54 protein-coding genes, 1 tRNA gene and 1 pseudogene (1 of these 56 cut by a window edge) are annotated in these 56050 nt (G+C 66.4%); 17 read left to right on the forward strand and 39 right to left on the reverse strand.

Translation table 11 applies throughout. The annotated features are described in order from the left end of the window. The first annotated feature begins 76 nt into the window (after window positions 1-76). Window positions 77-721, forward strand: a complete 645-nt coding sequence (locus A7X12_RS10065; protein WP_064311581.1) for an SOS response-associated peptidase — start codon at window positions 77-79, stop codon at window positions 719-721. A gap of 310 nt (window positions 722-1031) precedes the next feature. On the opposite strand, the gene A7X12_RS10070 is transcribed toward A7X12_RS10065, so the two are convergent. From A7X12_RS10070 to A7X12_RS10105, 9 genes and pseudogenes are all read right to left on the reverse strand, one after another. Next, complete coding sequence (locus tag A7X12_RS10070) at window positions 1032-1490, reverse strand: hypothetical protein (RefSeq protein ID WP_064311503.1); 459 nt, start codon at window positions 1488-1490, stop codon at window positions 1032-1034. A gap of 10 nt (window positions 1491-1500) precedes the next feature. After that, window positions 1501-1713: a hypothetical protein gene (locus A7X12_RS10075; protein ID WP_064311504.1), complete on the reverse strand. Its 213-nt coding sequence runs from the start codon at window positions 1711-1713 to the stop codon at window positions 1501-1503. Between the two features lie 520 nt (window positions 1714-2233). After that, window positions 2234-3907, reverse strand: coding sequence for a hypothetical protein (locus A7X12_RS10080; protein ID WP_157105558.1), 1674 nt, complete (start codon window positions 3905-3907; stop codon window positions 2234-2236). Between the two features lie 26 nt (window positions 3908-3933). After that, on the reverse strand, window positions 3934-4827 hold the full coding sequence (locus A7X12_RS10085; protein WP_084445302.1) for a S1 family peptidase: 894 nt from the start codon (window positions 4825-4827) through the stop codon (window positions 3934-3936). Next, on the reverse strand, window positions 4817-5134 hold the full coding sequence (locus A7X12_RS25495; RefSeq protein WP_157105559.1) for a CU044_2847 family protein: 318 nt from the start codon (window positions 5132-5134) through the stop codon (window positions 4817-4819). Before A7X12_RS25495 ends, A7X12_RS10085 begins: the two co-directional genes overlap by 11 nt. A gap of 447 nt (window positions 5135-5581) precedes the next feature. Continuing rightward, a complete protein-coding gene (locus tag A7X12_RS10090) occupies window positions 5582-6418 on the reverse strand; it encodes a DNA adenine methylase (RefSeq protein ID WP_064311507.1) in 837 nt (278 codons plus the stop codon). 674 nt (window positions 6419-7092) lie between these two features. Continuing rightward, window positions 7093-7998: a phage portal protein gene (locus tag A7X12_RS10095; protein ID WP_332308536.1), complete on the reverse strand. Its 906-nt coding sequence runs from the start codon at window positions 7996-7998 to the stop codon at window positions 7093-7095. A gap of 220 nt (window positions 7999-8218) precedes the next feature. Continuing rightward, window positions 8219-8935, reverse strand: a pseudogene (locus A7X12_RS10100) (phage terminase large subunit family protein); the annotation flags it as partial. Window positions 8936-9160: 225 nt separating this feature from the next. Beyond that, window positions 9161-9568 carry a helix-turn-helix domain-containing protein gene (locus tag A7X12_RS10105; protein WP_084445304.1) on the reverse strand — a complete coding sequence of 136 codons (408 nt, stop codon included), beginning with the start codon at window positions 9566-9568 and terminating at the stop codon, window positions 9161-9163. Between the two features lie 83 nt (window positions 9569-9651). Between A7X12_RS10105 and A7X12_RS25070 the strand changes: the two genes are divergently transcribed. The 6 genes from A7X12_RS25070 to A7X12_RS10125 all read left to right on the forward strand — a co-directional run bounded on the left by A7X12_RS25070 (window position 9652) and on the right by A7X12_RS10125 (window position 12001). After that, window positions 9652-10032, forward strand: a complete 381-nt coding sequence (locus A7X12_RS25070; RefSeq protein ID WP_084445306.1) for a transcriptional regulator — start codon at window positions 9652-9654, stop codon at window positions 10030-10032. Beyond that, a complete protein-coding gene (locus tag A7X12_RS10110; protein WP_157105560.1) occupies window positions 10029-10520 on the forward strand; it encodes a hypothetical protein in 492 nt (163 codons plus the stop codon). Before A7X12_RS25070 ends, A7X12_RS10110 begins: the two co-directional genes overlap by 4 nt. Continuing rightward, a complete protein-coding gene (locus A7X12_RS10115; RefSeq protein WP_064311511.1) occupies window positions 10517-10822 on the forward strand; it encodes an ogr/Delta-like zinc finger family protein in 306 nt (101 codons plus the stop codon). The genes A7X12_RS10110 and A7X12_RS10115 overlap by 4 nt, the downstream gene beginning before the upstream one ends. 265 nt (window positions 10823-11087) lie before the next feature. Continuing rightward, the gene (locus A7X12_RS10120; RefSeq protein WP_157105561.1) at window positions 11088-11558 is read left to right on the forward strand and encodes a hypothetical protein; all 471 of its coding nucleotides are present in this window, start codon (window positions 11088-11090) and stop codon (window positions 11556-11558) included. Next, window positions 11549-11671, forward strand: coding sequence for a hypothetical protein (locus tag A7X12_RS26585; RefSeq protein ID WP_269747812.1), 123 nt, complete (start codon window positions 11549-11551; stop codon window positions 11669-11671). Before A7X12_RS10120 ends, A7X12_RS26585 begins: the two co-directional genes overlap by 10 nt. Before the next feature lie 90 nt (window positions 11672-11761). After that, window positions 11762-12001 (forward strand): helix-turn-helix transcriptional regulator, encoded by a 240-nt coding sequence (locus A7X12_RS10125; RefSeq protein WP_084445310.1) that lies wholly within the window; start codon window positions 11762-11764, stop codon window positions 11999-12001. Window positions 12002-12204: 203 nt separating this feature from the next. On the opposite strand, the gene A7X12_RS10130 is transcribed toward A7X12_RS10125, so the two are convergent. Both A7X12_RS10130 and A7X12_RS10135 read right to left on the reverse strand, forming a co-directional pair. Further along, window positions 12205-14319: a hypothetical protein gene (locus A7X12_RS10130; protein WP_064311513.1), complete on the reverse strand. Its 2115-nt coding sequence runs from the start codon at window positions 14317-14319 to the stop codon at window positions 12205-12207. Window positions 14320-14453: 134 nt separating this feature from the next. Continuing rightward, complete coding sequence (locus tag A7X12_RS10135) at window positions 14454-14660, reverse strand: KTSC domain-containing protein (RefSeq protein ID WP_064311514.1); 207 nt, start codon at window positions 14658-14660, stop codon at window positions 14454-14456. A gap of 65 nt (window positions 14661-14725) precedes the next feature. On the opposite strand from A7X12_RS10135, the gene A7X12_RS10140 reads away from it, so the two are divergent. From A7X12_RS10140 to A7X12_RS10155, 4 genes are all read left to right on the forward strand, one after another. After that, window positions 14726-15742 carry an adenosine deaminase gene (locus A7X12_RS10140; RefSeq protein WP_064311515.1) on the forward strand — a complete coding sequence of 339 codons (1017 nt, stop codon included), beginning with the start codon at window positions 14726-14728 and terminating at the stop codon, window positions 15740-15742. Continuing rightward, window positions 15742-16257 (forward strand): phosphoribosyltransferase, encoded by a 516-nt coding sequence (locus tag A7X12_RS10145; protein WP_064311516.1) that lies wholly within the window; start codon window positions 15742-15744, stop codon window positions 16255-16257. Before A7X12_RS10140 ends, A7X12_RS10145 begins: the two co-directional genes overlap by 1 nt. A 132-nt stretch (window positions 16258-16389) precedes the next feature. Further along, complete coding sequence (locus A7X12_RS10150) at window positions 16390-16989, forward strand: CC0125/CC1285 family lipoprotein (protein ID WP_064311517.1); 600 nt, start codon at window positions 16390-16392, stop codon at window positions 16987-16989. A 275-nt stretch (window positions 16990-17264) separates the two neighbouring features. Continuing rightward, a complete protein-coding gene (locus A7X12_RS10155) occupies window positions 17265-17588 on the forward strand; it encodes a hypothetical protein (protein ID WP_084445312.1) in 324 nt (107 codons plus the stop codon). A gap of 155 nt (window positions 17589-17743) precedes the next feature. Here the strand turns inward: A7X12_RS10155 and secA are convergent, their stop codons facing one another. The 3 genes from secA to A7X12_RS10170 form a co-directional block, all read right to left on the reverse strand. Continuing rightward, window positions 17744-20488, reverse strand: a complete 2745-nt coding sequence (gene secA, locus A7X12_RS10160; RefSeq protein WP_064311519.1) for a preprotein translocase subunit SecA — start codon at window positions 20486-20488, stop codon at window positions 17744-17746. Window positions 20489-20614: 126 nt separating this feature from the next. After that, a complete protein-coding gene (locus A7X12_RS10165) occupies window positions 20615-20875 on the reverse strand; it encodes a hypothetical protein (RefSeq protein ID WP_064311520.1) in 261 nt (86 codons plus the stop codon). Window positions 20876-20968: 93 nt separating this feature from the next. Continuing rightward, on the reverse strand, window positions 20969-21619 hold the full coding sequence (locus A7X12_RS10170) for an energy transducer TonB (RefSeq protein ID WP_064311521.1): 651 nt from the start codon (window positions 21617-21619) through the stop codon (window positions 20969-20971). A gap of 57 nt (window positions 21620-21676) precedes the next feature. Here A7X12_RS10170 and argJ point away from each other — a divergent pair, with 57 nt between their 5' ends. Both argJ and A7X12_RS10180 read left to right on the forward strand, forming a co-directional pair. Further along, on the forward strand, window positions 21677-22903 hold the full coding sequence (gene argJ / locus A7X12_RS10175) for a bifunctional glutamate N-acetyltransferase/amino-acid acetyltransferase ArgJ (RefSeq protein WP_064311522.1): 1227 nt from the start codon (window positions 21677-21679) through the stop codon (window positions 22901-22903). Window positions 22904-22907: 4 nt separating this feature from the next. Next, complete coding sequence (locus A7X12_RS10180; RefSeq protein WP_232318450.1) at window positions 22908-23702, forward strand: inositol monophosphatase family protein; 795 nt, start codon at window positions 22908-22910, stop codon at window positions 23700-23702. Between the two features lie 47 nt (window positions 23703-23749). Here the strand turns inward: A7X12_RS10180 and trxA are convergent, their stop codons facing one another. The 14 genes from trxA to A7X12_RS10250 form a co-directional block, all read right to left on the reverse strand. After that, entirely contained in the window at window positions 23750-24070 is a 321-nt protein-coding gene (trxA, locus tag A7X12_RS10185) for a thioredoxin (protein WP_019368131.1), read from the reverse strand. 84 nt (window positions 24071-24154) lie between these two features. Continuing rightward, window positions 24155-27556 (reverse strand): double-strand break repair helicase AddA, encoded by a 3402-nt coding sequence (gene addA / locus A7X12_RS10190; RefSeq protein ID WP_064311524.1) that lies wholly within the window; start codon window positions 27554-27556, stop codon window positions 24155-24157. A gap of 33 nt (window positions 27557-27589) precedes the next feature. Continuing rightward, window positions 27590-30529, reverse strand: a complete 2940-nt coding sequence (gene addB, locus A7X12_RS10195) for a double-strand break repair protein AddB (RefSeq protein WP_064311525.1) — start codon at window positions 30527-30529, stop codon at window positions 27590-27592. A 93-nt stretch (window positions 30530-30622) separates the two neighbouring features. Then, complete coding sequence (locus tag A7X12_RS10200) at window positions 30623-32518, reverse strand: XrtA/PEP-CTERM system amidotransferase (protein ID WP_064311526.1); 1896 nt, start codon at window positions 32516-32518, stop codon at window positions 30623-30625. A 115-nt stretch (window positions 32519-32633) separates the two neighbouring features. After that, window positions 32634-33818: a TIGR03087 family PEP-CTERM/XrtA system glycosyltransferase gene (locus tag A7X12_RS10205; RefSeq protein ID WP_064311527.1), complete on the reverse strand. Its 1185-nt coding sequence runs from the start codon at window positions 33816-33818 to the stop codon at window positions 32634-32636. Further along, a complete protein-coding gene (locus A7X12_RS10210) occupies window positions 33818-34870 on the reverse strand; it encodes a FemAB family XrtA/PEP-CTERM system-associated protein (protein WP_064311528.1) in 1053 nt (350 codons plus the stop codon). The genes A7X12_RS10205 and A7X12_RS10210 overlap by 1 nt, the downstream gene beginning before the upstream one ends. Further along, window positions 34867-35712 carry an XrtA system polysaccharide deacetylase gene (locus tag A7X12_RS10215; RefSeq protein ID WP_064311529.1) on the reverse strand — a complete coding sequence of 282 codons (846 nt, stop codon included), beginning with the start codon at window positions 35710-35712 and terminating at the stop codon, window positions 34867-34869. Before A7X12_RS10215 ends, A7X12_RS10210 begins: the two co-directional genes overlap by 4 nt. 3 nt (window positions 35713-35715) lie before the next feature. Next, the gene (locus tag A7X12_RS10220; protein WP_064311530.1) at window positions 35716-36780 is read right to left on the reverse strand and encodes an AAA family ATPase; all 1065 of its coding nucleotides are present in this window, start codon (window positions 36778-36780) and stop codon (window positions 35716-35718) included. Window positions 36781-36816: 36 nt separating this feature from the next. Continuing rightward, a complete protein-coding gene (locus tag A7X12_RS10225) occupies window positions 36817-38403 on the reverse strand; it encodes a hypothetical protein (RefSeq protein ID WP_064311531.1) in 1587 nt (528 codons plus the stop codon). Continuing rightward, window positions 38400-39263, reverse strand: a complete 864-nt coding sequence (locus tag A7X12_RS10230) for an AAA family ATPase (RefSeq protein ID WP_064311532.1) — start codon at window positions 39261-39263, stop codon at window positions 38400-38402. Before A7X12_RS10230 ends, A7X12_RS10225 begins: the two co-directional genes overlap by 4 nt. A gap of 4 nt (window positions 39264-39267) precedes the next feature. Further along, entirely contained in the window at window positions 39268-40791 is a 1524-nt protein-coding gene (locus A7X12_RS10235) for an XrtA system polysaccharide chain length determinant (protein WP_064311533.1), read from the reverse strand. Next, window positions 40791-41381: an XrtA/PEP-CTERM system exopolysaccharide export protein gene (locus A7X12_RS10240; protein WP_232318455.1), complete on the reverse strand. Its 591-nt coding sequence runs from the start codon at window positions 41379-41381 to the stop codon at window positions 40791-40793. Before A7X12_RS10240 ends, A7X12_RS10235 begins: the two co-directional genes overlap by 1 nt. Window positions 41382-41525: 144 nt before the next feature. Next, complete coding sequence (locus A7X12_RS10245; RefSeq protein WP_064311535.1) at window positions 41526-42737, reverse strand: pyridoxal-dependent decarboxylase, exosortase A system-associated; 1212 nt, start codon at window positions 42735-42737, stop codon at window positions 41526-41528. Next, complete coding sequence (locus A7X12_RS10250; RefSeq protein WP_198161988.1) at window positions 42734-44221, reverse strand: acyl-CoA ligase (AMP-forming), exosortase A system-associated; 1488 nt, start codon at window positions 44219-44221, stop codon at window positions 42734-42736. Before A7X12_RS10250 ends, A7X12_RS10245 begins: the two co-directional genes overlap by 4 nt. Window positions 44222-44309: 88 nt before the next feature. Between A7X12_RS10250 and A7X12_RS10255 the strand changes: the two genes are divergently transcribed. The 3 genes from A7X12_RS10255 to A7X12_RS10265 are packed head-to-tail and all read left to right on the forward strand — an operon-like array spanning window position 44310 to window position 45942. Continuing rightward, window positions 44310-44567, forward strand: coding sequence for an acyl carrier protein (locus tag A7X12_RS10255; RefSeq protein WP_064311536.1), 258 nt, complete (start codon window positions 44310-44312; stop codon window positions 44565-44567). Beyond that, window positions 44564-45205, forward strand: a complete 642-nt coding sequence (locus A7X12_RS10260) for a hypothetical protein (protein ID WP_064311537.1) — start codon at window positions 44564-44566, stop codon at window positions 45203-45205. The genes A7X12_RS10255 and A7X12_RS10260 overlap by 4 nt, the downstream gene beginning before the upstream one ends. Then, window positions 45193-45942: an alpha/beta fold hydrolase gene (locus A7X12_RS10265; RefSeq protein WP_064311538.1), complete on the forward strand. Its 750-nt coding sequence runs from the start codon at window positions 45193-45195 to the stop codon at window positions 45940-45942. Before A7X12_RS10260 ends, A7X12_RS10265 begins: the two co-directional genes overlap by 13 nt. A 7-nt stretch (window positions 45943-45949) precedes the next feature. Here A7X12_RS10265 and trxB read toward each other — a convergent pair whose 3' ends face one another. The 7 genes from trxB to A7X12_RS10295 all read right to left on the reverse strand — a co-directional run bounded on the left by trxB (window position 45950) and on the right by A7X12_RS10295 (window position 51905). After that, window positions 45950-46921, reverse strand: coding sequence for a thioredoxin-disulfide reductase (trxB, locus tag A7X12_RS10270; RefSeq protein WP_064311539.1), 972 nt, complete (start codon window positions 46919-46921; stop codon window positions 45950-45952). 139 nt (window positions 46922-47060) lie between these two features. Further along, window positions 47061-47198 (reverse strand): hypothetical protein, encoded by a 138-nt coding sequence (locus tag A7X12_RS25500; protein WP_157105562.1) that lies wholly within the window; start codon window positions 47196-47198, stop codon window positions 47061-47063. Window positions 47199-47279: 81 nt separating this feature from the next. Beyond that, complete coding sequence (locus A7X12_RS10275) at window positions 47280-48521, reverse strand: HD-GYP domain-containing protein (protein ID WP_084445316.1); 1242 nt, start codon at window positions 48519-48521, stop codon at window positions 47280-47282. Between the two features lie 170 nt (window positions 48522-48691). Further along, window positions 48692-48768 (reverse strand) — tRNA-Met (locus A7X12_RS10280). 42 nt (window positions 48769-48810) lie between these two features. Next, window positions 48811-49335: a 2'-5' RNA ligase family protein gene (locus A7X12_RS10285; protein ID WP_064311540.1), complete on the reverse strand. Its 525-nt coding sequence runs from the start codon at window positions 49333-49335 to the stop codon at window positions 48811-48813. Further along, window positions 49332-51266: a potassium transporter Kup gene (locus A7X12_RS10290; protein WP_064311541.1), complete on the reverse strand. Its 1935-nt coding sequence runs from the start codon at window positions 51264-51266 to the stop codon at window positions 49332-49334. Before A7X12_RS10290 ends, A7X12_RS10285 begins: the two co-directional genes overlap by 4 nt. 168 nt (window positions 51267-51434) lie before the next feature. Further along, on the reverse strand, window positions 51435-51905 hold the full coding sequence (locus tag A7X12_RS10295) for an Lrp/AsnC family transcriptional regulator (protein ID WP_064311542.1): 471 nt from the start codon (window positions 51903-51905) through the stop codon (window positions 51435-51437). 134 nt (window positions 51906-52039) lie between these two features. Between A7X12_RS10295 and ald the strand changes: the two genes are divergently transcribed. Beyond that, window positions 52040-53146, forward strand: coding sequence for an alanine dehydrogenase (ald, locus tag A7X12_RS10300; protein ID WP_064311543.1), 1107 nt, complete (start codon window positions 52040-52042; stop codon window positions 53144-53146). 3 nt (window positions 53147-53149) lie between these two features. On the opposite strand, the gene A7X12_RS10305 is transcribed toward ald, so the two are convergent. The 4 genes in view from A7X12_RS10305 to A7X12_RS10320 are tightly spaced (each overlapping or abutting the next) and all read right to left on the reverse strand, a layout consistent with a single transcriptional unit that may run on beyond the window. Further along, window positions 53150-53806 (reverse strand): tetratricopeptide repeat protein, encoded by a 657-nt coding sequence (locus A7X12_RS10305; protein ID WP_232318451.1) that lies wholly within the window; start codon window positions 53804-53806, stop codon window positions 53150-53152. Continuing rightward, complete coding sequence (locus A7X12_RS10310) at window positions 53803-54210, reverse strand: cytochrome c-type biogenesis protein (protein WP_064311545.1); 408 nt, start codon at window positions 54208-54210, stop codon at window positions 53803-53805. The genes A7X12_RS10305 and A7X12_RS10310 overlap by 4 nt, the downstream gene beginning before the upstream one ends. Continuing rightward, on the reverse strand, window positions 54207-54734 hold the full coding sequence (locus A7X12_RS10315) for a redoxin family protein (RefSeq protein ID WP_064311546.1): 528 nt from the start codon (window positions 54732-54734) through the stop codon (window positions 54207-54209). Before A7X12_RS10315 ends, A7X12_RS10310 begins: the two co-directional genes overlap by 4 nt. Continuing rightward, window positions 54731-56050 carry the 3' portion of a heme lyase CcmF/NrfE family subunit gene (locus tag A7X12_RS10320; RefSeq protein ID WP_064311547.1) on the reverse strand. Its footprint extends 609 nt past the window's final position, so only the last 1320 of its 1929 coding nucleotides appear in the window; the start codon falls outside the window, past its right edge; the stop codon is at window positions 54731-54733. The genes A7X12_RS10315 and A7X12_RS10320 overlap by 4 nt, the downstream gene beginning before the upstream one ends.

Raw genomic sequence — 56050 nt, forward strand, 5'->3', positions numbered from 1 at the left:
TAAACAGGCCGGACATCTGATAGCAAGCAATCGGGTCAGAAATCTGCTAGTGTCCTACAAGCGAGGGGCCGTCCACATCTGCAACCTCTACCGCCTGCGCAAATCCGCCGCGGAAGTCGCCGCCCAGTTCGGCGTCCTCACTCCGGCGCAGTCCAATGCCGGCGAGGAAGTGTATCCCGGCTACCCTGGGATGGTCGTGCGCGAGGTAAGCGGTGTCCGGACACTGCAGTCGATGGTCTGGGGCTTTCCGCTGCGACTGAAGTCGATGAGCCCGACGGCGAAACCGAAGCCAGTCAACAACATCGCCGACTTGAACAAGGGCATGTGGGTTGGCTTGGCCCGGAAGCCCAAGTGGCGCTGCCTGATCCCGCTAACTGGCTTCGCGGAAGCCGAAGGGCCTAAGGGATCAAAGACCCGCACCTGGTTCAGTATAAAGGATGAGCCCATCTTCGCCTGGGCAGGCTTGTGGCGGGACAGCGCCGAATGGGGCCCTGTCTATTCCGGCCTCATGACCGACTGCAACGAAGCGATCCGGCCGGTGCACGATCGCATGCCAGTGCTTCTACATCGCGACGAATATGCTCGTTGGCTGCATGGCAGCTTTGACGAGATCGCGCGCTTTCAGGCACGCTGCTTTCCGAACGACCTGATCGTCATGGACCGCACCGGCGAACCTTGGTCCAAACGAAAGGCCGGGGACGGTCAAGCGGCGCTGCTTTAGGCTCGGAAGCGGTTTACCGCTCGGCGCCATTCCACGTCGCTGGGCAACGGCAGGTTGGTTACAGTCGGCGGCTCTCGGGTGAGCTTGATCGATATTCCTCGGTTGTTACAAGCCGAGCAGCGGAGGCGAGCCTCTGCATCGACCAACATGCTCGGCCATTGCTTTCGCTCGAACAGGCGCCACAGCGCAGCCGCGTGGAACACTCCCATATGCCCGCACCGCAAGCACGTTGCTCGCACCGACCGGTGGAAAGCCGCAGCCTCAAACAAGGTGCTCGGCACTTGCCCGCCATCCGCATCATAGCGCGCCATCAGCTCACCAGCCTCAGACGCGGTCCTGCCGCGTCTGCCGCCTTTTGAAGGCCAAGGGTCGGCAGCTGTGCCTGGGGGAGCACTCGTACCAGCGCACCTGGCCAGGCCGGAAACATCGCGCGCGCCTTGGCAGACAGCAGCGTGGCAGGCGGCTCATCGATCAACAGCGTTGCGTCATACCCGCACCACAGTTCCGGCGGGATCCGACCAAGTCGATACTTGCCCGCAAAGACCACAGCAGCCGCTGGATGCAGCTCACGGCGGCTGGCGATGAAGCGCGCCAGGCAGATCGGCCGGTGCGCAGCTTTCCACGCCTCGTACTCGGCGGCAGAGGCCATTTGCACCAACCGGTGCCCCTCCACCCTCCCCACATGGATGAGCCACTCACCATAGGAATAAGCTTCGAGCTCGATCGGCCAGCGGTGCGCCAGCCAGTTCGTTTTCTCTATCGGATCCATTCCGCTCGCCTCAGGCGCACCCCTGCTCCGCGAACAGCGAGGGCTGTACGGTTTTGTCGTTCAGCACACTGCGCGCCTGCTGAGCTGCACCGACCGCTTGGCGATAATGGATCGTCTTAAACCGCTCCGCCTCCTCGAAACCGACCGGTGTCCATTCCTCGCTCGGATAGCACGCATCGTAAATCGCGCGCGCAACTGCACGCAGCCGGAGGTCATGCTCCATGCTCAAGCTCCTGTAGCTGTCGAATCGCCAACTCAGCGGCGTGCCGTCAGTTAGAACAAATAAAGAACGCGAGGCAAGGCGGTATCGTTGGCGCCATGCCTCGCCCCGGTTGTCCCATTTTTTGGTTTTGACCGAGCCTGCGCCGTAGGCGGGGCAGCGTTCGTCCTGGCAGCAAGCGCCTCATTTCAGGGTCGTTCAGTTCGGATAAGCCTCTTGCAAATGCAGCCGATCATCGCAGTCCCGCGGCTAGCAGCTGACGACCAGAGTCCGTAGTTGGCTGGTCAATTTTTGAAGGACAGCTTCCGATACAAGTCGCCATCTTCAGCGAGAAGAGGTCTAGCAGCAAGGCGCCTCAACCTTTGCCATTCAGCGCTAGCATGCCAATCTCAGTCCCCGCGATGGATGCGCGAATCGCTCCGGCATCGAGGGAAGCGGATCGCGCTCGATAGTGAGCTTTGGCCGCACATTCAAAACGCCTGGAGCCGGAGGCAATTCCGATAAACGCCTGCATCCGAGAGCTTCATTGCTGTGAGAGCTTCTCCATTCTCTCGAGTTCGGCGGAGGTCTCATATGTTCTCGCCTTCAGGTTCCTGGAGAGGAACACTATCTTCGCCTGTTCGCCAAGCTTGCGACCCTCAATCACATCTTCCTTGAGGCGCGCCTCAATATCGATTTCTTTATCAGTAGAGGCGTCGCGCTTCTCGACATACATCCACACCGTTTTTTCGGGCTCGGCTCCTCCTGCCGTGATTGTCAGCGGAAAGGCTATCCCAAGCAGGCGACCATTAGCACCTCGGTTGAACCGCGCGCCTGAAGGGTCAATCGAAGCCGAGCCGTTCGCCCATCCCGGCGGCGGGGGCGGGGGTGGCGTGGACCCATCGCCCGAAAGCGCGGCATCAGCGAAGCGGCGCGACAAGTCGTAAACGTCAGCCTTTCGCAGCGCCCACCGCTGGTAGATCGAAGGCGGCGGCTTCTTGCGCGTCTTCGAACAAACAGGTTTGGCGATTTTGCCTTCGGCGTACAGGATCCGATTTACCGCGCTGTTGCGAGCGGGGTAGGCTTTCATCTTACGGTCGTACTCGCCCGGACTCAGCGACGTTCCGATTGGCGAAACGCTGTCCCCCTCCGCCTTCAAACTTATAGTCGCAATCACTGCGAAGGGCACACCCGCTTCGCGGAGCGCCGTCACTGTCCCACCCTCGTGCGCCGCTCCGATGATCATGATTACCGGCGCTGACGCGCTTTTTGCGGCGGTGATGGCGCGTTCTGCCATTAGGTGGGTCGCATCGGCGCGCGACTGTAGAAAGGCACGGTACTGTTCGAGGTATTTTTTCTGCTCATCGACCAACCCCTCCGGCAACTGGTCGGTGAGCGAGGTCAAAGTGCCCACATCGTCGAGTTCGCTCTCGATCTGCGAGAAATCATTCCTGCCTTGCGTCGCCGGGCAGTTGCGGATGAACATTGGACCGAAGCGGCTCGACGGCGGAACGATCTCCGCCAAGATGGCATTTGTCTTGGTCGTTATTACCCTCCCTTTGTTTGCGAATCCCGGGCAGTCAAGTGCTCCCGGCTTGTTCAGGTCGCGCAACAAGGCCGCATTTTCCGTATCCATCGCATCGAGCTTGCTTCGGACATTCTCCTGGTGAGCCTTAATCGCTTTGACCTTCTCTGCATCCTCTTTGGCGTCCAAAAGAGCGTCGAGATACGCGATATCTGCTACGGTGTGGCAGAGCGATCCCTTAGGCGCTTCGACCGCGTACCCCTCTTTGGTTTCACCCGCGGTGAGAGGCACACCAAAACCAGCCGCCAAGAACTCAGCACTGCTAAGGTCACCCTCGGTAAACATCCCGTAGACCGCGTCGACGTCCATCCTTTTCGGCTGTTCTGTGATTTCCGTCGCGCCTTCCAGCACGATGGTCGAAATACCGAGCTTACGCTGTAGTCGTACGAGGATCAGCGCCTGCTCGCGCTGTTGCTGGAGCGAGTCATGGCTTTCGGGAAGAATATAGATCGGAACTCTCCCTTCGGCGGGATAATTCGTGGTGACTACACCCGCGTCCGTTAGAATCGGCGCCACTAGTGCCCCCGCGTTGATATTTCGCGGCTCTAATGTATTGGCACCTCCGTCCGTGTTTTGGCAAGCAGGCAGAAGGCTCAACGCGATTAGCGCTAAAGTCTGAAGAACGTATTTCATATCCGCTCATCCTTCCGCTTTTACGTTCAGCCTGTTCGCCCCAAGATCTCCAACGCTTCCATTGCTCCAAATTGCGCGAAGTCGTGGGTTTCAGTTACCGCCGCACTGTGCAGGATCGCGCCCGCCCTAGACCCGCCCACGTTGCCGAGGGCCTGGTAAATCCAATACCGCGCAACTGGATCATCGCCAGCGTCCCGGAACACGGGCAGCAGTCGGCCGAGGTAGGCCGCAGCCCGAGCCTCGCTTTCTGGCCCGTCGAGCTCGCCTAGCAGCGCCTGAAACTCCACGTGGTCGAATTTGCGTACCAACCGGTCGCTGCTCCCGCCTGACCACCGCTTCAGAAAAGCGCCGATCGGAAGCATGAAGCCGATGCGCGGATCGTGAAGTGGGTCCGCCGCGTTCCCCGTTACGATACCGACGATGCCGCCAGCGAGCCGGTCCCACACGGGCCCACCGCTGAAACCCGCTCGGATCGGAAATCCATCCGCGTCACCGTTCAATTGAATTGCACCGGCGGCATTCACCAGTCCGATTATGCCATGCGCGGCGTTACCTTGCCTCTCCCATCCGACGGGATAGCCAAAGGCATCAAAGCGGTGCCCGCGGTTGATCTCATTGATCAACAACGGAGGTGCAGCATCGACAAGGCTCTCTGCGACTTCAATCAATGCAAAATCCTCCACCGGAGTCTCTGCAGATCCTTGTAGTACTAGCTCGCCAATCACATGTTTATCGGGCGTAGAGGCAAGAGATAGCTTGATCATCCCCCCTTTCGCAGCCTCAGTCCGCGCTTGTTTTCCGTGGACAACATGGACACAACTGAGAATGTGGTACTCATCGAGCACTACGCCTGTTCCGACAATCGCTCCTCGATCCGAGATGATCCGACATGACGCGGCGCGAAGCGCGTCAACCGCCATAGGTCATCTTGATCTGAAGATTACCTTCAGCCGATGCCTTCGCGACAATGATATTGCCGTCGACAGAGAATTTAAGACCAACCGTTATCTCCACGGCGGTCGGATTGCCTGAAGTGGCCCGAAATCTTGTAATCAAAGAATCTAGCATTGTAACGATGGGGTTAAGTGCCTCTCCTAGCGGCATAAGTTTGGCAGCAACTTGTTCGGCAGAACTAGCCTGCGCGTAACCGCCACCAATTAATGCAGGATCGACTTCAACCTTAATCTCGGAACCATCCGAGGCAAGATAGGTCGCAATATGCGGCATGACCGGTACTCCAGTCACAAACTGAAAATTATGATTCTCTGAAATCGTTACCTTCGAATTAATCTATCGGTGCGCGCCGAAAGGCAAGATGTTACAAAAAAAATTTTGCATTTTTAGCTGTCGCACCTCGACAGCTCGCTCACGCGCTGAAGGAATGGCCCCAGCAATCAAAGATATTATGCAAGGGGGCGGTTGCGATAAATTGGCTTCTGACACGAGCTGACGCTCAACCTGCCGCATGTGAACGACGGCTTCGTTCCCAGTTGAAGCCCACCGACCCATGCGGGAAGCAGCAGCTATAAAATGAAGGCGGAAGCAATGCGCACGGCGACGGTCGTGGCGACGTCACCCAGTTGATTCAGTAAAATATGCGCCGGATGCACGGAGCAATGGCCATTCCCGTGCCCAATAACGAAAGGATGGCCATCACTACAAATTCCACCTCGATCAGCGTGGGAAGCCGCGGTCGCATACCGCGTTTTCGCCGCCGACAGCGAAGTTCGCAATCAGCAGTTCACCCGCTTTGGATGGATTCCCCCTGCCCACGGTGTACGTCGTCTCGACGGGCGTCATTGTGAAAGCACTGAAAACCTCGCGGACGCCAGGAGTGTCGTTGAGCGAGAGCAGGAACTTGCCCTTGATGCCAGAGAGCTGCGCGGAGAGCCGCTCGAAGTCCTCGCGGCTAAAGACGTCCTGGCCATAGTCGGTTTCGCAACCCCAATAGGGCGGATCGAGATAGAAGAGCGCACCCGCACGATCATAGCGGTCGATGAACGCGGCATAATTCAGCTGCTCGATGACGACGCCAGCCAAGCGATCATGGATGTCCGCGAGAACCGGCTCGAGCTTGGTGATGTTGAAGCGCGCGCCTTGCGTCACATCGACGCCAAACACGCGCCCCTTCACCTTCCCACCGAAGGCGAGCCGCTGCAGATATAGGAACCGCGCTGCACGCTGCAGGTCGGTGAGGCGCTCGCTGGGCAGCGCACGCAGACGTTCGAACTCGGCCCGGCTCGCCACGCGAAAGCGCAGCATGTCGAGCAGATACGGGTAGTGCTCCTGCAGCACGCGGAAGAAGGTCGCGACGTCACCGCTGACGTCGTTGATCACCTCGGCCTTGGGCCGCTGCCGGCGGCGCAGAAAAACACCGCCCATGCCAACGAAGGGCTCAGCGTAGAGCTGATGGTCGACCTGCTCAATGATGCGGACGATCAGCCCAGCTAGATTACGCTTGCCACCTATATAGCCGGCGGCGGGAGAAACGGGGGTAACGGCATTCAACATCGGGGGCGTTGCCTCTTGTAGAACTACAGACCAGCGGGATCTCGAGGAACGCGGCGGTGACACGGGACCCAAAGTGTAGGAAACCCTCAAAGGCGCAGGCGAAACGATTTATCCTGCGGCCGTTATAGGCGTCCGCGCTCGAGAGCGACTTCAGCTCGCGGCCCACTGTTTCGTCGGCAGCATCGGCGATACTCCGCAGCCCCTGGGAAATTATCCAGATATATTTGGATACGTTATGGCAAAAATTGCAGTCACTTGGGAGAGTAACCTGCATGAACAATAACAGGAGAGAATGATGAAAAAGGGCCCAGCAATATTGTCCATTCTCGCGCTCTGCGCATCATCTACAAGTGCCATTGCCCAACAGTATTCAACGGAGAACGATTGGCTCCCACCCCCACCCGGTTACACGAAATTCTACTGGTCTTTTACGTTCCCGGTATTCCAGAATCCTCCCCCGCCGATCGAATCGGACATTCCAATTGTAGGGCCAGGTGGTGGATTGAAAATGGTTGGTTCCTACGAGACCAAATGTGACGGCGTCACCAAACTCCTAGGTAGGCCTGTCGGCAACATTTCTCAGGTTACAATCCGTCAGGATTCAATCTGCTGATGTTCGCTAAGGGTGAGGAGCCATGCCGATGCTCCTCACCTACACAGATGGACTGCCTTCTTCACGCTTCAGCCATCGGCTTCCGCTCACGGAACCGGATCACCTCGCGCCCAGCCTGCTCATTGAACTGCAGCAGCCGCACCTGCAGCGGCAGGATCTCCAGGTCGAAGAACATGTCGACCGCCTGAAGCGGATTGCCGAACCCGCTGGAGCCCTGCGCCGGCACGATGCCCAGCAGCTGGGGCGGCACGCGGTGCGCGGCAAGCACGTCGTCGCGCGTAGCGTTCTTGATGCCGAGGAACTCGTCCTTCGCGCCAACCTCGGCGATCGGCAGGATCTTGAGGCTTCCCTCCTTCGCATTCGGCGCGTGCACGAACAGGTTGCGGAAGTTGCCGGGCCCGCGCGACGACTTCAGCGCCGCCTTGAGGGCGCTGGTGTCCTTCTCGTCGATGTCCCCCGTCGCGTAGAGGATATACCCGGCATGGCTGCCGTTCAGATAATAGCGGCGGCGGAACAGGGTGGCGGCCTCATTGAGCAGCGCCGACTGCAGCGCGCTTAAATATTCGGGCAGGCCGTAAATCTCCTGGTTCACGTCCGGCTGGCGCACCTGGTGCACGCTGCCGGGGGCGAACTCGGTCTCGTCCCGATCGCCGGGCACATAGAAGAACCGGCCTGGCTCGACGCCGCGCCGTGTATATTTGGCGATGGCATGCTCATAGCGCAGCACGCCGCCCAGCACGTTGCGCCGCTCCTCCAGATAGCCGTTGCCGAAGACGAGGAAGTCCTGCGCCAGCGCTTCGAATGCCGCGGTGCCCAGCAGCGGCGACGGCTCGAAGGACGCGACCAGCAGATTGCGCTTGAGCATGATGGCGCTGCTGTGGTGCGGCGATACGCGGAACGCGCGCGCCAGGCCGTCGAGCGGCACCGGGGGTTCGTACCATCGCCCATTCTGCCAGCACTCGGCCATGTCGAGCAGCTCGCGCCGGTTCAGCACCGGCTCCGGATCGCCGAAGCTGAACGCCAGACCATTCGAGCGGTCCTGATCCGCCACCGGCACCAACGCCCCAGACGAGGCCACTGCTGTTTCCTGCCGAGACATCCTCTGCGCCCGATTCCGCTTCGCCATCGACTATCTCCATACGCGTCTTCGGCCGCGCGCTGCCGTCCAGGGGTTCGTTGATCAGGATGTGCATCACCGCCCAGGCCAGATCGGCGTGGCCGGTGTCTTCGCCGCCACGGCTCGCCTTGAAGGTGATCGCCTTGCCGGAGCCGGTGAGGGTCTTCTTGATCGAAAGGAAGCTCGACTGCAGGTCTATCCAGCCCGCATCGAATTCGATGCGGCCGCGCGCAAAGCTGTGCTGCGCCTTCATCACCATCTGCGTCTTTGACTCCAGCGAATATTCGATCTTGGTGCAGCCGCGCACCTTGTCGTGGAGGAGCTGGTAGACGGCCGAACCGATGCCCGTCGCGTCGATGCCGAGGTACGTGCAGTTGTACCGGGACAGCCGCTGCAAAATGAATTCGGCCTGCGCCTGGTAGTCGATGCCGCGCAGCTGGTGCTTCTCCAACAGGCGGAACTTGCCGCCCGGCCCCTCGGGCGGAAGGGCTATCACCAGCGCAGCATTGTCGCCGTCTTCGCTCTCTTGCGGATCATAGCCCGCCCAGACCGCGCGAGTGCCGGCGGGCTTCGCCGCCAGCGGATGCACGTCGAGCCAATCGACGACGCTGTCGACCGTCGCCCGCTGCAGTTCGTTGAACTTGAAGGCCGAGAGGCTGTCATCGACGAACTGGCACATCAGCAGGTTGGCGAATTCGTCGGGCGCATAGAGCGATTCGGCCTGCAGCACCAGCCGGAGCCGGATCAACTTAGGAACGAACCGCAAAAGCTTCGTAAACATGCACATTTTTGACTTTCCTACACATCTCCGTCGGCGCTAACTGAACATAACAAGAACAACGGGTCTAAGGGTCGAATGTGATGTGCAAGCCGATGTTTCGGCTGACGCCGGGTTGCGAGCGCGGCTGCGAGACGTGCGATGTGAGTTGCGCGGTGTTCGCAGCGCTACGAGACGATCTGTGGCGGGAACTGGAGCAGTTGCACCGGGAACGGGCATTGCGCCCGCACCGGGTTACGGCGCGAGGTCTCGAAGCTGCGAAAGAGCAGCTGGCAAACGCCGAGCGAGAATTTGAGCGCGCTCGTCCTCCGTCGCGTTCTCCGGAAGGATACGCAGCATGGCCCGGAACATGGTGGCCAGCGCTTCCTCACTAGGTAAGGCGACCTGCATCGTTACAAACTGAACCGGCCGCTCTGGCTCAACATACGGCGCATCGGGGGCAGGATCATCCGTTTCCCCCATAAGATACGCAGGCGACGTGCGGAGCGTTCGCGCGATAGAATGAATGTACTTCGTGCCATACGCGCCACCGGTCGCAAGCTTGTTCACGGTAGCTTGCGCGATGCCAATGCGGCGACCCAGCTCAGCCTGACTTATGCCTCTTTCGGCTAAGAGCAATCGGAAGCGTTCTGAGGAAAACATGGGGAGACGCTACACCTTTAGCTGTAGCAGCGTATAACGCTTTAGCGATTGACGGCCTAATGCTATAGCTGTAGGCCAGCAGCATGGATCTCTCACTGACTCCTAGCCAATCACTCGAAAGAGCCGTTGCGATTGCGGGCTCACAATCCGCGCTCGCAAGGGTTTGCGGCATCTCTCAAGCCGCCGTCTGGAAGTGGCTAGCCAACGGGAAGCACCTTCCTGCGGAGCACGTCCTGCGCGTCGAAAAAGCCACTGGCGTGCCGCGCTCTCTCCTTCGTCCCGATATCTACCCCGAGGACCTTCATGTACGCCCCGCATTGAGCAGCGTCGTGTGCGATCCCGGCTCTTTATCGAACGCCTACCACTTCTCCGATACCCCCGCGGGTCGCACTGCGGCGGAGGCTCCGGCGGCTGCGGCCGACCGGAGCCCCATCCCCTTCCCTTGCAAGGAGGTCCAAGGGTGACAAAACTTCGCGTCCCCGGCACCTGGTCCGCCGCCGTTTTGCAGATCGCCGATCATCTGGGCGTGCGCCGCGCGGCCCACGCCGCCGGTGTGGGCGACCGGACGATCTACAAATGGTCTGATCCCGATACGGCGACCACGCCCACCCTGGCACAGGCTGCGGCGCTTGATCGCGCCTATGTCGCTGCCGGGGGCGCTTCGATGCCGTTGCTTGAATGCTATGGCCGCATGGTCGATCCAGCGGCGCTCGAGCTGGCAGCTTGCCCGCAGGCGCTGGTGATCGAGATCGCAGGCGTCGCGAAGGAGGCCGGCGAGGCCGTGTCATCCAGCCTCGTCGCGAGCCAGCCGAACGCCAGCCGCGCTGCCATGCTTCGCGCGCTGCAAGAAACGCACGAGGCGGCGCAGGCCGTCGGCTCCCTGTCGCGCCGCCTCAGTTCGATCTTTCGCCGCGGTGCGACGCCGGGACCAACCACGCGGGGCACCCAATGACGACCAAAAGACGACGGCTGTTCGTATGTCCGGAATGCGGATCGGGCGTTATTTGCCGCACCAGCGAGCAGGTGACGGCCACGATCCGCGAGGCGCGGCTGCTGTGCAACGATGATGAATGCGGCTGCGCCTTCGTTGTCCAGATCGTCGCGGTGCGCCTGGTGGTGCGGGGCATGAAGCCGAACCCCGCCCTGCACCTGCCCATCGGTCGATGGCGAGAGCCGGCGAACGACGATGCGCCGCGCCCGCCGGCCAATGATGACGAAGCGCCACCCGAGGTAGCCGATACCGCCGGCACCTGATCCGGCCGCCGCCCCTTCCCCAGCCTGAATGTCCGCCCCCGGCGCAACCGCGCGCCGGGGCACGACCCCGCTTTGCCTGAAAGGAAGCCATCCCGATGCAAGCCTATGCTCCCCCCTCGCCCCGCCCGCTGCGGATGGGCGCCTGCGCCAGTACAGCGTGTCGGCGCACGCGCTGGATTCTCCGGCCGATCGATCGCGCCTGCCTGTACCTGCTGGCCGGTATCGGCTCCGGATGGGCAGCAATCGCGATTTGGGAAGCGCTGCGATGATCGCCCCGCTGCTCGGCTCCGCACCCGCGCGCCGCCGCATGTCCCGTGCTTTGGTGCTGCAGCCCAGCCTGTGGCCGGATCTGGCGGAGACGCCGCGGATCACCCCCTCGGACTATCTGCGCCTTCGGCGGGTCGCCGCCAGGCTGACGATCGCGGAAGCGGCGGATCGGCTGATCGATAGCCGCGCCGACCATCGCCGCGCGGTGGAGTTCCTTCGCCGCCTGGAAACGCCGGGGCGAACTGCGCTCTATCGCTCGACGATCGCGCATCTGCTGCAGGCATTCCCCTTCGATCCGGACGTCTATTGGCAGCTCGCCGAGGAGCCCCTCCATCGCCACCCGAGGATCTGCCGCGGCTGCGGCTGCTCGGCCCATGATCGCTGCGCCGACGGTGAAGGCGGTGCCTGCCACTGGATCGAGCAGGATCGCTGCTCTGCCTGCAGTCAGGGGGGCCGGACATGCGCCTGATCACCAAAGCCGTCCGCGCCGTATTCGTGACGCTGCTCGTCTGCGCGGCGTTGTGCAGCGTGCCGCTGCAGCTGGTCGTGCTGTTCACCCGCGCCCAAGCGGCACGGCGCTGATCGGCGGCCAGTCCCGGGCCCCCGCGCTCGCCATTTGACGCCCCATCCCCTCGCCGCTCGCGCCGGCCGAACCTCTTTGAAAGCAGATCAATGTCGGAAATGACCTCCTTCGCGGTGAACGACCGCAACTTCGCTCGGCCCAAGGGCCGCTTTCTCCGGATGCGGGATCTCGTTGCAGAGCTGAAGCTCAGCGAATCGACCATCAACCGCCTGCACCGCCGCGGCGAATTTCCCGCGAAGATCCAGCTCAGCCCCAACTGCACTGGCTGGTGGGAGTGCGAAGTGGAGGCCTGGAAGGAAAGCCGCACACGCACCTCCGGTCATCACTGATCAAAGGCACGGGGGCCTCAATGGGGGCCCCGCACCCGTTCCGCATTCAAATACAACATAATTATCAGGGCTTTAAACAGTGCATACAGAATCCTACTCGGGGAGCCATCTGCTCATGTCGGGACCGGTTACGACCGGTCCCCACATCCCCATCCTATAGCGATGCTCCTATCCCCTCCGCCCGGCGCCCCCGTGACGCGGGTTCACCCCAGCTTTGTTCGCACCGACAGACGAATCGTGCGGCCGATCGGATCCAGGCTGGCGGGCAGCAGCGCGAAGGGCGTGGCGCGATCGGGAAAGGTGATGCTCGGGCGTCTGCCCAGCACATTCTCCACCGTCAGATGCAGACGCAGCCGGCCTGCCTCTCCCGGTCCGTTCGCAGCGACGTTGAGATTCGCGTCCACTGATAGCCGAATCGGCTGGTGGTATCGTCCGTTGCTCCCGCTGCCCTGCCCCAGCACCACGGATGGTGCGTTCCAGTCGACGCGCAGCTGCGTGCCGAATCGGGCATTCCCGATGCCGGCTTGCCCGTTTACCGAGTCCCGCGATCCGCCCCCGCCGCCGGCGGCGATTTGCGAGGAAGCGAGATCCAGCACGGGCCCCACCGGCGTTAGCATCAGCGATTCGCGCAGACGACGCGTGTAATTGACGGTCAGCGTCCACCGCGCGCGGGACGCATGCCCTGACGCTTCGCCTTCCCGCGCGTGCCCCAGCGCGCCTGATACGCTGGTCGAGAGGTTCAGGCTTTGCCGGCTCTGGCGAAACGCATTGAGGGGCCTGGCGTCCACGCGGGTGAGCTGCCCGCCGACGCGGGTGAAGCGGTCGGGAAACGCACCCTCGAAAACCAGGCTGGGCGTCGGCGTCAGGATGGGGTTCTCCGTCCGGTCCTCGGAATAATATGCGGAGACGGACATATCGGTGTCCTGCATCCGGCGGCTGAGATTCAGCCGCAGGGAAGAGCGCGATTGGCGGGGTGCCCGCAGGTCAGGGTTGCCGCCCAGGATCTGGACGACCTGCACCGATTGCTGGGTGACCGGATCGAACAGAAGGACGTCCGGCTGCACCGTCAGGGGCGCCCATTGCTGATACGCCCCCAGGCCCTGCCGCGCTCTGGTCCATTCAAGGTTGAGCCCGTTCAGCGGCGACCAACCGATCGCCTGTTCATAGCCCAGCAGCGCCGTGCTGCCGGTATTCCGGTCGAACTGCGCCTGCAGGCGCGTGTACAGGTCGCCGAGCCCCCGTCCCTCCGGCCCTCGGCGGAGGATCGGGACCGTCACGCCGAATTGCGCATTGGCCGATCGCCGGACATTCGCCATCGCTCCGCCGAGGGTCGAGGATTGCGACAGGCTATTGCCCGAAAAGGACGCGCTGACATTATACTGGAGGGAACCGGCGGGGAGGTGGAGCAGCGGTCCAGAGGCGGTTGCGTTGATGCCCGCGCTCGCACTGGTCGAGCGGTTGCTGAGCCGGGCATCGCCGCGCTGCGTCTCGGTGCTCGACTGCGACGCCCTGGCATTCAGCACGAGTGACCAGAAATGGTGGCCGGCGAGACCCGAAAACGTGGCCGCGCCGCCGAGCCCAGCCCCATCGGCACGGAGCGCACCTCCGCCGCCCGTTAATATCCGCTCGCTGCGGCTCCAGTTGCCGTTGGCCGACAGGCTGAGCTGGCTCCGGCCGAGCGGGAGCGCCCGGCCGGCCAGTAGCGCCAGCGCCTTGCTCGACGCGCGGAGACTCGCCTGCGGCTCCGCCGCGCCCCCCTGCTGTCGAAGAAGTTCTGCATCGAAGCGGTCGCTATAGCGCAGCGGCGCCTGTGCGGAGGCGGACAGGGCGCCGTTCGACCGACGCTCGCCACGGATCGCCGTCGCGCCCAGCTCGGCACGCCCATAGCCAGCCCCGCCCTCGCTTGGGAGGTTGGCCTCGCCGGTCGCCTGCAGCGAGCGAAATCGCTTCTTGAGCACGACGTTCACCACCGGTGTTCCGCCACCCAGCCCTTGCCGGACGCCCGCCGAGGGCGGCAGGATCTCCACCCGCTCGATGGCTTCGGGCGGCAGCGCGGAGATGTCGGCGATGTCGCCCAGCCGACGGCCGTTGACGATCACCGGTGCGTCATTGCCCGGCGTTCGCCGCTTCGCCGCCGCGATCACATCGCCCGCGGTTTCCGCCGCGAAGCTGTCGATCTCTTCGCGGGAAATGGTGCTCAGCGGCGCATCCGTGTCGGGTGGGCGCTTGCCCGTAACCAGAATCTCCGGCGCCTGCGGCACGACCTGCGCCTGAGCAACGGCGGCGACTGCCACGGCGAACGACGGCGGGGTCAGCACGCCGGCCTTCGATACGCTGGGAACAAGACATCCATCTGCGCGTCGCTCTTTCGCCAAGGTTCCCACGGCCGCCCCATGGCGCACCGACGCGATCCGTTAAGTGCGTTGCCTAGAACACTGCCGTTAAAGAAATTTTATGCCGCGCGCCCGTCGGAGGGAAACGCGGTGGCGGACGTCCCGCTAGAGTAGCTTCCTTTCGACTCCGCTGCGACAAGGCGGTTCGCGACCGCTTCGGGAACCGCCTGATAGCAATAGCGTCGCCCACTGGCGAAGATAACCTCCAGCTCGAGGCGGAGGACGTCCTGGCGCCAGCTGCGGATCACGCTCGACGGCATGTGCATCGAACGCATCCCGGCTGCCCGGCGTTGCGCTTGCGACTCGCTGGTACCGCTGCGATGGTCGGACGATGGAAAATTTGGACGCATTCATCGCCGGTCTGCCCAAGGCCGAACTCCATCTCCACATCGAAGGCAGCCTCGAGCCCGAGCAGATGTTCGAATTCGCCCGGCGCAACGGCGTGGCGATTCCCTATGACAGCGTCGAGGCGGTGCGCGCCGCCTATCAATTCTCGAATCTGCAGGACTTCCTGGACATCTATTATGCCGGCGCCGACGTGCTGCGCACCGAGGCCGATTTCCGCGACCTCGCACTGGCCTATTTCGAGCGCTCCGCTGCTGACGGCGTCCGTCACGCCGAGATCTTCTTCGATCCGCAGACGCACACCCATCGCGGCATTCCCATGGCCACGGTCGTCGAAGGCTTGCTGGCGGGCATGGCGGAGGCGGAAACCCGCCTCGGCATCACGTCGCAGTTGATCCTCTGCTTCCTGCGCCACCTGGACGAGGAGGACGCCTTCAAGACGCTCGCCCAAGCCGAGCCTTGGCTCGACCGCATCGCCGGCGTAGGCCTCGATTCATCCGAACTCGGCCATCCGCCCTCGAAGTTTGCACGGGTCTTCGCCGCAGCCGCCGAAAAGGGCCTGAAGCGGGTCGCCCACGCGGGTGAGGAAGGCCCTGCGGCATATGTCCGCGAGGCGCTGGATCTGCTCGAGGTCGATCGGCTCGACCATGGCAATCGCAGCCTGGACGACCCGGCACTGGTCGCGCGACTGGCACGCTCGGCGATGACGCTGACCGTCTGCCCGCTGTCCAACGTCAAGCTGTGCAACGTCGAGACGATCGATGCGCATCCGATCGACCGGATGCTGGAGCTGGGCCTGCGCGCGACGATCAACTCGGACGATCCCGCCTATTTCGGTGGCTATGTCGGCGAAAATTACCGCGCCGTCGCTCATGGCCGCGGCCTCAGCAAGCAGCAGCTCGCCACCCTCGCCCGCAACAGCTTCCTGGGCTCCTTCCTGCCCGACGAAGCGGTGGCGACGCACCTCGCGGCTATCGACGCCTGGGTCGCGGAGGCGGCGTGATGGGCGACATCGTCTTCACCCATTTCACCCATGATCAACTGGTCGCCGGCGTCCATGCCATCGCAGCGGCGGTGGCGGACTGGTCCCCCACCCTGCTGGTCGGCGTCGGCCGCGGCGGGCTGACCCCGGCGGTGTACCTTTCGCACCGCATCGGGCTGCCGCTGGTGTCGATCGACTATTCGACCCGCATCGCCCAATTCGCCGAGGAGCTGGTCGCCGTGCTCGCTCGCCGCACGCGGGACGGCGATCGGCTGCTGTTCATCGAAGACATCAACGACAGCGGCAAGACGATCGGCGAACTCCGCGCCGCGCTCGCGGGCGAGGGCGCAGCGACCGAGCAGGTCCGGTTCGCCGTGCTGCTCGACAATATCCGCTCGTCGCAGCGAGTCGAATATGGCGCCGAGACCATCGACCGCGCGGTGCAGAAGGACTGGTTCGTGTTCCCGTGGGAAGCGATGGCGCCGCAGACTAGCCTCGATGCGGATGCGCGCGAGGTACCCGATCGGCTGGCTTGACAGCCACCGTTCAGCAACCGTCAATCGCAGCTGTGCCACGCCTCATCGCGTGAATGCGCGGGAGAGTTTCGCCGGCTCGCGCGTTCGAGGGGCATACGGCGACGTTTACTGGTTACAAGTGTCGGAGGATCAATGCCAATTTCATCACAGAAGGGTCGGCGGCTGGCAGCACTCGGCCTGATGGTCGCGGGCAGCCTCTCGCTCGCATCGTGCATGACCGCCACCCCGTACCAGCCCGCCTCGGCGAGCGGATCGGTGCGCAACGGCTATTCGGACGAGCAGATCGAGGACAATCGGTTCCGGGTGAGCTTTTCTGGCAACAGCCTGACCTCGCGTGAGACGGTGGAGCGCTATCTGCTCTATCGGTCGGCGGAGCTGACGCTGCAGAACGGCTATGATTATTTCGTGCTCGCCAACCGCGATACCGAGAAGAAGACCCAGACCTATGCGACGCCCGGCATCGGTGGTGCCGGCTTCGGCGGCCCATGGGGCTATTGGAGCCCGTACTGGCGCTATTACAGCCCGCGCTGGGGCTGGCGCAGCTGGGATCCGTTCTGGGGCGATCCGTTCTTCGACCGCAATGTCGATATTCGTACCGTCGACCGTTACGAGGCGATGGCCGAGATCGTGATGGGCAAGGGCCCGAAGCCCGCCGACAACATCCGCGCCTTCGATGCGCGCGAGGTGAAGGAACGTCTGGGCCCGAAGATCCAGATGCCGCAGACCCGCTGATCGCGGGCACGCGCGGAAACAGAAAGGGCGGCGCCGGGACTACCGGCGCCGCTTTTTTTCCGCGTCGCTCCAGTCAATGATTGGCCGGCACGTCGACCCCACGCGTTCGGCTTGCCGCTATTGTACGTTTGGTCGTGGAAGCCTGTTCGCCCATAGTGTCAGGAGCGCGAATCCGCGGGGAGAGCATCCGCATTCACAAGTTGCGTTCTTCCCGTTACAATCTTTTCATCGCAACTGTGCAGTGGAGACGATTGTCGATGCTTCGGAATATACTCATGACAGCGACGCTGACGGTCGTAGCGCTCGTGCCTGCGACACACGCGCAGGGGCTGACCGACGCGCATCGAGAAATGATAAAAGCCACAGGCGAAGCGGACGCTATTGCGCTCGTCTGCGGCAAGCTCAGCGAGGCCCAGGTCAAGACGCACAAGGCGGAAGCTCGCCAGCTATACCTGAAGAACGGCATCACCGCAGCTGCGTTCGACGATGTCTACGCCCAGGGATTCGACGCCGTCAAAGCCTTGGCGAAGGCGAAGAACATAAAGCCGGGAAGCGTCGCGTGTCAGCGCGCGCCGGAGGATACGGAAACGGAAGATTAGGCTGAACTAGCGACCGGGTGACAGATGCCCCCCAGGTCTCCGGGGCAGCTTCCATAGCCTTACTCGATTGGCGTCTCGGCCTTGGCCGATAACATCCCGACTACCGGATCGGCCAAGCTGCCCTCCCGAACGCGAGAGGGCAGCTTGGGTAACGCTTACGCCACCTGGCCGTGGCAGTGCTTGTACTTCTGCCCCGAGCCGCACGGGCACGGCGCATTGCGGCTGACCACGCCCTCCCACTGCGACGGATCGGTGCCGTAGTCGTCGCCCGAGGGTTGCGGAATACCGAGCTGCGGCAGGCGGGTCGTTACCAGCCCGGCCGAACCGCCGTCCCAATCCGCGCTGTTGTCCTCGCCGGTCAGCGGGTCGATGTGGGTGGTCAGGAACGCCGGCAGCTCGGGCAGTTCGGGCGGCGGCGCCATGCGGAACTGGGCGAAGGCCATGGTGCGCGTCACGTCCTCGCGGATCGTGTCGAGCATCCGCTGGAACATCGAAAACGCCTCGTGCTTGTACTCGTTGATCGGCGTCTTCTGCGCATAGGCGCGCAGGTGGACGACCTGGCGCAGCGCATCGAGCATCGCGAGATGCTCCTTCCAGTGATGATCGAGGTTCTGGAGCAGGATCGACTTCTCGATCGAGGTCCAGGTCTCCGGCTCCAGGTCTGCCGCCTTCTCCGCGATCGCCGCGTCCGCAGCCGCGCGGATGCGCTCCTCCAGGATTTCCGGATCGATCGCTTCCTCGTCCTTCACCCACTGCTCGACCGGGAGATCGAGATCGAGCGTGTCGGCGAGGCGCTCCTTCAAGCCGGCGATGTTCCACTGTTCCGGATAGCTGTTCGGCGGGCAGGCCTCGCCGACGATCGCGTTGACCGTCTCGTGGCGCATGTCCTCGACGACATGGCCCACCGTATCGGCATCCATGATGTCCGCGCGCTGCTCGTAGATCACCTTGCGCTGATCGTTCATCACGTCGTCATATTCGACGACCTGCTTGCGCACGTCATAGTTGCGTGCCTCGACCTTGCGCTGCGCGGTCTCGATCGCCTTGCTCAGCCAGCGCGACGGCGGCATCGCCTCACCGTCCTCCAGGCTGGAACGCATCATCCGCGAGAACAAGGTGTTCGAGCCGAAGATGCGCAGCAGATCGTCGTCGAGGCTGAGGTAGAAGCGGCTGAGCCCCGGATCGCCCTGGCGGCCCGAACGGCCGCGCAGCTGGTTGTCGATACGGCGGCTTTCATGGCGCTCGGTGCCGAGCACGAACAGGCCGCCCGCAGCCTTCACCTGTTCCTTCTCGGCGGCGACCTCCGCCTTGATCCGCTCGATGGCGGCATCGCGCTCCGGCCCCTCGGGCATGTCGCGCAACTCGTCCGCCACACGAAACTCGACGTTGCCGCCCAGCTGAATGTCGGTGCCGCGGCCCGCCATGTTGGTCGAGACGGTCACAACGCCGAGACGGCCCGCCTGCGCCACGATATGCGCTTCGCTTTCGTGGAAGCGCGCGTTGAGCACCTCGTGCTTCACGCCTTCGCGGTGGAGGAATTCGGAGAGCAGCTCGGACTTCTCGATCGAGACGGTGCCGACCAGCACCGGCTGGCCGCGCTCGGCATGCGCCTTGATCGTCTTGGCGATGCCGGCGAACTTGTCCTCGGTCGACTTGTAGAAGGTGTCTTCCTCGTCGACGCGCTGCACCGGCAGGTTGGTCGGGATGGTGACGACGTTCATCTTGTAGATGTCGTAGAACTCGGCCGCCTCGGTGGAGGCGGTGCCGGTCATGCCGCCGAGCTTCGGGTACATGCGGAAATAGTTCTGGAAGGTGATCGAGGCCAGCGTCTGGTTCTCGGGCTCGATGTTGACGCCTTCCTTGGCCTCCACCGCCTGGTGCAGCCCGTCCGACCAGCGGCGGCCGTCCATCATGCGGCCGGTGAACTCGTCGATGATGACGATCTTGCCGTCCTTGACGATGTAATCGGTGTCGCGCTTGAACATCACGTTCGCACGGAGCGCCTGGTTCAGGTGGTGGACCACCTGGGTGTTCTCGAAATCATAGAGGTTCGCGCCGACCAGCACGCCGGCATCCTCGAGCAGCCGCTCGACCGTCTCGGTGCCTTCTTCGGTCAGCACGATCGTGCGCTGCTTCTCGTCCTTCTCGTAAGTCGAAGCATCGAGCTGCTTCACCACCGCATCGACCTTCAGGTACAGCTCGGAGCGGTCGTCGGTCGGCCCGGAGATGATCAGCGGGGTGCGCGCCTCGTCGATCAGGATCGAGTCGACTTCGTCGACGATGGCATAGGCGAACGGGCGCTGCACCATGCTCGCGCGATCATACTTCATGTTGTCGCGCAGATAGTCGAAGCCGAACTCGTTGTTCGTGCCGTAGGTGATGTCCGAGGCATAGGCATCGCGGCGCTGCTGGTCGGACAGGTTGGGCACGATCACGCCGGTGGTGAGGCCCAGGAAGCCATAGACCTGCGCCATCCATTCGGCGTCGCGGCGGGCGAGATAGTCGTTGACGGTGATGACGTGGACGCCGTCGCCCGGCAGCGCGTTGAGATAGGTGGCGAGCGTCGCCACCAGCGTCTTGCCTTCGCCGGTGCGCATTTCGGCGATTTCACCGCGATGGAGCACGATGCCGCCCACCATCTGCACGTCATAATGGCGCTGGCCGATCACGCGGCGCGCCGCCTCGCGCACCGTGGCGAAGGCTTCCGGCAGCAGATCGTCGAGCTTGGCGCCATTGGCGAGCTGTTCGCGGAACTTGATCGTCTGCGCCGCCAGCGTGTCGTCGTCCATCGCCTGGAGCGTAGGCTCGAAGCTGGCGATCTTCTGGACGATCGGCTTGAGCGACTTGACGTAGCGATCGTTGGACGAACCGAAAAGCGACTTGGCAATACCGCCGAACATGCGAATTCCTGACCTGTTGGATGGGGGTGCGCGACGGCTGCCGGACGCGGCAGGGCCATCACGGGCGTGCCGCGCAGGGTGCGCGGCCACGGGAGGAAGGACGGCCCGGCACGCGGGCCGGAAATTCTATTCGCGCCGCTGCTCGAAGGCGAGGCGAAGCGCGGGCCGCGGCGGGGCGGCCCGGTGGAACACCGGCAGGGCGGCGACGTGCACCGGCGCCGGCAGCGCGGCGGCGGCCGCCAGAATCGCGCGCGACGGCGCGACCGTCGCCTGCGCCGCCTCGGCCACGCGCACCACGGCCACCCCCTGCATCGGGCGCAGCCCACGCTCGCCCGACACGCCGGTCAGGCTCGCGAAAAGCGCAGTGAGGAGTAGCAGCAGTTCCAAGCGAAACCCTGTGACACACGGTGACGATGTCGCAACCGATGGGCCGCAACGCACGACACATAGGGATCGATGCACGCTTCGTCTAATCAAAAGCTAGGGCTTCGCCGGCGTGTCGACGCGGAATGAGACGATGTACGCAGCGGTTTTGGCGGCCGTCGACCCCGCATTTGCGGATGGCGCCGTGGCAAGCGCCCGCAATTGTTCGCAGGCAACACGATCAATCGCAGCGTTTCCGCTCGATTCCAGGATGCGACAATCGACCACGCGTTGATCGGTCCCGAACGATATCGCCGCTTTCGCCGGCTGCCGATAGTCCGATGGCAGCGTCGCCACCGTCAGCTGCAGCGCGCCAGGCGGAACCGGTGCTGCCACGCCCACAGCCCCATCGACACCGTTACGATAGGGCGGCGCGTTGCCAAGGCGCCAAGTGAAGTTGCCTGTAACGTGCGATTCGACGGCGCGCCCATTCTCCAGCGCCGGGTTAAAACGCGCTCGGCGCATCATCAGGAAGCAGGTTTGTTTATCGAGGCCGACAAAGCCGCTGGTTGCGGTCACATCGCATCCCACCGCATGGCCAGAGGCATCCACAAGCAGCGCGAATGCAACGACACCCTCATGGCGCGCACGCGCCTCTTCCATGGGATAATCGTCATTGGTTATCCACGGCGCATCGCCTCGAGGAGTCGGCTTCGTCGAGGCTCCCGTTGTCACTTGCGCCGCCAGCAGCGCCATCACCAAAAGCATTGATCTTTCCCCCCCCATGCACGAAGCACGCGCCGCATTCTAACCCGAGGCATCCCCATGTCCACCAGCACCTCCCCGCTCGCGCTCCCCTTCCCCGCCCTGCCCGCGATCTCCGGCGTTACACCGCGCATCGCCCGGGCGCGCTACAAGAACTGGGATCGCTGCGACTTGACCTTCGTCACGCTCGACGAAGGCACCAGCGTCGCGGGCGTGCTGACCACCAGCAAATGCCCCTCGCCCGAGGTGGAGTGGTGCCGCAAGGCGCTGGTGCTCGGCAAGGCGCGCGCGCTGGTGGTGAATGCGGGCAATTCCAATGCCTTCACCGGCAATCGGGGCCGCGCTGCGGTGGAGGCGATCGCTGCCCGCACCGCGCAGCATCTCGGCTGCGACCCCTCGGACGTGTTCGTCTCTTCCACCGGGGTGATCGGCGTGCCGCTGCCGATCGACAAGGCCGAGGCCGGGCTCGACGCCGCCTATGCGGCCGAACCCTGCAGCTGGGAACAGGCCGCCGCGACGATCATGACCACCGACACCTTCGCCAAGGGCGCGGTGACCACCGCGGTGGTCGACGGCCGCACGGTGACGCTGGCCGGCATCATCAAGGGCTCGGGCATGATCGCGCCGGACATGGCGACGATGCTCGGCTATGTCTTCACCGATGCCGCGGTGGACCCGGTGTTCCTCCAGCGCGCGCTGAACGATGCGAACGGCGCCAGCTTCTCGTGCATCACCGTCGACGGCGACACGTCGACCAGCGACACGGTGCTCGCCTTCGCCACCGGCAAGGCCGGCAACACGCCGCTCGCCAGCGACGACGATGCCGGCGCCGACGCCTTCCGCGCCGCGCTCGCCGATCTCTGCCGCCAGCTGGCACTTCTCGTCGTCCGCGACGGCGAAGGCGCGCAGAAACTGATCGAAATCACCGTCGAGGGTGCCGAAAGCGACCGCAGCGCGCATCGTATCGCCATGTCCATCGCCAATTCGCCGCTGGTGAAGACCGCGATCGCGGGCGAGGACGCCAATTGGGGTCGCGTGGTGATGGCCGTCGGCAAGGCGGGCGAACCGGCGGAGCGCGACAGGCTCGCCATCCGGTTCGGCACCACGCAGGTGGCGCGGGATGGTCTCGCAGTGGAGGGCTATGACGAGGCGCCGGTGGCGGCGCATCTCAAGGGGCAGCAAGTCGAGATCGGCGTCGATCTCGGGCTGGGCGAAGGCCGCGCGACGGTTTGGACCTGCGACCTCACCCATGGCTATATCTCGATCAACGCCGATTACCGGAGCTGATCGGGTGCATCGCCATCACGCGGCCGTCTCGGCACTCATCCGGCGCGTAGCGGACGAAGTGGTGCTTCCCCGCTTCCGCAATCTCGCGGCACACGAGGTACTGGAGAAGACGCCGGGCGAACTGGTGACGATTGCCGACCGCGAGGCGGAGGCGCGGCTGACGGAGGGGCTCGTCGCGATCGACGGCGATGCGGTGATCGTCGGCGAGGAAGCGTGCGCAGCCGATCCGGCGCTGGTCGACCAGGCAACAGCCGCGCGTGCCTGGATCATCGATCCAATCGACGGCACCGCCAATTTCGCTGCCGGACAGTCGCCATTCGGCATCATGATCGCACTGGTAGAAAATGGCGAAACCCAAGCGGGCTGGCTCTACGATCCGGTGACGGCGCGGATGTGCCATGCGGCCATCGGTGCCGGCGCGTTCATCGGCGATGCGCGCGTCCAGGCACGCCCCAGCGGCGCGGCACGCCCGCTTGCCGCCGTGTCCAAGGTTGGGCAATCCGAGGAAGAACATGCGGCTCGGGCCGGGCGGTTCGCGGCGTCCTGCACGCTCGTGCCGCTGCCCCGTTGCGCAGCCGAAAATTACCCCCGGCTGGTGCTGGGGGAGAATGACATCGCCGTGTTCCGGCGAACACTGGTATGGGATCACGCGCCGGGCGTGCTGTTTCTCACCGAAGCCGGCGGCTATGTCGGCCGCTGGGACGGAAGCCCCTATCGCATCGGCGACGAAGGCGTGGGGATCGTCGCTGCATCCTCGCCAGACCTCGGCAAGCGCGCGACCGACCTGCTGTTCGGTTGACCCCTCGCCCCCTCCCGCATGCGGGAGGGGGAAGGAAGATCAAGCGATCAGATCTCGCGTTCGATCCACTGCTTGATCGCGCTCTTGGGCAGCGCGCCGACCTGGGTGGCGGCCTGCTGGCCGTTCTTGAACAGGATCATCGTCGGAATGCCGCGCACCCCGTATTTGGTGGGCGCATCGGGATTCTCGTCGATGTCGATCTTGACGATCTGCACCTTGTCCGCGAGCTCCTCGGCGAGCTCTTCGAGCGCCGGGGCGATCATGCGGCAGGGGCCGCACCATTCAGCCCAGAAATCGACGAGAACAGGCTTGTCCGCCTGCAGAACGTCGGTTTCGAACTTGGCGTCGGTGGTCGCCAGGGTAGCCATTTTCTAATCTCCTGAACTTCGTGTCGGTCGGCTATCTATGGATGCAGGTGCCGCCACTCAAGCGCCGGCCCCAAAGCTTTGCTCCTACACCACGTAGCCCGGCTTGTGCGCCGCCAGAAGGTCTTCCGGCAATGCGTAGAGGACCGGACCGGCAGAATACAGCAACGCGGCCTCCACCGACCGCTCCGGGAAGATCACCCGCAACGCCGCCACATAGGCGGACATCTGCCGCAGATGGTAGGGCGGGACATCCCCAAGCGACGCGGGCGCGCGCCGGCCTGTCTTGAAATCGACCACACGTACTCGCTCCGGCAGCACGACCAGCCGATCGACCGTACCGGACACCACCACCCCGTCCGCAACCACCGCCGCGATCGGCGCCTCGCTCAGCGCGTCGGGCCCGAACAGCTCGGCAAAGCGCGGATCTTCGGTGACCCCCATGGCCGCGTCGATCAGATCGGCGCGCTCGCGTGCGTCCGCAAGACCGCCCGCACCTTCGAGCCAGCGGTCCGCGGCGGCCCTACGTTGGGCGGGGACCACGCCCGGCAGACGTTCGAACAGCGCGTGGAGCAGGCGTCCGCGCTCCGCCGCCGCCCTGAGCGCCGGTCCGGGCGGCGGATCCGCCACGCGGTCGTCACCGAGCGACGAAGGCGCGAGCGGGCGCGGCGGCCGGGCTTCCTCGGGGGCGCGGGCATGCAGCCATCCCGGCATTTCCTGGACGAGCGGCATTTGCACCGGGGCCGGGGCGGTTACCGGGCGCACGGGTGCTTGCGGCACCACGCCGTGAAAGTCGCGCACCCCCGCCTCATCGGCCGGCACGCCCAGCGCGCCCAATGCAGCAGCGCTGGCGGCGTACCAGCTTGCCTTGGGCGGCTCGCCTTTCGCCTGGGGGCCCAGCGCGCCCGCGATCACCAGCCGCTCCTCGGCGCGGGTGGCGGCGACGTAGAAGAGCCGCCAATGTTCCTGCAACTCGCGTGCGTCCGCTTCCGCCAACGCGTCCGCCAACGCACCGTCCCGCTCGGCGCTGCGCGGGCGAAAGATCGGAAATTTCTCCTGATCCTCGGGTGCCCATTTGAGGAAGCTGCGCGGGCTTCGCGTCGGGTCTACCGTGGCGTCGGCCAGAATCACCAGCGGCGCCTGCAGGCCCTTCGAGCCGTGCGCCGTCATCACGCGCACCGCCGGCTGCGGCTGGGCGGCATCGCGTACGATCTCGACGTCGCCACGGTCGAACCAGTCGAGGAAGCGCTGGAGCGACGGCGTCGCCCGCGTCTCGAACGTGAGCGCTGCGTTGAGCAGTTCCTCGATCGGATCGCGCGCTTCCTCGCCCAGCCGCAGCAGCAGCTTGCGCCGGCCCTGCATCGGGCCGCACAGGATCTCCTCGAGAAAGCGATAGGGCGTGGCCAGGTCGGCGCGGCGCAGCAGATCGTAGAGCGGTGCCAGCGTCTCCGCCGGCTGCGTCTCGCGCAGGTGCCGCCACAGCCCGCCACGCTCGCGCACGGCAGCCGCCATCAGCGCATCCTGGCTCCAGCCGATCAGCGGCGAGACGAGCAGCGCGGCAAGCGAAAGATCATCTTCCGGCTGAAGCGCGAAGCGGATCGCCGCGAGCAGATCCTGCACCGCCAGAGGCGCGTTGAGTCGCAAGCGGTCCACCCCGGCCACCGGCACGCCCTCGGCATAGAGCCGCGCGACGATCAGCGACGCGAGCTCGCCGCGCCGCTTGACCAGCACCATCACGTCGCCGGGAGCGAGCATCCGTCCCTTGCTCGCGAGCGGCAGCGTACCCACCCAGTTCTTGATCTGCCTGGCGATGCGGGCGGCCAGCGCGCGGGTGGCGTCGCCGATCCATTCCTCCTCGTCGGCGTCGCTGCCGCCTTCGATCACCGGCGGCCAGAGCGTCACCGTGCCGGGACCCGGCACTTCGCTGGCGTGCGGCTCGCTGTCGCTCATCGGCCCCATGCCGGGCTCGGGCAGCAGCCCCAGCGCCGTGTCGACGAATTCGAGCACCGGGCGCGTCGATCGGAAACTATGGGTCAGCGACAGCGATTCCAACTCGCGGACTTCTTCCTCATAGTCGCTGCGGATGTTCGCCAGCCGCTTGAACCGCTCGAACGCTGCCTGGAAGAAGATCGGATCGGTGCCCTGAAAGCCGAAGATCGCCTGCTTGTAGTCCCCCACCGTGAACAGCGTGCGCAGCCGGTCGCCCCGCGCCCCCTCGCCCGCAAAAAACTCGTCCGCCATGGCCGAGACGATCGCCCATTGCCGAGGGTTGGTATCCTGCGCTTCGTCGATCAGCACATGCTCGGTCACCTGATCGAGCTTGTAGCGCACCCATTCCCCCATGCCCGGCTGGCCGAGCAGCGCGATGGTGCGGCCGATCAGGTCGTCGAAGTCCACCGCGCCGAGACGGCGTTTCGCTGCAGCATAGGCGCGGGCATAGTCGCGCCCGGCCCCCAGCCCCCGCGCGAGCAGGTCGACATAGGCAGCCCGAACGCGCATGGCGAGCAGTTCGCCGCAACGGCCGTGCAGGCGCATCGCCCCCTCGGCATAGTCGGGATCCTGCGGCGCCTGCCCCTTGGCGAAGCTGCGCGGCTCTCCCTTAGCGGTGGCCCAGACGAGGTGGAGCTGGTCCAGCGTCTCGGCCCGGGCTTCCGCCGAACATCCCAGCCACGCCGCGATGACGTCGGCACGTTCCAGCCCCCGGGCGGTGGCCCAGCCAGCATTTGCAGCTGCGATATTGCGTAGCGTTTGCAAATCGAACATGTCGTCGGAGCAGCTTGTTGCAAGTGCTTCGCGAATGTCGCCCATTGGCAGATCGAAGGCACGTCGCAGCCAGGGCTGGATGCCGGTCGGCAGTGCCTCCAGTGCCTCACCCGCGCGTGCGCACTCCTTGAGAAAGCCTTCGGCCCCGCCCTCCCCGAGCCGCAGGCTGAGCGCGCCGATCGCCTCGATCACGCCCTCCCGTCCTTCGCGCCGGGCATCGACCAGCATTTCTGCGAGCGTTTCGCGGGCGAGCACCGCCTCTTCGCGGGCTTCCAGCGGGCGGAAACCCGGCACCAGTCCCGCTTCGATCGGGAAGGCGGACAGCAGCGACTGGCAGAAACTGTGAATGGTCTGGATGCGGATGCCGCCACCCGGCGCATCCAGCACCTTGGCGAACAGCGTGCGCGCGGCAGCCCGGCTTTCCGGTCCGATGCTTTCGCCAAGCGCCTGGAGGTCGGCGACCAGTTCCTCGTCCTTCGCCCGCACCCAATGCGCGAGACGACCGGTGATCCGCTCGGACATCTCGGCCGCACCGGCTTTCGTAAAGGTAAGGCAGAGGATGGCCGACGGATCCGTGCCGGCGAGCAACAGCCGCCACACCCGCGCAGCGAGCACCTGCGTCTTGCCGGTGCCCGCAGACGCCGACAGCCAGATGTGCCGCGTGGGATCGCTGGCGCGCTTCTGATTGCCCCTCAGCGGGTGGAGCTTGGCAGCGCCCCGGCTCATGGCCGTGCCCCCGCCGTCACGAAAGCAAGAAGGTTACTCACGCCCATACCACTCATCCCGGCGCATCAGTTGATCATACTCCGCATAGGGTGCGTATTCGGGCACCAGCTTGGCGGTGAAAGGGCGATCCCCGGTCAGCCAGTCCTTGGCCGCATCCGCGAATTCGCGCGCGGCGATGCGCACGAAATCGTCGACCGGGATTGGATCCCGCTTCTTCGGATCGACAGGCGAGTCGATGAAGCCGAAACCGCCGCTCTTCGGGTTTCGCGCCAGCGACCAATATTCGAACGCGCGTGCAGCGCCCTCGATGCCCTTGAACCCGCCCCGCTCCGCCATCAGGCCCAGCAGCCCCAGCTGCAGGCTGAATCCTGCCTTCACCGCGCGAGTGCTGGGCGGCTGGCCGGTCTTGTAGTCGACGATCGCGAGTGCACCGCCTTCCAAGCGATCGACCCGATCGAACTTGCCCCGCAGCGTGACCCCGGCGAAGTCGATCGCGCCGTCCTGCTCCACCGCCAGCACCGTGCGCCCCTTCGTGCCCTGCTCGGCCAGTTCGCCCGCGATCCAGTCGATGGCCTCGATCAGCCGCGGCTGCCACAGTGCCCGGATCAGCGGGTGGGTACGCGTGTCGGCCAGCATCGCTTCGGCGCGGGCGCGCAGCAGGTCCGGGCGACAGTCATCTTCCTCGAACCAGCGTTGCAGCACCTCGTGCACCGCCGTGCCGCGCCAGGCTGCACTGGGATCGGCGTCGACGGGATCGAGCGGCATCAGCCGCAGCATCCGCCGGGCATAAAAGGCATAGGGATCGGCCTTCAGGCGATCGACCTCGGTCACCGAGATGACCTTCGGGCGATCCCTTGCGGGCGGCGCCGGCTCCGGGCGCGCGACCGGGTCGAAAGCGCCCGGCGCATCCACCGCCGCCATCCAGCTGGCGAGATCTCGGGCCCGCTCCAGCCCGCCCGACAGCGCCTCCAGCCGCAGCCAGAAGCGCGAGGCGATCGTCGGCGCGCTGGCATCACGCCGGGCACGGGTGAGCAGCACGTCCTTCGCACCCAGGCCGATGGCGAGATCGTGCGCGGAAATACCGATCCGTCGTTCCAGCCCCGGCAGCCCCAGCTCGGCACGGATGCGCGGCGCGAGCCAAGGGTCGGGCGCGGGCAGGCCGGGCCAGATGCCTTCGTTCAGCCCGCCCAGGATCATCAGGTCCGCACTGTGCAGCCGCGCCTCGATCAGACCGAGAATGGCCAGCCGCGGATGGCCCCCCTGCTGGGGCCGCACCGCCACCTCGTCCATCAAGCTACGCAGCAATGCTGCCAGGCTTCCGGGATCGGCAAGCGCCGGCCCATGCGCCGCTTCGCGCTCCAGATCGTCGAGCAGCAATGCGGCGGCGCGCCCATCCTCGCGACTCCATAGCATGTCACCGCCCAGCGCCTGCGACGTTTCCCGTAGAACGGCGATCAGGGCGGCCAGCGGTTGCGCACCATGCGAGAAAACGGCCTCCAGCTGCGCGAGCAGCGGCCGGGCGATTTCCCACCATCGCGCGGCGGCGCGACGGAGCGGCCCTTCGCGGCCGGTCTGCTCCGCCAGATGCGCGTCGATCCCCGCAAGCCCAGGGGCCGGGCGCGGCCCCCGCAGCGCCAGATCGAGCGATCGCGCACCCTCCAGCCACGCGGCGCGATCGTTCGGCTGCACCAGCGGATGCTTGAGCAGGGTCAGCAACGGCATCGGCGCGAAAGCCTGCGCGGCCGCATCGGCCACCGCCAGCAGCAACGTGCCGGGCGGCGTCAGCGACAGGGGCTGACCCGCGGAATCGTCGATCGCAATGCCCCAGCGCGCGCAATGCGCCGCCACCCGCCGCGCCAGCGCCCGATCGGGCGTGACCAGCGCGGCTGTCCGCGCCGGCGTTTCCAGCGCCTCGCGCAGCGCCAGCGCGATCGCCTGCGCTTCCTCGGCCGGCGTTGCCAGCTCCAGCGCCCGAACGCCGTCCAGGCGCCGCTCACCGGCGGGAAGGTCCGTCCAGCCATGAGTAAGCTCGGGCGGCTGCATCGCAGAGGCGATCGCCTTGCTGCGGGCGGGCGGGGCATCCAGCTCGCTGGCGACGCGCCATTGCTGGAACTCGCCCCGGCGGACGCCCATCCGGTCGAGCAGCAGCTTGAGGTGGAATTGCGGGTGCGTCTCCAGATTCCGTCGACGTCGACCGCTATTCGGATCCGGCGCATGCGGGCCGAGCAGTGCCCATTCCTCGTCGCCCATGCCGGTGGCGAGGCCGGGCAGCACGACCATGCCTTCAGGAAGCCCGGCCACCACCCGCAAGAGCCGCGCGATCGCAGGCGCAGCCGTGGTGATGCCGGCCGCGCAGACGAAGCCCGTGGGCGGTGCCGCTTTCCACCGATCGGTGACTCGCCCCAACAACTGTCGCCGCCGTTCGGGCAGGTCCACCCGCCCCTGCGCCGCCAGTTCCGCAGGCCAACGGGTCAGCACGATCTCGAACAGCGCAAGCGAGCGCTCCCAATGGGCCGAAAGCTCCGGCCCCAGTTCCAGCTCGCGCAGCCGGCGCGGCGGGACTTCCTCGACCAGCAGCTGGTCCAGCGTCGCTCCGAGCTCGCCCGCCAACCGCACCGCCTCCGCGGTGTCGAGACGCGCATCCTGCCCTTGAAGGAGCCGTGCCAGGATCATCCGCCGCTGCAAGGGGTCGACCGCCGGCGGCACCGGCGCGGCATCGTCCACCGCCTCGAACACCGCTTCGTCGAGCTCCGGATCGCCGATTGCGACCAGCCGAGGCAGCAACAGGCCGCCACCGCTCTCGCGAACGAACGCATCCTGCATCGCCCGCTTCGCACGGTTGTTGGGCAGCAGCACCACGCCGCGTGCCAGCCGCAGCGGGTCTGCGCCGAAGCGGCGGATCAGTCCGATCGCGAGCGCATCGGCAAAGGCGCGATGCGGCGGGATGGTGTACAGGTGAAGGGCGTTCGACATCCGGCTCGGAGAAATAGGAACGGAGCGCGAACTTTAGCGCCCTGGCCTATAAGCGCAACCGAACAAACGGGGGGATGCCCGGCGGGTCTCTGCCTAGGCGCCGAAGAGGTGGGCCAGGCTCCGCTCCAGCATTACCAGCTGCCACAGCGTCCGACCATGTTCGGCGCGACCCGCACGATGGTCCTCAGCCAGCCGCGCGATCGTCGCCGGCTCGAACCATCCGGTCTGCAACAGCAGCGGGGATCGAGGAAGCGCGGCGGCTTGCTCGGCCAGGGCATGGCGGAACCAGCCGCTGATCGGCGTCACGAAACCCATCTTCGGGCGATAGAGAATGTCGCGCGGCAGCCACGGCTCCAGCGCCTTCTTCATCAGCCACTTGCCCTGACTACCCCGAATACGCAGCGATGGCGGCAGGGTCGCGGCGAATTCCACCAGCCGGTGATCGAGCAGCGGCTCCCGCGCTTCGAGGCTCACCGCCATGCTGGTGCGATCGACCTTGGTGAGGATGTCCCCCGGCAGCCAGTGCCGGATGTCGGCATATTGTGCGCGGTCCAGAGCATCCCGTGCGGGCGCCGCGCGCATCGTCTCGACGTAGCGGGCCTCCGCGCGGTGCCCTTCCAGCGCCCGCCGCGCCGCCGGCGTGTAGAGCGCGTCGCGCAGAGCAGGCGTCGTGACCCCGACGGCCCGCGCATAGGCATGTGCCCCGTCCTCGGCCAGTGCGAGCAGCGTCGTCTTGGCGCGGAACGGACGCGGTGCCCAATCCGCCTTGGGATAGAGCGCACCGAGCCTGCCGAAGAGGCTGCGCCGGAGTTCCGGTGGCAGCAGGCCCCGCACCCGCTCCTCGGCCGCGAAAAAGCGGTGGCGACGATAGCCTGCCAGCGCTTCATCGGCACCGTCGCCGGAGAGCGCCACCGTCACGCTCTCGCGGGCGAGCTGGCAGACGCGATATGTCGGCAGTGCCGAGGCATCGGCGAAAGGCTCGTCAAAGGCGGTGACCAGCGTGTCGATCAGGCTGTAGTCTTCCGCGCCGACCGTGCGCGCACGGTGGCTCGTGGCAAAGCGTTCGGCGACCGTGGCGGCATAGCCGGTCTCGTCGAGCGCCGCCTCGTCGAAGCCGATCGTGCAGGTCTTCACCGCCGCCTTGCTGCGCTCCGCCATCAGCGCGACGACCGCGGAGCTGTCGACGCCGCCGGAGAGAAACGCGCCCAGCGGTACGTCTGCGACCATGCGCGAACGCACCGCCGTCCGCATCCGGTCGATCAGCTCGGCCTTCAGGTCGCGGCTGCTCCCGGTCGCACGGCGCGTGAAGTCGATGTCCCACCAGCGCACCGGCTGCGGGACCGGCCTGCCTCGCTGGAGCAGCAGGAAATGCCCGGCAGGCAGCTTCTGCACGCCTGCCACGATGCTCGCGTCGTCGGGGACATAGCCGAGCCCCAGATAATCCTCCACCGCGCGGAAATCGGCGGCGCGACGGAGCAGCGGGTGGGCGAGCAGGCCCTTCAGCTCGGACGCGAAGGCAACTGCGCCGTCCGCCAATTCGGCATAATGGAGCGGCTTCACACCGAAGCGGTCGCGGGCAAGGAACAGGCTCTGGTCTGCCGCGTCGTAGAGCGCGAAGGCGAACATGCCGTTCAGCCGGGCGAGCAGGTCCGGGCCCCAGGCGCGCCAGCCGTGCAGCAGCACCTCGGTATCGCTGTCGGTGAGGAACCGCGCGCCCAGCCTCTCGAGTTCCGCCCGGACTTCCCGGAAATTGTAGATTTCGCCGTTGAAGGTCACGGCCAGCGATCGATCCGGCATCGCCATGGGCTGGACGCCGCCCTCAAGGTCAATGATGGCGAGGCGGCGATGGCCGAGGCCCACCCCGGCGACGCACCAGACCCCCGAACCGTCGGGTCCACGATGTGCCTGGGCATCGCTCATCGCGACGATGCGGGCGGGATCGATCGGTTTGGCGAGGGCGGGATAAAACAGGCCGGCGATGCCACACATCAGCGTCGGTCTCCGCGTCCGCCCATTTCCACCCCATGCTCGTTATTCGTCGTCCGCATCCTGGTGGCTCGGTACCAAGCCGTCCGCATGCGCGCCACCCCGGCGATGCTTCCGTTCATGCCGATGCGGCGAGCAGCGCGTCGAGCGGCGCGAGCCGCGCGTCCCAGCTATAGCGGGCGATCACCCGCGCCCGCGCGGCGGCGCCCAGCGCGGCGGCGATTTCCGGCTCGGCGAGCAAGCTCAGCACCGCATCGCCAAACGCCGCCGATCCATCCGCGACACGAAGCGTGCCGGCATGGTCGATTCCCTCTGCCGCCGCCGGCGAAGCCACGACGGCGCGCGCCATCGCCATGCCCTCCAGGACCTTGTTCTGGATACCCCGCGCAAGCCGGAGCGGCGCCACGACCAGCGCGGCGGCGGCGAGCCACGCCCGCACATCCGGCACTGCGCCGGTGACGAGAACGCCTTCCGCGCGGGTGAGCGCGTGCACCGCCAGGGTCGGCGCACGCCCGACGATCGCAAAGCGTGCGCCCGGGTGCGATTGCCGTATGCGAGGAAACACGGTTTCGGCGAACCAGGTCACGGCCTCGATATTGGGGCGATAGTCCATCTGGCCGGTGAAGACGAGCAGCGGCCCCTCGCCCCCCACCGGCTCGAACCGGAGCCCGGGATCGTAGAATGCGGTGTCGATGCCGTTCTCGATCGCGTGCACGCGCGGGGCGTGGGTCTGCTCGCAGAACAAGGCCGCTTCCACCGCGCTGACGAACAGGCTCGCATCCGCCCCGCAGGCGACGCGCTGTTCGTGGCGGAGGAGCAGCGCCGCCTCGCGACGGTGCACCCACCCCATCGGCCCCGCCGCACCCTCGGCATAGGCGGCGAACTTGGCCGAATCCATGTCGACGAAATCCATGATCACCCGCTGTTTCGGGCGCGGCGGCAGATATTGGGCCATCTGGCTGGAATAGAGGAAGATCGTGTCGATCGGATGCTCCGCCAGCAGCCGGTCTACCGCATGCCGCACCTTGGCATCGGCAAAGGCGACCAGCGATACCGGCCGACGCTGCAACACCGCGCGCAGCCCCGTCCAGGCAGTCGGCGGCGTGCGCCAGGCGATCTCGCGCGAAACGGTATAGGGCGCGAGGCCGCCCTTGCGCTGCAGATCCTCCGCATCGTCGGCAAAGGCGACGAGATGGACGCGGTGGTTGCGGGCAAGATGGCGCAGCAGGTGATAGGCGCGGATCTTGTCGCCGCGATCCGGCGGATAGGGAATGCGGTGGGCAAGGAACAGGATCTCGCCCATCAGCCCAGCCCGCGCGCAATCATCGGCCCGATGCGGTTCGCAGCCCAAAGCGGCAGACGCTTCCACGCAGCGATCTTCCGCTGATATTTCGGGTCGAGCGGATTGATGCTGCGCGGGGCCGCCCCCTCGGCGTGGCGCGAATAATAGACCAGCGGCTCGGGCGTGAACCCCCAGTTTTTCTTGAACGCCGCCGCGCCGGTCCCAAGCTTCGACCGACCGAAATCGAACCGCGAGCAGCCGCGCTCGCGGGCGTGCGCCATCAGCGCAAAGTACATGCGATCGTTGGCCCGAAGCGCCCGGGCAGCCGCGGTCCCGCCGCCCCAATAGGGGTAGACCGTGCCGCGCCAGTACAGGCTGAGCACGCTGGCGACGGGATCGCCCTGGTGGCGCACCGTGAGGATGTTCGCCTCGGCGCCGAAGGTCTCGAGCACGGCGGAGAACAACATCGACGGGAAGACGGGCGTGCCGAGATTGCGGACGCTCTCCGAATAGACCGCATAATGGGCACGCCGCGCACGCCGATCCACGCCCGTTTCCACCGTCAGATCGGCAGCCAATGCCTTGCGCAGCTCCGCGCGCTGCTTGCGGGGCACGACGAGCAGTTCCGCCTCGTCGTCCGCCGCCAGCCGCCGGACAAAGCCGACATAGGTGCCGTCGTCGCGGTGCCAGTCCTCACCGGGGCAAGGCCCGCCGCGCAGGTCCAGGCTGGGGCAACGCAGGCGCAGGGCGAGGTCCCAGCCCGCCTCTGCGAGCGGGGCGACGACATCGGGCCGTAGAGCGAGAATGCCGCCAGCCACGCCGAAGCCCGCCGAGACCAGGGCCCGGCCGAACAGGGGCGAAGCGATCGCGGTGAGCGGCAGTACACCCACAACGCTGCCATCCGCAGCTTCCGCCACCAGATAGTGACTTCGCTGGCGGCACCCTTTCGCCACCGCCATGCTCCACTCGGGCAGGTGGAACGGGGTCGCGCCCGGGTGCGCATCGACCCAGCCCGCGAGACGGCGGCGTTCGGCCGGATCGCGCAGATCGGCGCTGCGGATCTCGAGCGTCACGCCAGCCGCTCCGCCGCACGCGCCGCGACCGCGTCCATGCGGTCCCAATCATGGGCGGCGAGCAGGGTGCGCAGCTTCCCCGCCATCGCGCCGAGCCGCGCATAATGACGCAGGCGCGACCTGAGCGGCGCGGCGCGTACGCGCGGCTGGCCGGGGTCGATCTCCCAGGGATGGAAATAGAACATCGCCGCGTCTCCGCCGGCATTGGCGGCACGGATCGCCCGATCCGTCACCCCTTGCGGCAACAGGCGGAAGAAGCCGCCGCCGGCCGTCACCTCCCGCCCCAGCACGCGCGCGATGGTGATCGGCAGTTCGATCAGCCGCGCGTCGGCAAGCGGATGGAACGGTGCGCGCGGCGCGTCGGGCCAGCCGTAATGATCATGGGCGATCGGGGCGATGCTGGACGAATAGGTATAGCCGGCCTCCGCCAGCACCGCATGGGCCCAGGGCGTACGCCGGTCGATCGAGAAGCTCGGCGCACGATACCCCTTCACCGCGGCGCCCGCGGCGTCCTCCAGCGCGGCGCGCGCCCGGGCGAGGTCGGCCCGGAACTGGTCCGGCGTAAGGGTGAAGACACGGGCATGGTCCCAGCCATGGCTGGCGACTTCGTGCCCCGCCTCGGCGATGCGACGGACCAGCTTCGGATGCCGCTCCGCTACCCAGCCGAGCGTGAAGAAGGTGCCTTTCGCCCCCGCTTCGGCGAACAGCGCCAGCACGCGATCGGTATTCGCCTCCACCCGGCGCTCAAGGCCGTCCCAGTCGTCCCGCGCGATCGTGGTTTCGAACGCGCCGACCTGGAACCAGTCCTCCACATCCACCGACAGGCCGTTCTGCACCCGCATCGCTCAGGCCACGTTGCCGCGCAGGGCATCCAGATCGATGCCGCTACGGCCGTCGTCCTTCTCGACCCATTCGACCAGCAGCGAGAGTACACGGCGCAGCGCGTCCGATTGCGAGGTGACCTGCGCTTCCAGCTCCGCCACGCGGCGCTCCAGCGCCCGGGTTTCGGGAGAGCCGGCGGGTACCGTCCGCAGTTCCGCCACTCTGCTCGGACGGATCGGCACGGGGGCGACTGCAGGCTCCGGCGTTTCCTCGATCACGCTTTCCTGCTCGATGTCATCGATGACGGCGGCGATATCCGGCGCGCCGAAATTCTCGATCTGCTCGACCGCCCCATACAGGAGCACCCGGCTGGCAAGCTGGTTGAGCCGACGCGGAATACCGCCAGACCATCGGTGCATCGCCATCAGCGCGTCCGGCGTGAAGCGCGGCCGCCCCTGCCAGCCGACCAGGGTGAGCCGATGCATTAGATAGGATTCCACCTCCTCCACCTCCATCGGCGCCAGATGATGCATGGCGATCACCCGCTGGCGGAGTTGCTCGAAGGCGGGCTGCTGCAGTACGAGGCGGAATTCCGGCTGGCCGAGCAGGAAGATCTGCAGCAACGGATAGCCGCCGGCCTGGAAGTTGGAGAGCATGCGGAGCTCGTCCAGGCTTTCGCCCGGCAGCGCCTGGGCTTCGTCGACCACCAGCAGCGTGCGGCGTCCCGCTCGGGCGATATCGTGCAGCCCGCGTTCGATGGCGGAGAGCAGCGATGCCTTGGAGAGGTCGTCGCCCGGCAGCCCCAGCCCCTGCGCGACCAGCCGCAGGAGATCGTCCGCGCGCAGGTGGGTGGAGACGATCTTGATGACGTTCAGCCGCTCGCCGTCGAGCTCGCCGAGCAAATGGCCCATCAGCGTGGTCTTGCCCGCGCCTGGATCGCCGGTGATGACGACAAAGCCCTCACCCTGGCTCAGGCCATAGCCCAGATAGGCCATCGCCTTGCCGTGCGTGGCGGTATCGAACCAGAAGCGGGGATCGGGGGTCAGCTGGAAAGGCCGGCCGCGCAGTCCGTAATGATCGTCCATCATGATCGCAGTCTCCGGAGCGGCCCCGCTCCCTCCCTTCTAGAATCCATAGCGTGCGCCGATCAGCGCCTGTGCCGATGCCTGGTCCGGTCCGTCGCGCAGCGAGCCGTAGACTCCGGCCGTGGCGGTGAGGCTCAGCTGGCCGAGGCGGCGGGTATAGGCGGTGTTCGCTCCCCAGCCGAGCACCGCGATGCTGCCGGGGATATCGCCGTCATAATAGCTGGCGAGCAGGTCGACGCCGATCGTGCCGTCCCGCCCGGCCGCGAGTGCCGCGAAGGCTTGGGCGTAGAAACTTTCGTCCCAGCTACCGCCGCCGACATTGGCGGCCACGGGCGTCAGGAAGTCGCGCCGCGCGAAGCCGCCGCCCAGGCCGAAGCGGGTCGTGCCCCGGCTCCATACCGTATTGGCCGTCACGCCGCGACCGCGATACGCCGCCGTCGCCGCGGATGAGAAGGCGCCCGCGATGCATCCGCCCGCCGCCGCGCCGCTGGTGCCGTAGATGCAGGCACCTGCCTGGGCACCAAAGGGATCGCCGGTCGTGACGAAGCCCACCGGCAGCGCGGCGAGGCTGCCGCCCACCTGCTGGCCATAGGTCTCTACCGTGTCGTACACCGCCACCTGGATGCCGCTGCCGCTGTTGCGCTGATAGGTGAAACTGCCGGTGTAGCGCATCGCGCCGTACCGTCGCCCGATCCGGACCTCCAGCGCCGTGCGGCGGCTCGGCCGCCACGATACGCCGCCGTCCCAGAACAGCCCGCCGAAATCATAGGCCAGCCGGAGCGGCGATGCGGCGTCGGTGGCGAAACGTCCCGCCCCGTCCACCACCGGCCGGCCGCTGGCATCGAGCAGCGGATCGCGCTGCCGAACCGAGATTGTCTCATAACCGACGCCGCCGACCAGGGCGATGGTGCGGGTGACCGGCGCGATCGCGTCGCCCCGGCCCGAGCTGCTGGCGAACCGCTGGTCGAGCTGGCTCGCCCGTTCGCGCACCAGACCGCCGGACAGGCTGAGCCCGATCGGCAGCACGGCCCCCGGCTTGGTGCCGATGCTGGCGTTGACCGCGTGCGAGGTCGAATGGTCGAACCGGTCCACCCGCGGCAGCGCGGCAGGCACGCCGGATGCAGCGCCGTCATCCACCTTGGTAAAGCCGAAGCGATAGGCCCCCTGCACGAACAGCGGCCCCATGCCGGTGTCGAGCTTCGGCCCTGCATAGCCCGAATAAAGCTGGCTGAGGTTACGGGCAGTGGCGACGTTGCCGGTCAGTGCGTCGCCGCGCGCATCGGTGCGCGTGCGGGTCGCCACGGCGCCGGCCTCCAGCGTCAGACCCCGCGCCGCCGCGATCCGTGCCTGCGCCAGTCCGTTGTGGCTGTCACCCGATTGCAGGCTGCCCTTTTCGGTGACGCGATGCTGATACTGGTAGCTTAGCTGCACCTGCATGCGGCGGGTGCGGATGCTGCCGTCCACCCCGGCGCCCAGCTGGGAATAGGTCAGCGTCTCGCCGCCGTTCAGCTCGGCCGTCGCAACCTGGCTGACCTCCAGATAGGGGGTGATGCTGGCGCGACGCTGGGCCGCTGCGGGCACGATCGCAGCGGCGCACACGGCCAGCACGATCGCGCGACGAATCACCGACCGCCCTGCGCGTAATAGCTGCCGAAACGGCGGCCGGAGGGCTGGAACGACACCGCGTTGAGGACGAGCTGGATATGCTCGCAGCCATCTAGTGCCGCGACGGCGGCGCGCAGATCCACCTCGCTGGTCCGATCGGCGCGGACCACCATCATCGTCTGGCCGACATGGAGCGCCAGCACCGATGCGGGCGACGCGGCCAGCGCGGGGGGCGAATCAAAGATCACGATGCGACGCGGATTGGCCGCCGCCAGCCGATCCAGCATCGCCCGGGCGCCGTCGCTCGCCAGCAGCTCGGTATCGCTGACGCTGCGGGTACCGGCGGGCAGGATCGCGAGCTGCGGCACGTCGGTATCGACGATGCACGCCTCCACATCGACCAGTCCGGCCAGCGCGTCGAGCAGCCCCGGCCCCTCGGACATGCCGAGCCGCTTGGACACGTCCGGCTTGGCGAAATCGGCATCGACCAGCAGGATCTCGACGTCCTTCTCCGCCGACATCGAAAGGGCGAGATTGATCGCGCAGAAGGTCTTGCCCTCGTCCGGCTGTGCCGAGCAGACCAGGATCATCCGCGCGCGATCGGCATCGACCCCGGCGACGCCGCGGGCGGTGAGCAACAGCTGTCGCTTCACCATGCGGAACTCTTCGGCAAGCGGCGTGATCGGGCCGCCGGGAACCAGCATGCCGCCGGCTGCGAGGCGATGGCGGTCAATCGCCACCAGTTGCCGAGACGGGCTCTGGAGGTCCGGCAGCACGCGGTGGACCGGCGCTGCGGGTTCATCCGGCGCAAGGCCCGGCATCATCGCGACGGCGCGCTGGATCAACGAGCCATAGGCGCTGCGAGGGCTGTGTTCGTTCATCGTTTCAGGCCCCCATGCCGTGATGGAGCATGCCGACGAGCAGGACCGCCGCATAGGCAGCGCCGAGACCTGCCACGCCCCCGAGGAAGCGCTGCAACTGCCGGCGACGCCTCGCCATCTGCGCCTGCGTCACCACATCGCCGATCGAGCCGATCACCGGCATGCCGCTGGCCTTTTCGAGACGCGCCGCAGTGTCGAAGGTGGTGCGCAGCTTGGACAGCAGGAACGCCACCGCCACGCCTGCCCCCAGCCCCGCAACCAGCACCGCGCTCAGCAGCATCGGCCGGTTCGGCGTGCTGGGCGCCCGCGGCTGTGTCGGCGGATCGATGACGCTGAACTTCACCGCATCGGTCTGGCTTTCCGCCTGACTGCTGATGCGCAGCTGCTCCCGATCGGCGAGCAGCTTGGCATATTGATCCTTGAGCACTTGATAGTCCCGGTCGATCTGCCCCTGTTCGGACGCCGCCTGCGGGGACTGGGTCAGCTTTGCGCTCAGCGCGGCGAGATCGCCCTGGATCTGCGCGCGACGCTGGTTCAGCGCCGCGACCTGCGCGGCCTTGTCGGCCTGCATCGAGCGCAGGCTGAGATAGAGCGGATTGGCGAAGCTGCCGCCGCCGCCGCCACCCGTTGGCTCGCGCGCGGCAGCGGCCTGCGCGCCGGCGATCTGCCGCTTGAGCGCGACCACATCGGGATGCGCCTCGGTGAAGCCGCGCGCACGTGCATCGGCAAGCTGCGCCTGCAGGTCGGCCAGCCGGGCGCGCGCCGGCCCGGCACCGACGACGACGCCGCCGCCCTGCCCAGCCACGCTGGCGGGCGTCCCCGCCATCTGCGCGTTGACGGCGCTCAGGCCGCTCTGCGCCGCAGCGAGATCGCTTTCGATCTGCTGCAGCTGCTGTTGCGCCGCGCCGATCCGGTCATCCAGCGAACCCGTGCCGGGTAATGCGCCGAGGAAGCGGGACTGGAAATCGGCGCGCTTGGCTTCGGCGGCCTGGAGCGCCTGCTGCCGTTCGGCGAGCTGCTGGTCGAGGAATGCGAGCGACTGGCTGCTCTCGTCGCGGCTGTCGGCGAGCTTGTTGTCGCGGAACAGGGCGATCAGCTTCTCCACAACCTGCCGGCAGATTACCGGATCGGCGCCGGTCACCGCGATCTCGAACAGATTGTCCTGCTGGGCAGTGAACTTGATCGCTTTCTGCAGCCCGGCGATGCGGGCGCCGAGATCGGCCGGCTTGGTGATCGTCTTGGCGAGATCGGTGCCGCGCACCACCTTTTCCAGGTTCACCGCGCTGGTCAGCGTCTGTCGGATGCGGTCGATATCCTGCTGCTGACCGGCCGCTCCGGCGCCGCCGTCGCTCGGCAGCACCTGGCGCAGTTCCACCAGCACCCGCGCCTTGGACTCATAGGCATCGGGAATACGCGCGACGGCGATCCAGCCGACCACGCAGATCGCCCAAGCCACCGCCAGCGCCACCGTGCGGCGCATCCACACCGCATGCAGCGCGCTGCGAACCTCGTCGAACAGCCCTCCCATCAGAACATGCTCTGCGGGATGATGATGACATCACCCGGCTCCAGCCGGACATTGGCCGAGGTATCGCCGTTCTTCAGCAGATCGGACAGGCGCAGCTTGTATTCGCGCTGCTTGCCGGTCTGCGGATCGTAGCGCACCAGCCGCGCGCGATTGCCGGCGGCGAACTCGGAAAGCCCGCCCACGCCGATCATCGCGTCGAGGATCGACATGTTGGCACGATAGGGCAGCGAAGCCGGCTTCTCGGTGGCGCCGACCACCCGCACCTGCTGGCTGAACGTGCCCGAGAAATTCTCCACGATCACCGAGACGATCGGGTCCTTGATATATTCGCTGAGGGCGAGCTTGAGGTCGTCGGCCAGCATGGCGGGCGTCTTGCCCACCGCCGGCATGTCGTTGATCAGCGGCGTGGTGATGCGACCGTCGGGGCGCACCTGCACCTTGGAAGAGATCTCCGGGTTGCGCCACACGAAGATGCTGAGCTGGTCCAGGGGGCCGATGACATATTCGTCGCTGGGCGCCTCCTTGGTGCCGACGAAACCGGCGGCGGGGAGTTGCGGCCGCGCGCTCTGGCCGCCGCATGCTGCCAGCATGCCTGCCAGCGCCAGCGCTGCCGCCGCCTTGTACCCGAACGAAACCGCCATTGCCTTGCCTCCCAGCGGCAGCAAAGCGGCTGGTCGCGCGCTTCTGCCGGAGCGGCTGCTATGGCGCAGGACGCGTAAATTTAGCGTTAGGCGTCAGGCGCCTGCCAAAAGCTCCTGGACCGGCGGGTGGCCAAGGAACGCCTGCGGGCTGGCGCTGGCGCCGTATGCGCCGGATGCGAAGATGGCGATCAGGTCGCCCACCGCCGCCCGCGGGAGCGCAACGCGGTCCGCCAACCGATCGAGCGGGGTGCAGAGCGGACCGACGATATTGACCACCTCCTCCGCCGCATCGTGCATCCGGTGCGCCACCGCGATGGGATAGTTGCGGCGGACCACGGTGCCGAAATTGCCGGTCGCGGCGAGATGATGGTGCAGCCCGCCGTCGACGATCAGGAAGGTCTCGCCCTGGCTTTCCTTCCGGTCGACGATACGCGCCAGATAGATTCCCGCCTCGCCCACCAGCCAGCGGCCGAGTTCGATGGCGTAGTGGGTGTCCAGCCGGTCGAGCTCGCCCGCCAGCGCGGCGCCCACCTGCTCGACATCGAGCGGCACGTCACCGGGGAAATAGGGGATGCCGAAACCACCGCCCAGATTGACCAGCGGCGGCAACGCGCCGGCCTCCTCCGCCAGCCGCGCGGCGAGCCCGATGGTCGCAGCCTGGGTTTCGATCACGGCCTCTGCCGACAGCGCCTGCGATCCGGCATAGATGTGAAAGCCGCGCCAGTCCGCGCCTGCGGCGATCAGCCGCCGAACCAGCGCCGGCGCGCGTGCCGCGTCGACACCGAACGGCGAGGCGCGCCCGCCCATCTTCATGCCCGATCCGCGCAGCTCGAAATCGGGGTTCACCCGCACCGCGAGACGTGGCGTGGCGCCCAGCCGCGCGCCGATCGCCAGCGCGCGTTCCGCTTCCCCTTCCGACTCCAGGTTCAGCGTCACCCCGGCCTGGATCGCCGCCGTCAGCTCCGCGTCGCCCTTGCCCGGCCCGGCGAAGCTGATAGCGTCGGCCGGCATTGCCGCCAGCGCCTTGTCCATCTCCCCGGCGGAGGCGACATCGATGCCGTCCACCTGCGGCGCGATCGCGGCGATCAGCGGCGGGAAGGGATTGGCCTTGATGGCATAATGCAGCGCGACGCGCGCCGGCATCGCGGCGCGGAAACGGCCGATCCGCGCCTGCACCGCCGCGGCATCGTAGAGGTAAAGCGGCGTTCCCGCCTGTGCCCATTCGCCCGCGCTCCGGCCCGCGATGTGCAGCACCGGCGCTTCGGCATAGTCGGGAGGGACCGGACCGGTCGGCTTGGCGTTCATAGGATCTCCGTCTTCAGCCCGGATCGATCGAGCTTGCCATTGGCGTTGCGCGGCAGGCGCTCGCGCCAGACATAGCGGGCCGGCTGCTGGAAGCTCGGCAGCTCGCGCCGCAGCCGCGCACGCAGTTCTTCTTCGCGGCTACCGTCGCCGCGCGCCACGACCACGATCGCCTGGCCGAGCCGCGGATCGGGAATACCGAACGCGACGGCCTCGCCGGTCTCGCCCCCCGCCACCACCGCTTCCTCGATCTCGGTCGGGCTGATGCGGTTGCCGGATGATTTGATCATCTCGTCGTCGCGGCCGACGAAGCGCAACAGCCCCTCGGCATCCTCCGCCACGGTGTCGCCGGACCACACCGCCATGCCCTGATGGTCGGCGAAGCCGGGCGCCGGACGAAACCGCAACGCCGTGCGCTCCGGATCGCGCCAATAGCCCTTGGCGACCAGCGGGCCGGCATGGACGAGCTCGCCCTGCCGGGCGCGCTTGCCCTCGGCGTCGACGATCAGCACTTCGGCAAACGGAATTGCCCGTCCGATCGAATCCGGGTGCGCGTCGACCAGCGCCGGATCGAGATAGGTGGAGCGAAAGGCCTCGGTAAGGCCGTACATCGGGTAGAGCGCCGCTTGGGGAAAACGGCTGCGCAGGCCCTGCACCAGCGGCCGGGTGAGCGCGCCGCCCGAATTGGTGAGGCGCCTGAGCATCGTCGCGGTATCGGCAGGCCATGTCGCTTCGAGCAGTTGCACCCACAGCGGCGGGACGCCCGCCAGCGTCGTGATGCCGAACCGATCCACCGCCTTCACGACATCGCGCGCGGTGAGATAGTCCAGCGGTACCACGCGCGCGCCTGCCGCCCAGCTGGAGAAGAGCTGGTTCTGGCCATAGTCGAAGCTCAGCGGCAGCACGCCGAGCACCCGGTCCGTCGACGTGAGCCGCAGATAATGGGCAACGCTGATCGCCCCCAGCCAGAGATTGGCGTGGCTGAGCATCACCCCCTTGGGACGGCCCGTGGAGCCGGAGGTGTAGAGAATGGCGGCCAGCGCCTCAGGGTCGCCGCTCGCCGGCGGGAGCGCATCGGCGCCGGTCAGCGCTTCCTCCGTGAGCACCCGACAGTCGGCGGGCACGTCACCCGGTTCAAGCGCCGCCAGCCGCGCCTCCTGCGTTACCAACAGCCGCGCGCCGCTGTCCGCGAGGATATGCGCCACCTGGGCGCGCTTGAGCGCTGGGTTGATCGGCACATGCACCAGCCCCGCGCGCGGACCGGCAAGCGGCATCAGACATGCCGCGCGGGTCTTGGGCAGCCAGCTCGCCACCCGTTCGCCGGCGGCAAGTCCCTGCGCAGCCAGTGCGTGCGCCATGCGACCTACCGTCGCTTCCAGCTCGGCATAGGTGAGCGTGCCGCCCTTGTCTTCCAAAGCAACGGCGTTCGTCGCGCCACGCAGCGGCAGCGCGTCTATAAGATGCGGGGCAGGATCCAGCGCGATCATGCCTCCACCCATAGTCTTGGCAGCGCCGCCGCCAAGCCTTACGGAAGCGCAAATTTCTTGCAGGGGACCCTCATTGCGGCCTGAAGCCATGATCGACATCGAAACCACCGTGCGCGGCGTGTTGCGCGACGTGCTGGGACTGGGCGATGATCGCGTCGCCGCGTTCGATGAGAACACCCCGCTGTTCGGCGCGCTGCCCGAACTCGATTCGCTGGCGGTCGCCGGCGTGCTGACGGAAATCGAGGATCGGCTGGGCATCCTGATCGAGGATGACGAGGTGGACGGCGAGATGCTGGAAAGCTTCGGCGCGCTCACGCGATTCGCCGCGCAGAAGGTATTGGGGTGATCGAACCCTATGACTGGGCGGGTGGCCGGGAAGCGATGTTGCGCTTCGGCCCCGGCAGCGGCCCGGTCGTCATTGCAGCGCTTCCCCTGTTCGAGGAGGCGAACCGCATGCGCGCGTTCGCCGTCTCCATCCTCCGCACCCTGGCGGACCGGCACGGCATCGCCGGGGTGCTGCCCGAACTCCCCGGCACGGGCGAGAGCCTGATCCCCAGCGAGCGTATCGCCATCTCCGATCTTCGCGCCGGCTTCGCGGCAGCGGCCCGCACCGCCGGCGGTCGTGCCTATTCGATGAGCATGCGGAGCGGCGCCCTGCTCGACGGCAGCGTCGCGATCCGCAAGCGCTGGCACTTCACCCCCCAGCCGGGGGACGCCCTTCTCCGCGCGCTGCGGCGAATCCATCGCAGCGGCGACGCGCCCGGCTATGACGGCCATCGCCTGCCCGACACCTTTCTCGAAGAACTGCCGGAATGCCATGTCGAGCCGGCCCGCACGATCCGTCTGGAGGGCGACTCCCGTCCCGCCGATCGGCTCGTGCCCGGCCGCGCCTTGTGGCGTGCACCGGCGGCGGAAAGCGATGACACGCTCGTCGCGCTCCTCGCCGACGATCTCGCCGCCTGGGTGCACGCGTGCGAAACCTGATCGGCTTCCCGTGCCTGGGAGACATGCTGATCGGCACGCTGGACAGCGCGTCGGGCAGCACGGGGCTGCTTATCGTCTCGAACGGCAACGAGGTTCGCAGCGGCCCGCATCGCAGCATGTCGCAGCTGGCGCATCGCATTGCGGCGGCGGGCTACCCGGTGTTCCGCTTCGACCGCCGCGGGGTGGGCGACTCGGCCGGCGCCAATCAGGGCTTTCTGGAAAGCGCACCGGACATCGCTGCCGCCACGAGCAGTTTCCGGCGCGAGGCGCAGCTGCGCCGTGTGGTCGCGTTCGGCAATGGCGACGGTGCCGCCGCGCTCGCCCTGTTCCACGGCCAGGCGCGAATCGACGCGCTGCTGCTCGCCAATCCCGTGACCCTCGGGCCCCCGCCCCCGCCGGGACAGGACCAGGAAGCGGGGGATGCAGCGCCGCGCGGCTGGATGCGGCAGATGATCCGGCGATCCGGCCGCAAGCAGGACGCACCCGCCAGCATCACGGCCGAACTCACCGCAGCGTTTCTGGGCGCTGAAGTGCCGATTACCGTGCTGCTCGCAACGCGCGACAGGATCGCCGCCGATTTCGCCGAATTCCTGCACAAGCCGGCCTTCGCCGCCGCCGCCACCCGGATTCGCCGCAAGCAGTTCGACACCGCCAGCCATGTCTTCGCCGGCACGGCCGACAAGGCATGGCTCTACGAGCGCGTGATCGAGGCGCTCGCCGAGCAGCGAACGCCCTGATCCTTCCTTACTCGGCCGCCTGCGCCACCGTCTCGAAATCGGCCGCCGCGAGGAAGCGCTCGGCGTCGAGCGCAGCCATGCAGCCGGTACCGGCGGCCGTGATCGCCTGGCGGTAATGCTTGTCCATCACGTCGCCGCAGGCGAACACGCCGGGCACGCTGGTGTTGGTCGTGCCCTTCTCGACCTGGATATAGCCGTCGTCGTCGAGCGCGATATGGCCGCGGAACAGCTCGGTCGCCGGGTGGTGACCGATCGCGACGAAGCCGCCATCGACCTCCAGCGTCGAAAGTTCGCCGGTCACCGTGTCCTTCAACTCGATGCCGACCAGACCCTCGGGCTGGCCACCGCCGACGAAGCGGGCGACTTCCTTGTTCCACAGCACGTTGATCCGCTCGTTGGCGAACAGGCGCTGCTGGAGGATCTTCTCGGCGCGCAGCGAATCGCGGCGATGGATCAGCGTCACGTCATGGCTGTGGTTGGTGAGGTACAGCGCTTCCTCGACCGCGGTGTTGCCGCCGCCGATCACCGCAACCTTCTTGCCGCGGAAGAAGAATCCGTCACAGGTCGCGCAGGCGCTGACGCCCTTGCCCTTGAGCAGCTCTTCCGAATCGAGGCCGAGCCAGCGGGCCTGGGCGCCGGTAGCGATCACCAGCGTATCGCCGGTGTAAACCGTGCCGCCATCGCCCACCATGCGGAAGGGCCGCTGGGTCACATCGACCTCGACGATCGTGTCCCACATCATCTGCGCGCCGACATGCTTGGCCTGGGCCTGCATTTCCTGCATCAGCCAGGGGCCCTGGATCACCTCGCGGAAGCCGGGATAATTCTCGACATCGGTGGTGGTCATCAGCTGACCACCGGGCTGGATGCCCTGGACGACGATGGGGGCAAGCCCCGCACGCGCGCCATAGATGGCGGCCGAGAGGCCTGCGGGGCCCGAGCCCAGGATCAACATGCGGGTAGAATGGGTGGCGGTCATGCTCTGCTTTCCGACGAATCTTCGATGCCGCTTCTAGAGACAGGGCATCGTCGGAAGCAACATGGCGTCGCGGGCGATATCTGCAACGCCGTGCCGGAACGGAAAAGCTGTTACGACACCAAGGCGAAATTGTCGGCGATCATCGAAGCACCCAGACGGCGACGCTCGCCCAGAACAGCACGCTGCCCATCGTCATGATCAACAGGCTACGCGAGGCGGCGGGATCGACCCCTTGGCCCTCAACCTGCTCCGGCGGCAATTCATGCAATGCACGCATGTTGCGTGTCTCCTTTCAGCATCCCTCTTCCTGCTGTCGCTTATAGACGATCCGGAAATCCGTACCGTTCCGGTATTATGCCTAAGCGAGAGCCGTCATCGGAGGATAGAGGTCGATGTTGGGAATGGGCACGGCCACGTCCTGCTCCCGGACGAAGCCCGTTACCGAATCGCTGCCTGCTTCCCCGCTCAGCACCACCGTGGTGGGTGCGATCGCGCGCCCCTCGACGAGCGAATAGAAGAGGAGCAGTCGCGTACGCGTCGCCCGCCCGCCATTGTCGAGTATGAGCGCCAGACGGCCGGACGCGAGCCGCACCACCAGGCCCGGCGGATACAGGCTGATGCTGCGCATGAACTGGAAGAGCAGCTCACGATCGAAATGACCGTCCCAGCTCCACATGGCGCCAAGCGCCCGCGCGGGCCGCCAGGCCTCCTTGTAGGAGCGATTGGACGTCAGCGCATCGTAGACGTCGCAGATTGCCCCCATGCGGGCCGGAAGGCTGATGGCGTCCCCCTCCAGTCCGTGCGGGTAGCCGGTTCCGTCCCATCGCTCATGATGGTGCAGACAGACTTCCATCGCCAGGTTGGGCAGGCTCGCATCCGCCCGCAGCAATGCCACGCCCGCTTCCGGATGGGTGCGCACCAGTTCCAGCTCTTCGGCGGAAAGGCGCCCGGGCTTGTCCAGCACGACATGCGGAATCGCCATCTTGCCGACATCGTGCAGCAAGCCGGCAAGACCGAGCGTACGAACGGCCTCGTCGTCCATCTTGAGGTGCCGTGCCAGGTTCACCATCAGCGTACAGACGGCGACGGAGTGCAGATAGGTATATTGATGCTTGCTCTTCAGTTGGAGCACGCGAAGCAGGGCCGAGGCATTGCGGTCGAGCTGCCCGGAAATATCGTCGACCAGCGCCGCGACCTTTTCATGCGCCACGGCACGTCCCAGCCGGACATCGTCGAACGTGTCCCGAACCGTGTCGAGTGCGCCCGCGACCAGGGCCGCGGCCCTTGCCTGTTCGGCGGGAAAGCTGGCAGCGGCCTGCTTCGCCTCCCGGTTCGCCGTATGCGCAAGCATAGTCTCGTCTTGCGCGGCCGCACCGGCGCCCGACTCTTCGCTGGCCGTCGCCTCGCATATGAGTTCCTGCGACCTTCCAAGGTCGACAATCACGCCGCCGCGAAATGCCCGCAGCTTCTGCAGATCGTCTGGATCGGTGAGAAGGAAGCGGGTTCGCCAGAAAGGATGCTCCCACCAGGAGCCCTCGAAACCGTGGATGAACATCCCGAGCCGGACATCGGCCGCGACCAGCGTCTTCAGCGTCGCCATGACGTCGTGCCCCGACCTTCCGATCCAGATGCTCGAAAGAAGTGCCCCGCACGTGACACGTCGTCGAATCTCCTCCCAACTTGCTTCACCGAGGCTATGACCGCGGGGCTAATCGAGAATGTCCGAATATCGTTAGTGGGGTACTAACGGGCCGCTTCAGCGCTTGGGGATGGTAGCGGAGGAGGGACTTGAACCCCCGACACGCGGATTATGATTCCGCTGCTCTAACCAACTGAGCTACTCCGCCCCGAAGCGAGAGCGGGCCATCTATGTCGGTGCGGGCCATCCGTCAAGCGAACATGTGACGAGAATGCATTTCCCATGGACCGCCGCGATACCACCAGCTCGCAAGCCCCGATATTTCAACGGTTTTAGGGGTAAAATCCGCCTCCAGCGCACGTAGCAGCGCCTTGGCTAGGACCGGCCGGACCTTGTTCTGCACCGTCACGTGCGGGCGCCAGCGCCCCGCATCCTGCGGCGTAAGCAGTCCGGCGAACGCTTCCAGCAGGCCGGCGCGAATCGCCGTAAGCTCGGGCGCCTCGATACGATACGCAACGCCCTGCCCCAACGACATCAGCCCGCTTACGCGCGCTCGCGGCGCACGCACGCCGCGCGTCTCCTGCGACAGCCGGTGCTTCAATTCCTCCGCGACCGATGGCGGCAGATGGTGGAACAGCGTCAGATGCGCATCGAGCTGGTTGCGCTCGGGCGGGAAATGCGCGCGGCGCAGCGAATCGAACCACGCCTGATCCGCCTTCCCGAACAGCGCCGTCACGATCAACGGGGCAGGCAGCGGGGCCGTCGCCCCGCTCAAATCTCCACCTGGCTGCCCAGTTCGACGACGCGGTTGGTCGGAAGACGGAAGAACTCCATCGCGCTTTCGGCGTTGCGCAGCATCCAGGCGAACAGCTTCTCGCGCCAGATCATCATCCCCGGCCGCGACGAGGGCAGCAATGTCTGACGGGCCAGGAAGAAGCTCGTCTCCATCATCTTGAACTCGGCGCCGCAGGCATCGACCGACTTCAGCGCCGCCGGCACGTCCGCCTCCTGCATGAAGCCGTAATAGAGGATCATGCGGTGGAAGCCCTTGCCGAGATCCTCCACCACCATGCGCTTTTCCTCGGGCACATAGGGCACGTCGCTGATCTTCACGGTCAGCAGGATCACCCGGTCGTGCAGCACCTTGTTGTGCTTGAGGTTGTGGAGCAGCGCGTGCGGAACACCGTCGGGCGTCGAGGTCATGAACACTGCGGTGCCGCGGACGCGCGTTGCCGCGTTGGCCGCCGACTCGATGAAGATCTGGATCGGCATCGCGCTCTCGCGCAGCCGCGCGATCATCAGCTTGCGGCCCTTGGCCCAGGTGGTGAGCAGCGTGAAGATGACGAAGCCCGCCATCAGTGGGAACCACCCGCCATCGGGCACCTTGGTGAGGTTGGCCGCGAAATACGCGAAGTCGACCGCGAAGAAGAGTGCCAGCAGCGGAATCGCGTAGCGCTTCTTCCAGTGCCACAGGTTGAACAGCACCACGGCGAGCAGACAATTGTCGATCAGCATCGCGCCGGTGACGGCGATACCATAGGCTGCGGTCAGGTTCGACGAGGTCTGGAAGCTGAGCACCAGCAGGATCACCATGATCATCAGCGCCCAGTTGATGATCGGGATGTAGATCTGCCCGGCGGTCGCCGCGCTGGTATGGTCGATGCGCAGGCGCGGCACGAAGCCCAGCTGAATCGCCTGCTGGGTGACCGAGAAGGCGCCGGAGATCACCGCCTGCGATGCGATGATGGCCGCGGCGGTGGCGACGAAGACCAGCGGCAGGCGCAACGCCTCGGGCGCCAGCAGGTAGAAGGGGCTGCGCAGCGCCTCCGCGTCGCGGATCAGCAGCGCGCCCTGCCCCATATAATTCATCATCAGCGCCGGCAGCACGAACCACAGCCAGGAAATGCGGATCGGATTGCGCCCGAAATGCCCCATATCGGCGTAGAGCGCTTCGGCGCCCGTCACTGCGAGCACCACCGAACCGAGCGCGAGGAAGGCCCGCAGCGGATCCAGCATGAAGAAATGGACGGCGTGATGGGGCGAGAACGCCTGCAGCACGGAGGGCGTCTGCACCATGCTGATCACGCCCAGCGTCGCGATGACGAGGAAATAGAAGATCATCACCGGGCCGAAGAACGCGCCGACGCGCGCGGTCCCGGTCCGCTGGATCGAGAACAGCATCACCAGGATGACGACCGCGATCGGCACCACCAGCCGGTGGAATCCGGGCGCGGCAACCGCAAGCCCCTCCACCGCCGACAGCACCGACACCGCCGGGGTGATCATCGAATCGCCATAGAAGAGCGCGGTGGCGAATACGCCGAGCAGCACGATCCCCTGGGTCCAGCGGCGCTGGCCGCCCCGGCCGGAGATGAGCGCGAGCAGCGCCAGGCTGCCGCCCTCGCCCTTGTTGTCCGCGCGCATGATGATCGTGACGTATTTGAGCGTCACCACCACCATCATCGACCAGAACATCAGGCTGATCGCACCCAGCACATGCGGGGTATCGAGCGGCAGTTCGTGATGCTCGTTCGCGAAGGTCTCGCGGAAGGCGTATAGCGGGCTGGTACCGATGTCGCCGAACACGATGCCGATGGCACCGAGGGCGAGTTTCCACGTCGGGTCCTGGCCGTGGTGGCCATGCCCGCCATGCGGTTCCGAATCGGGGAGGAGCGCGGCAGCGTCTCCGGTCGCTTCGGCGGTCACCGGTGCGACAGACGCTGAGAGTAGCGAACCGACCTGGCCATAGAGACCTGTGTTCTCATCATCATCAGGATGCGGGCCGTTAGCATGTGCAACATGCCCTATCAACAAGCGTGTCCAGGGCGGCTAGACGCGCCAGCGCCTCGCCCGTTCCAATTGCGGTGAAGATAGTCATCGCGCGTTGCCGAACAAGGCGTCGCCTTCGCCCCGCGTCGGCACCTCGCGCAGCACGAAACTGCTGTTGATCGTCACCACCCCCGGCAGGCGCCCGAGATGTTCGCGGTGGATTCGCTCGTAATCGTCGAGGTCGCGGCACAGGATCTTGAGCCGATAGTCCTGGCCGCCGGAAACCAGCGCGCACTCCACCACGCCGTCGATGCGGCCGACAGCGGCCTCGAAATGCGCCAGGTCCTCTTCCACCTGCGTGCCGAGCGTGATGTCGACCAGCGCGGTGACCCGGAAGCCCAGCGTGCGATGGCCCAGCCGCGCGCCATAGCCCCGGATCAGGCCGTTCGCCTCCAGTCCCTGGATGCGCCGCGTACAGGCCGATTGCGACAGGCCCACCACCGCGGCGATCTGGCTCACCGGCGCGCGCGCGTCGACGGCAAGCAGCTTGAGAATTGCTGTGTCGATTCGATCCATGCCGCATGAAATGCGCGTGCTTGCGCGAAGTTCGCAAGATGCATGCAAGGACATAGCCGAGCAGCATTGCGCTTTGCAGGGATTTGCGCAGGGCACCTACGATAAGGTGCCGCGTTCGAACTAGGAGAGTTCCCATGCGCATCGGCGTTCCCAAGGAAATCAAGAATCACGAATATCGCGTCGGCCTCACCCCCGCCTCGGTGGCGGAGCTGGTGCATGCCGGCCATCAGGTGCTGGTCGAGACCAAGGCCGGCATGGGCATCGATTTCGACGATGCCGCCTATACCGCCGTCGGCGCCGAGATCGCGCCCGATGCGAAGACCGTGTTCGCCCAGTCGGACATGATCGTGAAGGTGAAGGAACCGCAGGCGCAGGAAATCGCGCTGCTGGAGCCGCGCCACCTGCTGTTCACCTATCTCCACCTCGCCGCCGACAAGCCGCAGGCGGAGGGCCTGATGCAGTCGGGCGCGACCTGCATCGCCTATGAAACGGTGACGTCGAACTCGGGCGCCCTCCCCCTGCTCAAGCCGATGAGCGAAGTCGCCGGCCGCATGTCGGTCCAGGTCGCCTCGCACTATCTCGAGAAGGAACAGGGCGGCCGCGGCGAACTGCTCGGCGGCGTGCCCGGCGTGGCGCCGTGCAAGGTGGCGATCCTCGGCGGCGGCGTCTCGGGCATCAACGCCGCGCAGATGGCGACGGGCCAGCGCGCCGACGTGACGATCTACGACATCAACAACGAGCGCCTCGCCGAACTCGACATGCATTTCGGCAGCCAGATCAAGACCGCCTATGCCAGCAAGGCCGCGATCGCCGAGGCGGTGCGCACCTCGCAGGTGGTGATCGGCGCGGTGCTGGTGCCGGGCGCGGCGGCGCCGAAGCTCGTCACCCGCGACATGCTGAAGACGATGATGCGCGGCTCGGTGCTGGTCGACATCGCGATCGACCAGGGCGGTTGCTTCGAGACCAGCCGTGCGACCACGCATGACGATCCGGTGTTCGAGATCGACGGCGTGATCCACTATTGCGTTGCCAACATGCCCGGCGCGGTCGCCCGCACCTCGGCCTTCGCGCTCAACAACGCGACCTTGCCCTTCGTGCTCAAGCTGGCCAACCAGGGTGCGGAAGCCGCGATGAAGGCCGACCGCCATCTCGCCAACGGCCTCAACGTCTCGGCCGGCAAGATCCGTCACCAGGCGGTGGCCGAGGCGCTCGACCTGCCCTTCGAAGCCTGGGCAGGCTGATCCTTACCGGGCCGGAGCGGCGGCCGGCGCCTGCCGCGCCGCTTCGGCCAGACCGGGATCGAGCTTGAGCATCACCGCAACCATGTCGTTGCGATAGCTCGCATCCTTCGGCGTCAGCTGCAGCGCCTTGCCCCATTCGCGGCGCGCGCCCTCCAGATCGCCGGACCGTGCCAGCGCGATCCCATGATAGAAGGGCGGCCCCGGATGGCTCGGGTTCAGCTCCACCGCCTTGTCGAACGCATAGCGCGCGGCAGGCGAAAGCTGGTCGCCGTCATGCTCGGCCATCGCGAGACCCAGCCCCGCCCATAGCCCCGGATCGCCGGGCGCCTTGCGCACCGCGCCCAGCATCACCGTCGCGGCAAGCTGCGGGGCGCCTGCCCGCGTCATCGCGTCGGCCGCCATGAAATAGCTATAGTCGAAGTTGAACCGGCCGAAGAGCCCCTCGCGCACCGCGATCAGATCCGGATCGAGCGGCCGCACGCTGGCGACGCCTTCCACCGGATGGTCCGGCAGGCCCGGCTGCCCCTGCCAGGCATAGCCCGCGCCCGCGAGCATGATCGCCATCGCGGGCAGCGTCCAGAGCCGCCTGGGGAAGCGAATGAGTAGCAATAGCGCAATTACCAGCAGCGCAAAGGCGCCAAAGACCACCCACCCCATCATGCGGCCTTCCTCCTGAACAGCCGTCGCGCGATCAGCAGGCCGAGGCCGAGCAGCACCAGCGGCGCGATCCACAAGGGCGCGGTCACCCAGCTGAGCGGCGGGTCATAGGTGACATAGTCGCCATAGCGCTCCATCAGCCACTTGCGGACCTGCGCCGGCTGCTCGCCCGCCGCGATCCGCTGACGCACCAGCGCGCGCATCTCGCCCGCCATGTCGGCATCGCTGTCGGCGATGCTCTGTCCCTGGCAGACGAGACAGCGCAGCGTTTCCATCAGTGCCTTGGCCTGCGCCTCCTGCTCGGCATCGGCGAGCTGCGTATAGGCGAGCGGCGATGCCGGCAGGTTCGAATCCGCCTGCGCAGCACCGGCCAGCAGCAATGCGGCCACCAGAAGGACGCGCCTCACTGGGCCTCCTCCAGCGCGAGCAGCAGCTTGGGCACATCCTCGGGGCGAATGTCGCCGATATGCTGGTCGACAATCACCCCGCGCGAATCGATCACGAAGGTCTCCGGCACGCCCGAGGAGCCGAGCGCGAGCTGGGCGCGCATCGCATGGTCGTCGCCGATGCGGCTATACGGGTCGCCGTTGCGGGCGAGGAAGGCCTGCACGTCGGGCGTGGCGTCGCGTACGGCGATCGCGTCGATCTCGGCCCCCGCCTGGCGGAGCTTCAGCAATTGGGGCGCTTCGGCCACGCACGGGATGCACCAGCTGGCGAACACGTTGAGCAGCCGGGGTTTGCCCTTGGGCCATTCCTTGGTGTCGATGCCGGGCTTGTCCGCCAGCATCGGCGGCAGGTGCAGCGCGGGCAGCGGTTTCCCCACCATTGCCGAGCGGACGATGCGATCGCTCGGCTGGATCAGGCCGTTCACCACCAGCGCGAAGACGAGCAGGAACAGCGCGAGCGGCAGCCAGATCAGCAGCTTCTTCATGCCCATTCCTCCTGCGCCCGCGCGTCGCGGCGGGCACGCAACACCCGGCCCAGCAGGGACAGGATGCCGCCCAGCGCGATCAGCCCCCCGCCGGCCCAGATCAGCGTGACGAACGGCTTCCACCACAGGCGAAGCTGCCAGCGCCCAGCCCCGTCCGCGGCGCCGAGCACGGTGTAGACCTGGCCGTCCCAAAGCGTCGCGATCGCGGCTTCGCTGGTGTTGGTCGGCGGGTTGGCGAAGAAGCGCTGCTGGGGCAGCAGTTCGAACGGCGCGCCGGTCCCGCGCTGCACCTGCAACCGCGCCTCCATCGCCGACCAGTTGGGGCCGACGGTGGGCCGCACCTCGGTCAGGGTCACCTTGAAGGGACCAACGGCAAGATTGTCGCCGATGGCAACGGCCGCCAGCCGCTCCTGCTTGAACAGCGTGTCCGCCGCCATGCCCGCCAGGCTCACCGCCATGCCGAGATGCGCGACGACCATGCCGTAGATCGGCAGTGGCGTGCGGCGCAGATTGCGCTTCCACAGCGGCGCGACACTCGCGGCCGCCAGCCCGAAGGCCAGCGCCAGCACCAGCACCGCGATCGGCGAGGCGAAGCCCGACAGCGCGAAGAATAGCGCGAACGCCACGCCGCTGATCGCCACCGGGATCGTAAGGCGCGCGAGCAGCGCCTGCGCCGAATCCTTCCGCCAGCGCAGCAGCGGTCCGGCCGCCGTGCCGGCGATCAGGAACAGCGCGATCGGCACCGCGGTCTTCTCGAAGAAGGGCGCGCCGATCGAGAGCTGCACGCCCATCGCCTGCGCGACCAGCGGATAGAGCGTGCCGATCAGCACGATCCCCAGGATGACGCTGAGCAGCAGATTGTTGAGCACCAGTGCCGCCTCGCGGCTGACCAGCTGGAAGGTAGCCCCCTGTGTCACCGTCCCGACCCGCGCCCCGAACAGCGCCAGTGCGCCGCCGATATAGATGCCGAGCAGCGCGAGCAGGAAGCTGCCGCGCGTCGGGTCCACCGCAAAGGCATGGACGCTGACGAGAATGCCCGAGCGGACGAGAAAGGTGCCGACCATCGACATGGAGAAGGCGACCACCGCCAGCATCAGCGTCCAGGCGCGCAGCCCGTCGCGCGTCGCCAGCACGTTGACCGAGTGGAGCAGCGCCGTCGCCGCCAGCCACGGCATCAGCGAGGCATTCTCCACCGGATCCCAGAACCACCAGCCGCCCCAGCCAAGCTCGTAATAGGCCCAGTAGCTGCCCGCGGTGATGCCGATGGTGAGGAAAATCCAGGCGGCGAGCACCCAGGGGCGCATCGCCTTGGCGAA

This window comes from Sphingomonas sp. TDK1 (assembly GCF_001650735.1).
In the GTDB taxonomy this organism is placed as follows: Bacteria; Pseudomonadota; Alphaproteobacteria; order Sphingomonadales; family Sphingomonadaceae; genus Sphingomonas.

Excerpts from the sequence above, each read along its gene's own strand:
- trxA (WP_019368131.1), bottom strand. The coding sequence starts at position 24,070 with ATGGCTACCCTGGCGACCACCGACGCCAAGTTCGAAACCGACGTTCTG.
- A7X12_RS10255 (WP_064311536.1), top strand. The coding sequence starts at position 44,310 with ATGATCGACATCGAAACCACCGTGCGCGGCGTGTTGCGCGACGTGCTG.
- A7X12_RS25070 (WP_084445306.1), top strand. The coding sequence starts at position 9,652 with ATGGATCTCTCACTGACTCCTAGCCAATCACTCGAAAGAGCCGTTGCG.
- A7X12_RS10235 (WP_064311533.1), bottom strand. The coding sequence starts at position 40,791 with ATGGGAGGGCTGTTCGACGAGGTTCGCAGCGCGCTGCATGCGGTGTGG.
- A7X12_RS10155 (WP_084445312.1), top strand. The coding sequence starts at position 17,265 with ATGACAGCGACGCTGACGGTCGTAGCGCTCGTGCCTGCGACACACGCG.
- A7X12_RS10240 (WP_232318455.1), bottom strand. The coding sequence starts at position 41,381 with ATGCTGGCAGCATGCGGCGGCCAGAGCGCGCGGCCGCAACTCCCCGCC.
- A7X12_RS10250 (WP_198161988.1), bottom strand. The coding sequence starts at position 44,221 with ATGATCGCGCTGGATCCTGCCCCGCATCTTATAGACGCGCTGCCGCTG.
- ald (WP_064311543.1), top strand. The coding sequence starts at position 52,040 with ATGCGCATCGGCGTTCCCAAGGAAATCAAGAATCACGAATATCGCGTC.
- A7X12_RS10115 (WP_064311511.1), top strand. The coding sequence starts at position 10,517 with ATGACGACCAAAAGACGACGGCTGTTCGTATGTCCGGAATGCGGATCG.
- A7X12_RS10085 (WP_084445302.1), bottom strand. The coding sequence starts at position 4,827 with ATGGCGGTTGACGCGCTTCGCGCCGCGTCATGTCGGATCATCTCGGAT.
- secA (WP_064311519.1), bottom strand. The coding sequence starts at position 20,488 with ATGTTCGGCGGTATTGCCAAGTCGCTTTTCGGTTCGTCCAACGATCGC.
- A7X12_RS10125 (WP_084445310.1), top strand. The coding sequence starts at position 11,762 with ATGTCGGAAATGACCTCCTTCGCGGTGAACGACCGCAACTTCGCTCGG.
- A7X12_RS10145 (WP_064311516.1), top strand. The coding sequence starts at position 15,742 with ATGGGCGACATCGTCTTCACCCATTTCACCCATGATCAACTGGTCGCC.
- addB (WP_064311525.1), bottom strand. The coding sequence starts at position 30,529 with ATGTCGAACGCCCTTCACCTGTACACCATCCCGCCGCATCGCGCCTTT.
- A7X12_RS10305 (WP_232318451.1), bottom strand. The coding sequence starts at position 53,806 with ATGATGGGGTGGGTGGTCTTTGGCGCCTTTGCGCTGCTGGTAATTGCG.
- A7X12_RS10295 (WP_064311542.1), bottom strand. The coding sequence starts at position 51,905 with ATGGATCGAATCGACACAGCAATTCTCAAGCTGCTTGCCGTCGACGCG.
- A7X12_RS26585 (WP_269747812.1), top strand. The coding sequence starts at position 11,549 with ATGCGCCTGATCACCAAAGCCGTCCGCGCCGTATTCGTGACGCTGCTC.
- argJ (WP_064311522.1), top strand. The coding sequence starts at position 21,677 with ATGTCCACCAGCACCTCCCCGCTCGCGCTCCCCTTCCCCGCCCTGCCC.
- A7X12_RS10150 (WP_064311517.1), top strand. The coding sequence starts at position 16,390 with ATGCCAATTTCATCACAGAAGGGTCGGCGGCTGGCAGCACTCGGCCTG.
- A7X12_RS10245 (WP_064311535.1), bottom strand. The coding sequence starts at position 42,737 with ATGAACGCCAAGCCGACCGGTCCGGTCCCTCCCGACTATGCCGAAGCG.
- trxB (WP_064311539.1), bottom strand. The coding sequence starts at position 46,921 with ATGACCGCCACCCATTCTACCCGCATGTTGATCCTGGGCTCGGGCCCC.
- A7X12_RS10105 (WP_084445304.1), bottom strand. The coding sequence starts at position 9,568 with ATGTTTTCCTCAGAACGCTTCCGATTGCTCTTAGCCGAAAGAGGCATA.
- A7X12_RS10095 (WP_332308536.1), bottom strand. The coding sequence starts at position 7,998 with ATGGCCGAGTGCTGGCAGAATGGGCGATGGTACGAACCCCCGGTGCCG.
- A7X12_RS10230 (WP_064311532.1), bottom strand. The coding sequence starts at position 39,263 with ATGAACGAACACAGCCCTCGCAGCGCCTATGGCTCGTTGATCCAGCGC.
- A7X12_RS10090 (WP_064311507.1), bottom strand. The coding sequence starts at position 6,418 with ATGTTGAATGCCGTTACCCCCGTTTCTCCCGCCGCCGGCTATATAGGT.
- A7X12_RS10200 (WP_064311526.1), bottom strand. The coding sequence starts at position 32,518 with ATGTGTGGCATCGCCGGCCTGTTTTATCCCGCCCTCGCCAAACCGATC.
- A7X12_RS10215 (WP_064311529.1), bottom strand. The coding sequence starts at position 35,712 with ATGCGGGTGCAGAACGGCCTGTCGGTGGATGTGGAGGACTGGTTCCAG.
- A7X12_RS10170 (WP_064311521.1), bottom strand. The coding sequence starts at position 21,619 with ATGCTTTTGGTGATGGCGCTGCTGGCGGCGCAAGTGACAACGGGAGCC.
- A7X12_RS10205 (WP_064311527.1), bottom strand. The coding sequence starts at position 33,818 with ATGGGCGAGATCCTGTTCCTTGCCCACCGCATTCCCTATCCGCCGGAT.
- A7X12_RS25500 (WP_157105562.1), bottom strand. The coding sequence starts at position 47,198 with ATGCGTGCATTGCATGAATTGCCGCCGGAGCAGGTTGAGGGCCAAGGG.
- A7X12_RS10070 (WP_064311503.1), bottom strand. The coding sequence starts at position 1,490 with ATGGATCCGATAGAGAAAACGAACTGGCTGGCGCACCGCTGGCCGATC.
- A7X12_RS10140 (WP_064311515.1), top strand. The coding sequence starts at position 14,726 with ATGGAAAATTTGGACGCATTCATCGCCGGTCTGCCCAAGGCCGAACTC.
- A7X12_RS10220 (WP_064311530.1), bottom strand. The coding sequence starts at position 36,780 with ATGATGGACGATCATTACGGACTGCGCGGCCGGCCTTTCCAGCTGACC.
- A7X12_RS25495 (WP_157105559.1), bottom strand. The coding sequence starts at position 5,134 with ATGCCGCATATTGCGACCTATCTTGCCTCGGATGGTTCCGAGATTAAG.
- A7X12_RS10275 (WP_084445316.1), bottom strand. The coding sequence starts at position 48,521 with ATGGCGACGCTGAAGACGCTGGTCGCGGCCGATGTCCGGCTCGGGATG.
- addA (WP_064311524.1), bottom strand. The coding sequence starts at position 27,556 with ATGAGCCGGGGCGCTGCCAAGCTCCACCCGCTGAGGGGCAATCAGAAG.
- A7X12_RS10135 (WP_064311514.1), bottom strand. The coding sequence starts at position 14,660 with ATGCACATGCCGTCGAGCGTGATCCGCAGCTGGCGCCAGGACGTCCTC.
- A7X12_RS10075 (WP_064311504.1), bottom strand. The coding sequence starts at position 1,713 with ATGGAGCATGACCTCCGGCTGCGTGCAGTTGCGCGCGCGATTTACGAT.
- A7X12_RS10120 (WP_157105561.1), top strand. The coding sequence starts at position 11,088 with ATGATCGCCCCGCTGCTCGGCTCCGCACCCGCGCGCCGCCGCATGTCC.
- A7X12_RS10080 (WP_157105558.1), bottom strand. The coding sequence starts at position 3,907 with ATGAAATACGTTCTTCAGACTTTAGCGCTAATCGCGTTGAGCCTTCTG.
- A7X12_RS10315 (WP_064311546.1), bottom strand. The coding sequence starts at position 54,734 with ATGAAGAAGCTGCTGATCTGGCTGCCGCTCGCGCTGTTCCTGCTCGTC.